Annotated in this window: 46 protein-coding genes (1 of these 46 cut by a window edge); 37 read left to right on the top strand and 9 right to left on the bottom strand. The window is 40.8% G+C overall.

Going from position 1 to position 57,671, the window contains the following annotated elements; translation table 11 throughout:
• From ABIS04_RS18075 to ABIS04_RS17910, 34 genes are all read left to right on the top strand, one after another.
• On the top strand, positions 1-195 hold the 3' end of the coding sequence (locus ABIS04_RS18075) for a FimV/HubP family polar landmark protein (protein WP_350431984.1). 615 nt of this gene lie to the left of the window's left edge; the window shows 195 of its 810 coding nt (coding positions 616-810); its start codon lies beyond the left edge, outside the window; the stop codon is at positions 193-195.
• Positions 196-482: 287 nt separating this feature from the next.
• Positions 483-1,709, top strand: a complete 1,227-nt coding sequence (locus ABIS04_RS18070) for a FimV/HubP family polar landmark protein (RefSeq protein WP_350431983.1) — start codon at positions 483-485, stop codon at positions 1,707-1,709.
• Between the two features lie 139 nt (positions 1,710-1,848).
• Entirely contained in the window at positions 1,849-2,061 is a 213-nt protein-coding gene (gene rpmE / locus ABIS04_RS18065; RefSeq protein ID WP_137224746.1) for a 50S ribosomal protein L31, read from the top strand.
• A 578-nt stretch (positions 2,062-2,639) separates the two neighbouring features.
• Entirely contained in the window at positions 2,640-3,887 is a 1,248-nt protein-coding gene (locus ABIS04_RS18060) for a malic enzyme-like NAD(P)-binding protein (RefSeq protein WP_350431982.1), read from the top strand.
• A 190-nt stretch (positions 3,888-4,077) separates the two neighbouring features.
• Entirely contained in the window at positions 4,078-5,988 is a 1,911-nt protein-coding gene (gene csrD / locus ABIS04_RS18055; protein WP_350431981.1) for an RNase E specificity factor CsrD, read from the top strand.
• A gap of 276 nt (positions 5,989-6,264) precedes the next feature.
• Entirely contained in the window at positions 6,265-7,146 is an 882-nt protein-coding gene (locus ABIS04_RS18050; RefSeq protein WP_350433471.1) for a biogenesis protein MshI, read from the top strand.
• A 68-nt stretch (positions 7,147-7,214) separates the two neighbouring features.
• Entirely contained in the window at positions 7,215-7,763 is a 549-nt protein-coding gene (locus tag ABIS04_RS18045) for a fimbrial assembly protein (RefSeq protein ID WP_350431980.1), read from the top strand.
• Entirely contained in the window at positions 7,760-8,416 is a 657-nt protein-coding gene (locus ABIS04_RS18040; RefSeq protein WP_140235318.1) for an MSHA biogenesis protein MshJ, read from the top strand. Before ABIS04_RS18045 ends, ABIS04_RS18040 begins: the two co-directional genes overlap by 4 nt.
• A complete protein-coding gene (locus ABIS04_RS18035) occupies positions 8,397-8,720 on the top strand; it encodes an MSHA biogenesis protein MshK (RefSeq protein WP_350431979.1) in 324 nt (107 codons plus the stop codon). Before ABIS04_RS18040 ends, ABIS04_RS18035 begins: the two co-directional genes overlap by 20 nt.
• Positions 8,721-8,737: 17 nt before the next feature.
• A complete protein-coding gene (gene mshL / locus ABIS04_RS18030; protein ID WP_350431977.1) occupies positions 8,738-10,402 on the top strand; it encodes a pilus (MSHA type) biogenesis protein MshL in 1,665 nt (554 codons plus the stop codon).
• A 69-nt stretch (positions 10,403-10,471) separates the two neighbouring features.
• Positions 10,472-11,416: an AAA family ATPase gene (locus tag ABIS04_RS18025; protein ID WP_350431976.1), complete on the top strand. Its 945-nt coding sequence runs from the start codon at positions 10,472-10,474 to the stop codon at positions 11,414-11,416.
• Entirely contained in the window at positions 11,413-12,810 is a 1,398-nt protein-coding gene (locus ABIS04_RS18020) for a tetratricopeptide repeat protein (protein WP_350431975.1), read from the top strand. The genes ABIS04_RS18025 and ABIS04_RS18020 overlap by 4 nt, the downstream gene beginning before the upstream one ends.
• Complete coding sequence (locus tag ABIS04_RS18015; RefSeq protein ID WP_350431974.1) at positions 12,807-14,567, top strand: ATPase, T2SS/T4P/T4SS family; 1,761 nt, start codon at positions 12,807-12,809, stop codon at positions 14,565-14,567. The genes ABIS04_RS18020 and ABIS04_RS18015 overlap by 4 nt, the downstream gene beginning before the upstream one ends.
• A 2-nt stretch (positions 14,568-14,569) precedes the next feature.
• Positions 14,570-15,784 carry a type II secretion system F family protein gene (locus ABIS04_RS18010; protein ID WP_350431973.1) on the top strand — a complete coding sequence of 405 codons (1,215 nt, stop codon included), beginning with the start codon at positions 14,570-14,572 and terminating at the stop codon, positions 15,782-15,784.
• Positions 15,785-15,816: 32 nt separating this feature from the next.
• On the top strand, positions 15,817-16,392 hold the full coding sequence (locus ABIS04_RS18005; RefSeq protein ID WP_350431972.1) for an MSHA biogenesis protein MshF: 576 nt from the start codon (positions 15,817-15,819) through the stop codon (positions 16,390-16,392).
• Between the two features lie 111 nt (positions 16,393-16,503).
• Positions 16,504-17,109: a type II secretion system protein gene (locus ABIS04_RS18000; RefSeq protein WP_350431971.1), complete on the top strand. Its 606-nt coding sequence runs from the start codon at positions 16,504-16,506 to the stop codon at positions 17,107-17,109.
• Between the two features lie 65 nt (positions 17,110-17,174).
• Positions 17,175-17,699 (top strand): type II secretion system protein, encoded by a 525-nt coding sequence (locus tag ABIS04_RS17995; protein WP_350431970.1) that lies wholly within the window; start codon positions 17,175-17,177, stop codon positions 17,697-17,699.
• A 279-nt stretch (positions 17,700-17,978) separates the two neighbouring features.
• Positions 17,979-18,470: a type II secretion system protein gene (locus tag ABIS04_RS17990; RefSeq protein WP_350431969.1), complete on the top strand. Its 492-nt coding sequence runs from the start codon at positions 17,979-17,981 to the stop codon at positions 18,468-18,470.
• A gap of 34 nt (positions 18,471-18,504) precedes the next feature.
• Complete coding sequence (locus ABIS04_RS17985) at positions 18,505-19,050, top strand: prepilin-type N-terminal cleavage/methylation domain-containing protein (protein WP_350431968.1); 546 nt, start codon at positions 18,505-18,507, stop codon at positions 19,048-19,050.
• Positions 19,050-19,877, top strand: coding sequence for a prepilin-type N-terminal cleavage/methylation domain-containing protein (locus ABIS04_RS17980; RefSeq protein WP_350431967.1), 828 nt, complete (start codon positions 19,050-19,052; stop codon positions 19,875-19,877). The genes ABIS04_RS17985 and ABIS04_RS17980 overlap by 1 nt, the downstream gene beginning before the upstream one ends.
• Positions 19,867-20,322 carry an MSHA biogenesis protein MshP gene (locus tag ABIS04_RS17975; RefSeq protein WP_350431966.1) on the top strand — a complete coding sequence of 152 codons (456 nt, stop codon included), beginning with the start codon at positions 19,867-19,869 and terminating at the stop codon, positions 20,320-20,322. The genes ABIS04_RS17980 and ABIS04_RS17975 overlap by 11 nt, the downstream gene beginning before the upstream one ends.
• Positions 20,312-24,112: a DUF6701 domain-containing protein gene (locus ABIS04_RS17970; protein WP_350431965.1), complete on the top strand. Its 3,801-nt coding sequence runs from the start codon at positions 20,312-20,314 to the stop codon at positions 24,110-24,112. The genes ABIS04_RS17975 and ABIS04_RS17970 overlap by 11 nt, the downstream gene beginning before the upstream one ends.
• Positions 24,113-24,304: 192 nt before the next feature.
• On the top strand, positions 24,305-25,354 hold the full coding sequence (locus ABIS04_RS17965; protein ID WP_350431964.1) for a rod shape-determining protein: 1,050 nt from the start codon (positions 24,305-24,307) through the stop codon (positions 25,352-25,354).
• Between the two features lie 63 nt (positions 25,355-25,417).
• Positions 25,418-26,335 carry a rod shape-determining protein MreC gene (gene mreC, locus ABIS04_RS17960; RefSeq protein WP_350431963.1) on the top strand — a complete coding sequence of 306 codons (918 nt, stop codon included), beginning with the start codon at positions 25,418-25,420 and terminating at the stop codon, positions 26,333-26,335.
• On the top strand, positions 26,332-26,823 hold the full coding sequence (mreD, locus tag ABIS04_RS17955; RefSeq protein ID WP_350431962.1) for a rod shape-determining protein MreD: 492 nt from the start codon (positions 26,332-26,334) through the stop codon (positions 26,821-26,823). The genes mreC and mreD overlap by 4 nt, the downstream gene beginning before the upstream one ends.
• A gap of 56 nt (positions 26,824-26,879) precedes the next feature.
• Positions 26,880-27,470 carry a Maf family protein gene (locus ABIS04_RS17950; protein WP_350431961.1) on the top strand — a complete coding sequence of 197 codons (591 nt, stop codon included), beginning with the start codon at positions 26,880-26,882 and terminating at the stop codon, positions 27,468-27,470.
• A gap of 81 nt (positions 27,471-27,551) precedes the next feature.
• Entirely contained in the window at positions 27,552-29,042 is a 1,491-nt protein-coding gene (rng, locus tag ABIS04_RS17945) for a ribonuclease G (protein ID WP_137224793.1), read from the top strand.
• Positions 29,042-33,367 (top strand): YhdP family protein, encoded by a 4,326-nt coding sequence (locus ABIS04_RS17940; protein ID WP_350431960.1) that lies wholly within the window; start codon positions 29,042-29,044, stop codon positions 33,365-33,367. Before rng ends, ABIS04_RS17940 begins: the two co-directional genes overlap by 1 nt.
• A complete protein-coding gene (locus tag ABIS04_RS17935; protein ID WP_350431959.1) occupies positions 33,291-34,121 on the top strand; it encodes a carbon-nitrogen hydrolase family protein in 831 nt (276 codons plus the stop codon). The genes ABIS04_RS17940 and ABIS04_RS17935 overlap by 77 nt, the downstream gene beginning before the upstream one ends.
• A gap of 67 nt (positions 34,122-34,188) precedes the next feature.
• Positions 34,189-35,637 carry a metalloprotease TldD gene (tldD, locus tag ABIS04_RS17930; protein WP_350431958.1) on the top strand — a complete coding sequence of 483 codons (1,449 nt, stop codon included), beginning with the start codon at positions 34,189-34,191 and terminating at the stop codon, positions 35,635-35,637.
• A gap of 489 nt (positions 35,638-36,126) precedes the next feature.
• Positions 36,127-37,560, top strand: coding sequence for a TolC family protein (locus ABIS04_RS17925; RefSeq protein ID WP_350431957.1), 1,434 nt, complete (start codon positions 36,127-36,129; stop codon positions 37,558-37,560).
• Entirely contained in the window at positions 37,550-38,539 is a 990-nt protein-coding gene (locus ABIS04_RS17920) for a biotin/lipoyl-binding protein (protein WP_350431956.1), read from the top strand. Before ABIS04_RS17925 ends, ABIS04_RS17920 begins: the two co-directional genes overlap by 11 nt.
• Positions 38,540-38,551: 12 nt before the next feature.
• A complete protein-coding gene (locus tag ABIS04_RS17915) occupies positions 38,552-39,724 on the top strand; it encodes an ABC transporter permease (protein ID WP_350431954.1) in 1,173 nt (390 codons plus the stop codon).
• Positions 39,721-40,866, top strand: coding sequence for an ABC transporter permease (locus ABIS04_RS17910; RefSeq protein WP_350431953.1), 1,146 nt, complete (start codon positions 39,721-39,723; stop codon positions 40,864-40,866). Before ABIS04_RS17915 ends, ABIS04_RS17910 begins: the two co-directional genes overlap by 4 nt.
• A 187-nt stretch (positions 40,867-41,053) precedes the next feature.
• Here the strand turns inward: ABIS04_RS17910 and ABIS04_RS17905 are convergent, their stop codons facing one another.
• The 4 genes from ABIS04_RS17905 to ABIS04_RS17890 form a co-directional block, all read right to left on the bottom strand.
• On the bottom strand, positions 41,054-41,566 hold the full coding sequence (locus ABIS04_RS17905) for a hypothetical protein (RefSeq protein WP_350431952.1): 513 nt from the start codon (positions 41,564-41,566) through the stop codon (positions 41,054-41,056).
• 129 nt (positions 41,567-41,695) lie between these two features.
• Complete coding sequence (locus ABIS04_RS17900) at positions 41,696-44,758, bottom strand: efflux RND transporter permease subunit (protein ID WP_350431951.1); 3,063 nt, start codon at positions 44,756-44,758, stop codon at positions 41,696-41,698.
• 11 nt (positions 44,759-44,769) lie between these two features.
• Entirely contained in the window at positions 44,770-45,864 is a 1,095-nt protein-coding gene (locus ABIS04_RS17895) for a biotin/lipoyl-binding protein (protein WP_350431950.1), read from the bottom strand.
• Positions 45,865-46,434: 570 nt separating this feature from the next.
• A complete protein-coding gene (locus ABIS04_RS17890; protein WP_137224815.1) occupies positions 46,435-46,776 on the bottom strand; it encodes a helix-turn-helix transcriptional regulator in 342 nt (113 codons plus the stop codon).
• 151 nt (positions 46,777-46,927) lie between these two features.
• On the opposite strand from ABIS04_RS17890, the gene ABIS04_RS17885 reads away from it, so the two are divergent.
• Entirely contained in the window at positions 46,928-47,911 is a 984-nt protein-coding gene (locus ABIS04_RS17885) for an SLAC1 anion channel family protein (protein WP_137224817.1), read from the top strand.
• Positions 47,912-47,921: 10 nt separating this feature from the next.
• Here the strand turns inward: ABIS04_RS17885 and ABIS04_RS17880 are convergent, their stop codons facing one another.
• From ABIS04_RS17880 to yjgA, 4 genes are all read right to left on the bottom strand, one after another.
• Positions 47,922-48,812: a LysR substrate-binding domain-containing protein gene (locus tag ABIS04_RS17880; RefSeq protein ID WP_206194435.1), complete on the bottom strand. Its 891-nt coding sequence runs from the start codon at positions 48,810-48,812 to the stop codon at positions 47,922-47,924.
• Positions 48,813-49,111: 299 nt separating this feature from the next.
• Complete coding sequence (locus ABIS04_RS17875; RefSeq protein WP_137224819.1) at positions 49,112-49,513, bottom strand: hypothetical protein; 402 nt, start codon at positions 49,511-49,513, stop codon at positions 49,112-49,114.
• A gap of 287 nt (positions 49,514-49,800) precedes the next feature.
• Positions 49,801-52,281: an Ig-like domain-containing protein gene (locus ABIS04_RS17870; RefSeq protein ID WP_140235292.1), complete on the bottom strand. Its 2,481-nt coding sequence runs from the start codon at positions 52,279-52,281 to the stop codon at positions 49,801-49,803.
• Between the two features lie 30 nt (positions 52,282-52,311).
• Positions 52,312-52,845: a ribosome biogenesis factor YjgA gene (gene yjgA, locus ABIS04_RS17865; RefSeq protein ID WP_140235291.1), complete on the bottom strand. Its 534-nt coding sequence runs from the start codon at positions 52,843-52,845 to the stop codon at positions 52,312-52,314.
• 159 nt (positions 52,846-53,004) lie between these two features.
• On the opposite strand from yjgA, the gene pmbA reads away from it, so the two are divergent.
• Together pmbA and ABIS04_RS17855 are read left to right on the top strand one after the other, a co-directional pair.
• Positions 53,005-54,384, top strand: coding sequence for a metalloprotease PmbA (gene pmbA, locus ABIS04_RS17860; protein ID WP_350431949.1), 1,380 nt, complete (start codon positions 53,005-53,007; stop codon positions 54,382-54,384).
• A gap of 206 nt (positions 54,385-54,590) precedes the next feature.
• A complete protein-coding gene (locus ABIS04_RS17855; RefSeq protein WP_140235289.1) occupies positions 54,591-55,961 on the top strand; it encodes a hypothetical protein in 1,371 nt (456 codons plus the stop codon).
• 192 nt (positions 55,962-56,153) lie between these two features.
• Here the strand turns inward: ABIS04_RS17855 and ABIS04_RS17850 are convergent, their stop codons facing one another.
• On the bottom strand, positions 56,154-57,593 hold the full coding sequence (locus tag ABIS04_RS17850) for a methyl-accepting chemotaxis protein (protein WP_140235288.1): 1,440 nt from the start codon (positions 57,591-57,593) through the stop codon (positions 56,154-56,156).
• Positions 57,594-57,671: the final 78 nt, after the last annotated feature.

Below are 57,671 nucleotides of genomic sequence, written 5' to 3'. Positions count from 1 at the left end.
CATACCAGCGTTTATGGTGCGATGTTAGCTATTTTTGAGGCTAATTTATCGGCTTTTTCCAAGCAAAGAATTCACTTATTATTAAAAGATGTTCCGTTACATTGCCCATCAACTGCTATTTTGTCTGAATACAATAATAAAGGAGTAGATAGAAAAGTATTTGAGGTCATCGAAGCAAAGCATGCGGCTAAATAAGTGTTATAACCATAATGAGTGATAAACAGTGCTGCTTAATCGGGTATTTACTTTTGTTTATCAGTAATTAGTTGCAGCTAGTTATGTTAGTTTATATAGTTGCGGTTGTTAATACTTATAATTTGCGCGATGAAAAGCTTAAAAAAGTAAACAATAATAATAAATTACCACCTGATGAGCTTAGGATGAGCATTTTATTTGCCAGTGTATAAGTGCATTTAACATCATTGTTTTTCAGCGTGTTTTACGCTGTGCTGAAGCAGTTTATAATCTAAAGGATTGATTTAATGAAAAGCTTTAAGGTGCTAGCAATATTAGCATTATTGGCAGTTGATAGTATTTCAATTGTCATTGCACAAATTAGCAATATCAGTATTGATACTATTCCATTTGAAAGCGGACAATCTCCTAAGTTAACAGTGAATATCATCACTGATCAGGATGATTTATCGCGGCTGACCTTTTATTTACGCCAAATTTATCAAGATAACATTGTGTTAGAAAAGCTTGATGTTGAACAGCGAGATGGTGATGTATTTGTCTTAAGTGGTACTGAAAAAATACGTGATCAAGATGCTGCACTCATTGTTTCTGAATATCGCAATGCTAAATGGTTACAATATTCACCTGTACCTTTATTTCCCCAAACCGTGACTCAAAGCCGACATCAACCTGTTGCGATAAAAACCATGAAGTCACCCTCTGTGGCATTATCGGCATCGAAACTTGATCCAACAAGTCGAAACACTACAGCCGCGCTAACGCAACAAAGATTAAATAATTGTAAGATTAGTCAGTTGCAAGATGATACGTTATGGAATATTGCTGTACGCTATCGTAAGCAATGGGGTTCCAATATTTATGGTGCAATGCTTGCTCTTTATCACACTAATCCATCAGCATTTTATCACGGCAAAATTCGGCTACTAAAACGAGGACGTTCATTAGATTGTCCATCTGTAGAAATGCTTTCAAATTATCAAAATGTAGCAGCCGACAAAACCACATTTGATAACTTAGTGGCTAGTCAACAAAGTCAGTCCCAAGCGGTGTCAACATCATTAATTAATCAATCTGTGTTACCAAAAGCTGCCATAACACATAAAGTAATCGATCCAATTGGCAATAAAGTGTCTGATAGTGATAAATTATTAGCGGCTAGTCATGAAACGAAAATATCATCTCAGCGAATCCAAGCCAATAATATCATCACAAAAACGGTAGACATACAGCGCGATAACAAAGACAAGATTTGTACTATTGATAAATCTCCCCAAGATACGTTATGGCGAATTGCTGAGCGTTATGCAGAGCAATGGCACAGCAATGTTTTTGGTGCAATGCTCGCGATTTATGATACAAATCCGAATGCATTTGCAAGCCATAAAATTTACTTACTGATGTCTGATCGCAGTTTGAAATGCCCATCTAAACCAATATTAATGCAATACCAAAGTCCTTCTAAAGCCCAAGCAACTTATGAAGCGTTAGAGCGTTTACATCGGAAATTGTAGTATCGTTTAGAAATTCTACTTGTTTGTCTATATGAGACCTTGTACTATATCGCGCCTATAACGTACCGTTATTAACTACATGTGGTGCTCAGCTTCGGGTTGGGAGAGCGACATGGCCTTCAATTTAAGGTAACTCCAAATGAAAAAAGATATACACCCAAATTACGCTGAAATTACTGCAACTTGTACTTGTGGTAACATCATCAAAGTAAACTCAACTGCAGGCAAAAACCTACACTTGGACGTATGTGGTGCATGTCACCCATTTTACACTGGTACTCAGAAAGTTGTTGATACTGGTGGTCGTATTGACAAGTTTAACAAGCGTTTTGGTATGGTTGGTAAAAAGTAATTGTAATTCAATTACTCTAGAAAGGCGCCTTTGGCGCCTTTTTTGTGTTCTAAATTTGAATAACTTCAGCTAGAGGTTGTTAACAATATTGAGCCGTTGTTTATTATGCTAGCTAACTGCGCTGAGTTGACTTAAAACGTGAGCTATTTTGATTTTAGGTTTATTTGCCCCATCTCTAATCCCGCTCCAAAGGTCAATAACCGTCAACGAGTATTGTGCTGAGAAGAAAACTAATTTTTTAGTAATAAACAATACCAAAAACCATAAAATCCACTTTATTGTAATTTAGACAAAATAAACTGTAAATAACGACTCCTACATCCGATTGCCAACCTAAATCTTGTTATATTCCTACATTTTTAACTTATTGATTTATATATATTCATGTTGGATTAGTTAGTTTTATAAAACGTAGCCTATGTTTTGGCTTGCAATGGGTTCTATTATTAAGTTTTTGATTTATATCGTCTCAGTATTAGCGTATTGTTGTTGAAATTTTCTATGGTGATCAAGTTCACAACTAATGTGTACTGTTGACCATATCTTTCTTCAATTTAGCGCATTTCAGGATGTATAAAATGTCAGATATTCGTCAACAAGCTCTCGACTATCATGAATTTCCAGTGCCAGGGAAAACGGCTGTTTGTCTAACAAAACCCGCTCAATCAAGCCATGACCTTGCTTTAGCATATAGTCCAGGCGTTGCGGAGCCTGTTAGAGAAATTGCATTGAATCCTGAAAATGCATATCGATATACCAATAAAGGTAATACCGTTGCGGTGATTACCAACGGCACGGCTATTTTGGGCTTGGGTAATTTAGGTCCATTAGCTTCTAAGCCTGTTATGGAAGGAAAATCACTGCTATTCAAGCGTTTTGCTAATATCGATTCAATTGATATTGAAGTAAAACACCGCACAACTGAAGACTTTATTAATACCGTTGAATCTATTGCTGATACCTTTGGCGGAATTAACTTAGAGGACATCAAGGCGCCTGAATGTTTTGAGATAGAACAAGAGCTCATTAAGCGATGTAATATACCCGTATTTCATGACGATCAACATGGTACTGCTATTGTGACTGCAGCAGGGATGTTAAACTCGCTCGAAATTCAGGGTAAAAAAATTGGTGATGCAGTATTTGTTTGTTTAGGTGCTGGTGCAGCTGCCATTGCGTGTATGACGATGATTGTTAAATGTGGTGCATTACGTGAAAATGTTTATATGCTCGACAGACAAGGTGTTATCCATACTCGTCGTGAAGATATCAATGAGTACAAAGCATTATTTGCCAATAATACTGACAAACGTACGTTGCAAGACGTGATTAAAGATGCCGATGTATTTTTAGGCTTGTCGGGAGCGAACTTATTAACCGCTGACGATATTGCGTTAATGGCGCCTAATCCTGTTATTTTTGCTTGTTCTAATCCAGATCCTGAAATTAGACCCGAATTAGCCCACAATATCCGCAAAGATTTAATTATGGGTACCGGTCGTAGTGATTATCCCAATCAAGTCAATAATGTATTGTGCTTTCCGTTTATTTTTAGAGGTGCACTAGATGTTCGTGCATCGGTGATTAATGACGAGATGAAGTTGGCTGCTGTATATGCAATCGCTAATCTTGCCAAGGAGCCGGTTCCTACTGAAGTGCTTGCTGCTTATCCTAACGTGTCATCTTTAAGCTTTGGTCCACAATATGTGTTGCCAAAACCAATGGATCCAAGATTGTTATCGATTGTTGCTCGCGCGGTGTCACAAGCGGCAATAGACTCCGGAGTGGCAAAAATAACCACATTGCCGACTGAATATCAGGTATAGAATATTGGAAATAGATAAATCGATTAGTTAATTCAAATATAGATGGGTTAGCGAGATTGCATTTCAACAAAAGGGGCTTTTGCCCCTTTTTTTATGGTGTCGGATAAAAGTCAATAAATCGCTTAGTGAAGTTGTGGAGTACAATCGTTATATTGGAGACATTAAATAAATCCAGCAGGATAGCGGATACATGAAACACACCAAGATCCTTACTAAAAAAATGACCAGCTTTTGGTTGCTTTCATTGGCCGCTGTTGCCTTTGTGTTTTTGTTGTGTGCGGTGATGGGGTTTACTCAATTAACCTATAATTTTCAGCAACAAAAAGTCGCTGAATTAGAGACCATGTTAGTCGAGGATTACCAGCAACATGGCAGCAATCAATTTTCAAGTTGGTTACCCCCATTATTGACAGCTTATAAAGCGGTCGATTTTTCTCTGTCTCATAAACACCAAGTCGTTTACCAATTTCATCGCGATCAAATCGATACCACTCAGAGCAACTTGACGGTATATCAAACCCAGTTGAACCCTGGTCAATTATCCATGAAGTTGGTTATGCCACCGCCTTTTTCTTTGTATGATTTAGGCTGGCATGAGCTGATAATTCTTTTTATCGGTTTTATTAGTATCGGGTTTTTTGTTCGCTTTGGTTATGGTTGGTATTCCAGAGAATTAGATGGAGTAGAGCAACTTGCACTGCGGAGCAAACTTATTTTAGACGGTAAATTAAAGCAAGCCGCCGAAGTGCCTACCAATGGTAAACCACGCATGATCAATCGTGCGCTCAGTAAATTACTCGCCGATCTGGATGATGCTCATAAAGAACGTGGTCGCTTAGATCAGTTTATTCGGAAAGATACTTTTTTAGATAAACAAACTCAAATTGGTAATCCTATATTTTTTCAAAACCGTCTAGATGCGCTAAGCCATGATCAAAAAATGATGGCTCATGGTGTATTGATGTTTATTGAGTTTGATGATGTTGATTTGGTTGAAAATGAATTCGGTGAAGGTGGCATGAAGGCGATGCTATCACTAACAACCGAAGCAATTACTGCAGCGTTAACTCAATATGAAGACAGTATTTTTGCCCGACGTAGTTATTCTCAATTAGCTATTGTCGTCCCACAATTATCGCTCATAGAAGCCGATCAGTTAGCCCAACGAATACTAAAAACTTGTCTCGCATTACCTTTTTATGGCATCGGTGATCCTGATAATTTTTTCCACTTAGGCTGTGCATTTTTTAAAACTGGCGATTTACAAATTCAACTTGTTGAAGAGGCTGAAATGGCACTTCGTGCTGCACAGCTGCAACGGGTTAATAACTGGTTTATGTATGATAAAGGCGCATTAGATGAAGAAATTGCCAAAGGTTCTGTCCGTTGGCGCAGCTTCCTAGAAAATACGCTAGTATCAAAACGTTTTTTTACCTTACAACAAGCGATTGTCGACAGTGATGATCAAATTCTACATTATGAAGTATTTAGTCGTGCTAGAGATTCACGGGGTAAGGATATACGCGCAACCTTGTTTATTCCAATGGCTAACAAATGTGGCTTGATGCCACAGATTGAACGGCAAATATTGGAGCAAGTGCTCTTCAGGCTAATGAATGATAATACACTCACTTATAGCATCAATTTAAGCCTCGATAGTTTAATCAGTAGAGCGTTTGTTCGTTGGATACAATCAACATTACTTGAGCATCGTCCTTTAGCTTCGCGGCTTATTTTCGAGGTGTCGGAAGACATCATTGTTAAAAATCAAAAGAATACCTTATTGCTTAAAACCTTAGATATGCTTAGGAAAATGGGGGCGAAATTGGCTGTCGATAATGTTGGGCAGTATGTTGTCGGGAGTCATTATATTCAAGAATATCATTTTGATTTAGTCAAACTACACCGTTCTATCGTACGACAAGTGCATCAACGACCGGAGAATCAACTATTTATTCGCAGCTTAATTGGTGGTCTTTATCGAGCGGAAGTAAAAGTGATTGCAGAAGGGGTTGAATGTTTCGAGGAGTGGCAAACGTTAAAAATTCTCGGGGTGAGTGCTGCACAGGGCGATTTCTTAGGGCAAAGATCTGAAGTTTAACGATTTTAGTGCTATGTTTGTTTTAATACACTAATGTTAAAGCTTATTTATCAATATATTAACTTTTATCTTAAATAAATATTCGGTATTTTATTGATTAGTTATAGAATCAACGCATTAGTACAACGTTTAATCGCGACATATTTTCCCAAAAATAACTATGGATTCCTAATTGAATCTCCTTGATGTGTTGAATTAATGATCCTGTTGATTTGATAATGTACCATTAGCCAGGAATCTAAAATAATTAATATGTTAGCGAATACGGGTCAAGCAATGGACAATGGTTTTTTGAGTAAACTAGCCTTTTGGCAGACTTCCAAATCTATGGGGGATTTAGGCGTATTTGTCGCCGATAATTGCCTGTGGGCGTACAAGCCAAAGCAAGACCATTCGGCAGCTGTTATTAGTCAGTTTTCAGTAAAGAAAAACGATTGGTATCAAGCTTTTGAAGCACTAAAGCATCAGTTTGGTCGAGTTAGAGTACAATTAGTGATGTCTCATCAATATTATCAGCTAGTACAAGCTGAAAAACCTAATGTTGAACCTACTGAAGTGACTCAAGCATTAATTTGGTCTGTTAAGGACATGGTGTCAGAGCCTGTCGCTAATATTCATCTGGATTATTTTGAGTCTAGCCTTATTCCTAGTTCAAAAGTGAATGTAGTGGTAAGTAGTCGTCAATTTTTAATGCAGTTAGCGGGTGCTTGTAATACTAGTGGATTAGAGGTTGCAGGGATAAGCATTGAAGAATTAGCGTTAAGCCATTTATTAGCTCACGATAACATGGCACATATGTTGGTTTCCCACCTACCACAACAGGAATTATTGTTACTGGTCGTTAAAGCGGGCGAAGTGTTAATGCAACGTCGAGTCAGAGGATTTAATCAACTGAATCAAGCGACGTTAGAAGAATTAAAGCTAGGTTTAGCCGATAATCTCAGCTTAGAGATTCAGCGGTCTATGGACTATTTTGAAAGCCAGTTACGTCAAGCTCCGGTGGCATCGATTAGTATTTTGGTTGAAGGCGATAGTGCATCATTGGCCAATCTTGTAGCGGCCAACTTTAATCAAAAAGTGACGGCGATTACTCATGATGGTGTATCGAGTTTACTCGCTCAGTTGGCACTGCAAGAATTAACGCGAGGTGAAGTGTGATAAAAACCGGCGTTAATTTATATACAGCAGATTTGTTGCCTAAAAAACAAAGGCTGACGTTTTCTAGAATGATAATCGCATTAGCCTTATTTATAGGGTGCAGTGCGCTACTTTATGGCGTAGGACTTTGGAATACCGATGAATTGCAGGTGCTCAACCAGCAGGAAAACAGCAAAAAGAATAGTTTAACTGAACAAAAAAATCAGTTAGAGCAACAGATTGCTGAACGTAAACCCGATGCTAAATTGGTAGCAAAGGTTGAGCTTGAGCGGCAACGTTTAGACCTTAATAAATTATTAAAAGATAAACTTAGTCAAATGGATATGCTAATTAGCCAAGGTTACTCGCCAATGTTGACCGATTTAGCTGCTGTTGCCGACAATAGTTTGTGGTTGAGCCATATAACAATAGAACAACAAAGCAATGACGTTCAGCGCATTGAATTTGAAGGCTATGGACGTAACCCACAAAGTATCCCCCTTTGGATAGATAAACTTAAAAACACAGCTACATTAAAAGGGTACGCGTTTTCGGCTATGACGATGGACCGCGGCGAAGCGCAACCGTTAGCATTTAAATTAATAAGCCAACCTAGTGCTAAGGAGTTAGCACAATGAAACAACAATGGTTGATATGGTCTGAAAAATTTAATGAATTAAGCCAGCGCGAACGAGTATTGATTGCTGTTGCTTTATTCGTAGTAGCGGGAATGTTGTTGTTTATGCCTTTTGAATCACTTTGGAAACAACAGCAAAGTGTGAAAAATCAATTAAAAGGGCTACAGCAAGAAAATTCGATTTCCATGCAACAAGTGGCACTCTATGAAGAGCGATTGCAGCTAGATCCTAATCAGGATTACCAACAGCGATTACAATTAATTACTGAGCAGATGCAATTGATCGATGCCGATTTAACCGACCAAATGGTTGATATGGTGCCAGCTGATTATATGCCAACGTTATTAGCCAATTTGTTAGGTAATGTGAAAGGAGTGTCGCTCATTTCATTTGCCTCAATTGCTCCTCAAGCCTTATTGCAAGTTGGAGATGCTGATAAAATTAATCTCTATCGTCACGGTATTAAGTTAACCTTACAAGGTGATTACTTTTCTATTTTAGCGTTTATTAAGGCCGTCGAAAGTATGCCTGATAAATTGTATTGGAAGCGGCTGGACTATCGTGTAGACGTTCATCCTGATGCCTTAGTTGAATTAGAACTTTACACACTGAGTGTGAATAAGGACTTTATCAGTGTTGCAAAACAAAATTAACACAATGGCATTTGCAGTGAGCCTAATGATGCTGCTAATGTCCGCGACTAATGCACAAACTTTACGTGATCCTACCTTGCCTAGCCAGGGGTTTCTTGCTGTAAAGGCCCTTGATGATAATCAAGCTTTAGTGCTAAACAGTATTGTTAACGGTCAACATTCCTATGCAATTATCAATAATATCATTCTGTCGGTGGGTGATGCAGTTAACGGTAGTGGCTTGCGAGTATCAAAAATTAGTAAAGATTATGTTACCTTGTCAGATGGAAGAAAACTTCAACTATTTCAGTCGATAACAGAGTGATAGGATAAGAATAAAAAATGAATGTGATTAAATATGTTACTCCTCTGATGTCGCTGTGCTTAGTTGCTTGCCAAACAACAGATAGACCCGATCCACAAGCTGCAAAAACGGCTTTGAATGAGTCAAGACAACAAGTTGATATCCCTCAAGCTATTACGCCCCCTCTAGCGGCGATGCCGGAAGATGTTCAGCGTGAGCTCAATGGTAGTAATATATTGGGTCCATCAGCAAGAGCCATACCTGCGGAGCGTCGTTTTGATGTGTCTGCAAATGAAGTGGATGCCAGAGTCTTTTTCCCCAGTTTAGTGAAAGATACCCCATTAAGTATTGCGGTACATCCTGATGTTCAAGGTAAAATATCGTTATCTTTAAAAGCAGTCACTCTGTCAGAAGCTATACAAGTAGTGGAAGATATTTATGGTTACGAAGTTAATCGTGAAGGACGTATTTTACGGGTATTCCCATCGGGTATGAGAACCGAAACATTTCCGTTGAATTATATCTACATGCAACGCGAAGGCTTGTCATTAACGTCAGTTAGCTCTGGACGAATTTCAGATCAAAACAGTAATTCAAGTAGTGGAAATAGTAATAGCAATAACAACAATAGCTCTAGCAATAATAGTAGTAGCGACAGTAATTCGAACAGTAGTGACAATACCAATGGTACATTTATTCGTTCAACGACTAAAACAGATTTTTGGGGTGAATTACAAGCAACATTAACATCCATTATGGGTGAAACGGGTGGTGGTCGACAAGTTGTGGTGACGCCTCAAGCGGGTTTAGTCACTGTTAGGGCCTTCCCTGATGAGTTACGTCAAATTCGTAGTTTTTTACAAATAGCAGAAAGTCATTTACAACGCCAAGTGATTTTAGAAGCGAAAATTATAGAGGTCACCTTATCTGACGGTTACCAGCAAGGGATCCAGTGGGAAAATGTTTTAGGTCATGCTGGCAGTACCAATATTAATTTCAGTACCTCAGCAGGACAAGGATTAAGCAATGCCATTACAACCGCTATTGGCGGCGTAACCTCAATAAACTTCAGCGGAACTGATTTTAGTAGCATTATCAATTTGCTAGATACTCAAGGCGATGTCGATGTACTTTCAAGCCCGCGAGTGACGGCTTCTAATAACCAAAAAGCGGTGATTAAAGTCGGTAATGATGAGTATTTCGTGACCGATGTGTCTTCAACGACAGTGTCTGGCACAACGACAGTTACCACTCCACAAGTTGAGTTAACCCCATTTTTCTCCGGTATTGCATTAGATGTAACCCCTCAGATCGACGAACATGGCAATGTGATATTGCACGTCCATCCTTCAGTCATCGATGTGACCTCGCAAACCAAAGAAATTACCATCAGTGACTCAACGTTGGAATTACCTTTAGCGCAAAGCGAGATCCGTGAATCTGATACTGTGATCCGAGCCGCATCTGGTGATGTCGTCGTTATTGGCGGATTAATGAAAAGCGAGAATATTGAAACGGTTTCCAAGGTTCCATTATTGGGTGATATTCCATTTTTGGGCGAAGCCTTTACTAGTCGTACTAAATCTAAGCAGAAAACCGAACTGATTATTATGTTAAAACCAACGGTTGTCGGTGGTGATACATGGAAGGATGAATTAAAACGTTCACAGGATTTAATTGAACGTTGGTATCCTTCTAAGTAGTGGCAGTTGATAACGACAGTTGGCATAGGATAACGGCGGTTGATACTTGAAAAGGGATAGCCAGTAATTATGTATTTGGAGCATTTTGGCTTAAGTCAGTTGCCTTTTACGCTTACCCCAAATACAGGTTTCTTTTTTGGGTTGTCGCCGCATGTGGAAGCACTGCAAGTACTACAAACCGCATTACAAACAGGCGAAGGTTTTATTAAGGTCACGGGTGAAGTGGGCACAGGTAAAACCTTGGTTTGTCGTAAGCTGTTGAATGACTTACCGACTCAATACCATTGTGCTTATTTACCTAACCCCTATTTAAGCCCTAATGAATTACGTTGGGCTGTTGCAGGTGAACTAGGGTTGGATTTACCTGATAAATTAGATCAGCAGCAATTGACCCGATTGATCCATGAGCGTTTACTGGCGCTTAATCATCGAGGATTTCAGGTGGTGCTCGTCTTAGATGAAGCACAAGCATTACCAGATGACAGTATTGAAGCATTACGATTGTTTACCAATTTAGAGACCGAAAGCCGTAAGCTATTGCAAGTGGTGTTATTTGGCCAGCCAGAATTAGATCAACGCCTAGCACAACCAAAGTTCAGACAGTTAAGGCAACGTATCACCTTTAGTTATAATTTACGTCCGTTAACCTGGGATGAGATACAGGCTTATATTCATTACCGCCTCATGGTAGCCGGTTATAAAGGGTCTGAATTGTTTAGTACATCAGATATCAAACTCATCGCTAAAGCCGCTCGAGGTATTCCGCGCTTAGTGAATATATTGGCACATAAGAGTTTATTATTATGTTACGGCCAAAACGGAAAAAAGGTGTCTACTCGTGATTGTCTTGCTGCAATATTGGACACTGAAGATGTTAGTTTGCAGCATAAAGTGAAGTTCTCTCGTATTCGTATATTGATTATTGTGCTGCTTGCCGCATTGATGTTGTTTGTTGGATTCAATGGCGAAAGCTGTTGTGGTGAATGGATGACACAAATAGGCGAGATAAAATGAGCGTGATTATCAAAATGCTGAAAGATTTAGAGCTGCGCCAACAGTCTGAAACCGGAATCCCTCCGACGCAACCAGCGGGTGAGTTTGTACGTCCTCAAATTCAATACCAATCAACCGCTAAATCACGATTGCCGCTCATTAGCCTTATTGTCGTAGCTATACTCTTAATACCTACATTATGGTTTGGGGTATCAATATACCGCCAAGCTAATAATGAAATTGTCAGTGAACTAGCCTCTATCAGTTCAATAGTGACCAGAGAAACTGAATCGTTAGATGTTAATCTGCCGCAAAAGAATGACGGTCTTGATGTTGAACAGTCTAAATTAGTGTTAAACCCAACATCGACACGTATGCAAACATCGGCATTGGTAAGTACAGCGGTAATAACTCAAAATGCTGCCCAGATAAGGGATCAAATATCTATGCCAGGTTCACCAGCAGTGGATACGGCACCAGTGCTTGATGACGATACAATGAGTTTATCTCCAGCATCGCAACGACAAGATAGCGTTAATGTACCTGAAACGGTTGAAACACCAACGCTATTAACTACAACCGAAGAGTCTGATAAGTCGAGTTTTACAGACGCCAATAAGGCTGTTCCTAGTAAAACAGTAAACAATAACACCATATCTAATAATGTGGTGCCTGATAGTATTGAATCGACTAAGGTGTCACCGAATAAGAACGCCTCGAATAATATTGAAGCGACTCAAGGCTTAACCACAGAGCAAACGTCTGCTTCATCTATACAAGAATCGGTTACCAGACAAATGCCTGCAGGGATGACGGTGAAAGAAGTGGTGCTGACTAAAGCGCAAATGGCGCAATTGCAATATCGCAAAGCGATGAATGCAGAGCAAGAGCAGCGACTTGATGATGCCACGGGTTACTATTTAGAGGCAATAGTATTGCAACCTAGCTTACATAAAGCCCGTAAACAATTAGTAGCGATTTATTATGCCCAGCATAATCTTATCGCGGTGATGCGATTACTTGAGAGTGGTATTAGTCTGTTTCCGCAACAATGGGAGTTTTATGTGATTTTGTCGCAAATTCAAACCGAAATGAAAGCCTATGATAAAGCATTGTCAACCTTGGATATGATCCCTGACAACTCTACTTGGGCTCGAGATAAATGGGTTGCTCAAACCGAATTGGCGCAAAGCTCAAAAAACTTCTTTTTAGCAGAATCTGCTTACCGTAATTTACTGGTATCCGAGTCGACCAACTCTCGCTGGTGGATGGGTTTAGGATATGCGTTAGATTCTCAGAAAAAATATTCCCAAGCAGCTCAAGCTTACCGATCTGCTTTAAGTTATGAAGGATTATCTACTTCCGCCATGTCATTTATTGAAAAACGTTTAGTTCAGTTAGGGGAAAACCGATGAAGCCTAAGTTAAAGATGCGGTTAGGGGATCTTCTTGTTCAAGAGCTGATTATTACCGACGAGCAATTAAAGCAAGCATTAACGGAACAGCGTAATTCAGGTAGAAAGCTCGGTCGTACGTTAATTGACTTAAACAGTATTACTGAAGATCAGTTACTTAAGTTTTTGTCTCAACAGCTAAATTTACCCTATCTTGATATTAGTCGCCGTCCAATAGCCGATGAAGTGGTTAATATTCTCCCCGAAGTACAGGCGAGACGTTTTCGTGCCTTAGTGGTAGAGAGTCATCCAGACCATGTAGTCGTTGCAATGAGCGATCCTGCAGACTTGCAGGCCATTGATAATATTGAAGCATTAGTAGCCCCTAAGCAGTTAATGCTCGCGGTAGCACCAGAACAACAGTTACTCGATGCATTTGATAACCTTTATCGTCGTACTGGTCAAATCGCGGAAATCGCCGGTAAGCTCGACGAAGAATATGCCTCTGATGACATGTTCGATTTGGCTAATATAACCCAAAGTGACAGTGATAACGAAACCACTGTCGTGAAGTTATTGCAGTCTATTTTTGAAGATGCAGTGCAAATGCGAGCGTCAGATATTCATATTGAACCCGGCGAGAAAGTGCTGCGGATCCGCCAGCGTATTGATGGTCAATTACATGAAAATATCTTAAGTGAAGTCAATATTGCTTCGGCATTGGTATTGCGGCTTAAATTGATGGCGGGATTGGATATTTCAGAGAAACGTATGCCACAAGATGGCCGTTTTCATATGGAAATAAAAGGTCATCAAATTGACGTGCGGATGTCGACCATGCCCATTTATCATGGCGAATCTGTGGTAATGCGTTTGTTAGATCAAACCACAGGCCTGCGTACCTTAGATGAAACCGGCATGCCACCCAATATCGTGGCGCGAATTCGTAAACAAATTAAGCGCCCTCACGGTATGTTGTTAGTGACAGGGCCAACGGGTAGCGGTAAAACGACAACGTTATACGGGATTTTAAATGAGCTTAATACTGCAGACCGAAAGATTATTACCGTAGAAGACCCAGTAGAGTATCAGTTACCGCGAATTAACCAAGTTCAGGTTAATCACAAAATTGGTTTGGACTTTTCTAACGTACTGCGTACCACGCTCCGTCAAGATCCAGACATTATCATGGTGGGGGAGATGCGTGACCAAGAAACCGTTGAAATTGGTTTACGGGGTGCGTTAACAGGTCACTTTGTATTATCGACTTTGCATACCAATGATGCCGTTACCAGTGCGTTACGATTACTCGATATGGGCGCGGCGAGTTATTTGGTTGCCAGTGCATTGCGAGTCATTATCGCTCAACGTCTTGTGAGGCGTGTTTGCCATAATTGCGCAGTGGATTATCAGCCAACCGCGGCTGAACGTAGCTGGCTTACGAGTGTGACTAAAAGAGATATTAACAGCGCTACGTTTAAAGTGGGTAGTGGTTGTCAAACCTGTAATGGTTCTGGTTATCGTGGTCGAATAGGTATTTTTGAAATACTCGAACTAGACGAAAACATGATTGATGCCATGCGTACAGGTAATCCGCAAGACTTTGCCCGAGCAGCGATACGCAGTCCTCATTTTATTCCGCTCGCGCATTCGGCCATGGAGTATTTGTTCCTTGGTACCACAACACTAGAAGAAGTGTCTAAACTAGTGGAAGATGTCAGTGAATCAACAGTTGCCTTGTCTGAAGATCTTGTTAGTCAACAAGATATTGGGTTGTAATCATGCCGACATATCAATACCGAGGTCGTAATTCACAAGGGCAGGCTGTCAGTGCACAGCTTGAGTCTGCCAATGAAAGCTCCGCGGCCGATACATTGTTATCTCGGGGCATTATCCCGTTAGAATTACGAGAAGTGAAAACCAAGCAATCGTTTTCGGTGAGCTTATTTAAAAGCAAAGTGTCGCTCGAAGAACTGCAAATTTTTAGCCGACAAATGTATTCATTGACGCGTTCAGGCATTCCCATTTTAAGAGCTATTGCTGGGTTATCAGAAACCACTCATTCAGACCGAATGAAGAAAGCTTTAGATGATATATCTGAACAGCTTACTTCTGGGCGACCATTATCTTCGGCAATGAATCAACATCCAGATGTATTTGATTCATTGTTTATATCGATGGTTCATGTTGGTGAAAATACCGGTAAATTGGAAGACGCTTTTATCCAGTTGTCAGGGTATATCGAACGAGAGCAAGAAACCCGTCGTCGGATCAAAGCGGCGATACGTTATCCAATGTTTGTATTGATCGCCATTACCATTGCGATGGTTATTTTGAATATTATGGTTATCCCTAAATTTGCTGATATGTTTTCTCGTTTTGGCGCGGAACTGCCATTGGCGACAAGAATATTAATTGGCACATCTAACCTGTTTGTTAATTTTTGGCCTCATATGATCGTGGTATTAATTGGCGTTGTAGTCGGTATTCGATATTGGCATCATACAGAAAAAGGTGAGAAGCAATGGGACTTATGGAAACTGCATATTCCTGTGGTCGGCTCTATTATTGAACGTTCAACCTTGTCGCGTTACTGTCGTTGTTTTTCGATGATGCTCAGTGCGGGTGTACCCATGACACAAGCATTAAGCCTGGTTGCGGATGCGGTGGATAATGCCTATATGCATGACAAGATTGTGGGGATGCGCCGTGGTATCGAATCAGGTGAATCAATGCTGCGGGTATCCAATAGTAGTCAATTGTTTACGCCATTAGTTCTGCAAATGGTAGCAGTGGGTGAAGAAACGGGTCAAATTGATCAGTTATTGAATGATGCCGCTGATTTTTATGAAGGCGAAGTCGATTACGATTTAAAAAATCTCACCGCCAAATTGGAACCTATTTTAATCGCATTTGTTGCTGGTATTGTATTGATATTAGCTCTGGGTATTTATCTTCCTATGTGGGATATGCTTAATGTGGTCAAAGGGGGCTAGCGCGGAATGAACGTTATTCATTGGGCATTGGAATGCTGAGCCAGCAAAAAGCAGATGATGATTTGCTTAACGTTTATGCGCGCATTATTGCAATATTAGTGTTGCTGGTATTGCTAACCGTTTTTGGTATACGTTATTTAAATAACACCCAAAGTTTAGGTGAACGAGGCTTAGAATTTGAACATAATCGTCTGTTGAATGTTTTGTCTATGGTACGCAGCCAATGGTTAGCCTCTGGTCGACCCGATAAGATGTTATTGTCTTGGCATAATGTTGCATCAAATATGCCTTCGAATAAGATAGATACTGGCAACAACGAGACAGTACCAAATGATACTCAATTGAAGATAGGCACTATTGATGATGTTGATTTAGTGGCAACCGGTAATTGGATTTCTATGTCGGCTCAAGGTTGGCCAATCATTAATACTAATGACGCCAAAGGATGCGAACATCTATGGGGGCAATTACTGGCAAGTGATGTTCAAGAATTACATATTACGGTAGATTATCAGTCTGATCAGAATATCTGCCGTTACTTTTCAAATAAGGCCAGTTTACGTTATCAACTGCAAACGGGTAGCGTTATTTTTTTAATAGGCGACTGAAAAATTACGTATCGCTAGTGTTAAAAATTTAATAACCTGCTAATATTAGTGAAGTTATAGCTTAATCAGTTTTATTTGCTGTTATGGCGCTATAGAGAAGAGTCAAATATTATGAAATTGAAACAACAAGGTTTTTCATTAGTCGAATTGGTTATTGTTATTGTCATCCTCGGTTTATTAGCCGCTACGGCACTTCCGCGCTTTTTAAATGTGACTGATGATGCTGAAGATGCCAGTGTCGACGGGGTTGCAGGTGGTTTAGCTACCGCAGTGAGTTTTGTACGCGCTCAATGGGAAGTTGATGGTCGTCGTAATACTAATGTGCTTTTAGACGGTACCAGTGTATCGCTTGATACTCGGTTTGGTTTTCCTACAGGCACAACCAATACAGATGCTACGACAATGACCGACGATACTTGTCAGGAAGTATTTGATTCAGTTTTACAAAATGCACCTAGAAATGTTATATACAACTTAGATGCAAGCAAACAACGTTATACGGTTAGAATGTTAGATGGTGTGGGTGGAACATCTACCAGTATTGATGGTCAAACTGTCAGTAATCTTGATGTGTGTGTATATCATCAAATCGCTACCTTAACACTAAATCAGACTACAGGGGTTGCAGATCCTACTCCAGATTTAGATACCGCGGGCGCTAACGGTGTAACATATAATGCCGGAACGGGTCAGGTGGTATCATTTACTAACGACTAATTTGGTTTATCACTTCTAATAATGATGTCGATTTACCCATTTCTTTTTAATAGAGGTTATTTAATATGCAAAAGCAACAAGGTTTTACATTAATTGAATTAGTGGTTGTTATCATTATTCTCGGTATTTTAGCAGTAACTGCAGCACCTAAATTTATTAATCTGCAAGGTGATGCTCGTGCGTCTGCGCTAAGCGGTTTAAAAGCAGCGATTCAAGGTGCTAATACTTTAGTTTATTCAAAAGCGGCTTTAGCTGGAAAAGAAACAACAGAAAATGCAACTGTTACTTTATCAGGTGATGCTTCAGCGACTCCTGCAACCAATGTAGATGTAACAACAGATTATGGATACTTGGACAATACAGTGGTCAACTTTACCAATGCATTGGATATAAGCGTTCAAAGCATTACCGCTCCTACTTCAGGTAATGTTACTTCAACTGGCGATTGGGCTCTTGCTGTTGACTCTACTAGTGGTGTCGTAAGTTTTTGGCAAAATGATGCTCCATACACTTGTACTTTCACTTATAAACCAGCAACAGCAACATCAATTCCAGTATTTTCTGCTGTGCCTGATGCTAACAAATGCTAAATACTGATAATTAATTACAAAGAAGCCTGCTTTTGCAGGTTTTTTTTTGGATATTTTCTTCCTAAGGAAAAGTTAAATTTTGATAGTTATTTGATTTATGATTCACCATTCATTATTGATAGTATTTATTAGTGCGTTTTCTTGAGCTCAGCAAATAAACAGACAAGCTTGGCTGTTTTTGCCATACTTAATCAGCTAATATAAGTCTCTGACAATATTATGGTTTAGCGCTTTTTATCGCACACAATATTCATTAGATTAAATAAGGACTGTATTTCATTGAGTCAACAACGCAATATTCAGCTTGGGTTTACCTTAGTTGAATTGGTTACCACCATGATTTTGATTGGTATTATTGCTGTGGCGGTATTACCGCGTTTAATGTCTGACTCTTCTTACAGCGCTTATACCTTACGTAATGAGTTTATTAGCGAGTTGCGTCAAGTCCAACTTAAAGCAATGCAAAATACTGATCAGTGCTATCAACTTGATGTTAACGCCAGTGGCTATACCTTACGTTATTTTAATGATCGCATTGTTACTAGCTCGAACAATAGTTGCAGTAATCCATTCCGCACAGAACAACCGCAAACCTTTAGTGGTGGCACTAATATCACCCTAGCCAGTACCGCTAGCCAAGTATTCTCGATTACCTTTGATAGTCTAGGGCGAATTGTCTCCCCTGTTTGCTCGGGATATTGTTTTAACGCGGTTGCCGATGAAACGCTTGCCATTGCGGTAGAAACTGAGGGCTATATTTATGCTCTGTAAATTTAAGCGGCAACCACAATCTCGGCTTCACGCGATGAAAAAATTTCACAAAGCACCCAAGCGTCAACAGTTCGCTCAATTTGCACGTGGCTTTACCTTAATTGAACTTGTCGTTGGTATGATGGTGATCGGTATAGCAATTGTGATGCTCACCAGCATGTTACTCCCCCAAGCCGATAGAGCGGCAAAAACCTTGCACAGAGTCCGCTCTGCAGAATTAGCTCATTCGGTAATGAATGAGATTTGGGGTAAGCGTTATGATCAACAAACCAACCCCAACGGTGGTGTACCAGCGTGTGATGCTCCAGCAGGTAATACTTGCTCTGCAGTAAGCGCTTTGGGTAATGACGGTGAAACCCGTGACACTTTTAATGATGTTGATGATTACGACGGCTTAGATCAAACCGCCAACATGCTCGATTCAAGCCAAACGTATGCCCAAGCCTATCCTAATTATCAGTTGAACGTGTCAGTGACTTATCTAAACTCAGCAACGAAGGCGCAAAAATTAATTACCGTAGATGTGACCACGCCGGCTAATGAAGTGATCACTTACCAAGCGGTAAGGAGTAATTACTAATGCCATTACAGCGCCGATTAAAGATTGCTGGTTTTACCTTAATTGAAATGGTGACGGTCATTTTAGTTTTAGGCATTGTAGTGGTTGGGTTGAGTAGCTTTGTTATTTTTGGTACCCGAATATTTGTTGAATCAAGCGCCGTTGATCACGTGTTGAGTGAAAGCCGTTTTGGTATGGAACGGATGACCCGAGATATCCGTGCTGCTGTGCCCAATAGTATGCGGGTGTTAACCGCAACAGACGGGAGTTATCAATGTCTTGAATTATTGCCGATTAGCGCCAGTACCTCGTATCTTGATGCGCCATTTTTTCCCCAAGCTGCGCAAAATAGCTTAACGGCGATTAAAAGCATTCGTAGTATTAATACAGGTCAATCAGTACTTATTTACCCATTAACCACCGATGAAATTTACAATCCACAAGGGACTACCGCTAAGCGATTTATTGTACAAAGTGTTGCTGAATCTGGTGATAAACAGACGATCACTCTAACTCAAACCGTGCGTTTTACAGAAGCGTCGCCGCTAAAACGCTTATACGTTGCTGACAACCCATTGAGTTACTGTTTTATTAATACCGCTAGCAATGTAGAGTTACGTTTATATCAAGGCTATGGTTTTTCGGCCAATCAGCCATTACCTACCGCGATGGGCAATGGTGTATTGATGGCACAAAATATCACTAACGCTTTAACCATTAATCCAGCGGTCATTCTTACGCCATCGTCATTAGTGACCAACGCCATTGTGCATTTACAGCCGGTATTTAGTGTTAATGGTGAAACGTTTCAATATCAACATCAAGTGCAGGTGATGAATGTTCCCTAAGCTGAAATTAAGCCAACAGGCACAACAAGGTAGTGCATTAATTATCGGTGTTTTTGTATTAACCGTGATGTTTCTTATTGCGGCCAGTTTGATCCGAATTGTTGGCGATGCTGATGAGTCGGTAAATATGGAAGTGTGGGGCACTCGGGCATTGTTTAGCGCTAACAGTGGTGCTGATGCGGCATTGGCTCAGTTATTTCCACTTGATGGTACTGCGGCGACGTGTACCGATGTGGCTTCAACTTGGACGCCACCGAGTAACGCGGTTGGATTTCATAGTTGTAGCGTGAGCATTAGCTGTAATACTGCCAGTGTCAGTGGTGTGACTCAATATAGAATTAATAGTTTAGCTGCATGCGAAACGGGTGATTGTGCTGGTGACTCGAGCAGTTCAACGTGTTTACGAGTGAGTCGCCAAGTGGAGGTAGAAGCGCGTGGGAATTAGACTATTTATATGTATTGTTATTTTAGTGGGCACGAGCTTTTTTGCCTGCCAAAGCTTTGCATTAGAAGCTAACTTTCATATTCAATTTGGTAAATCCACTGCCTCTGGGGATAAATCGACCGATGTAGAATTTGATTATGCGTTTCAAACTGGTGTCATACCATTAATTTTCTTAATGCCGACCACAGAAGACAGTAACAGTGATGGCCCTGCATCGGTATTTGTAGGTAGTGTGACTAAGGAAGGGTTTACCTGGTCACAACAAGAGCCTGTATCACCTTCTAACCGCTATCAAAAATCCACTGTCATGCCTGAAGTACACTGGATTGCTGTTACACCAGGGTCCTATGACCTGCCAAATAACATCAAGCTAATTGCTGGCTCAGTTAATTATGACCAGGCTATATTTGGTTCCAGCGCCCCTTATGCCCAAGTGACTTTACCTGCGACTCAAAATGTGGTGTTGAATCAGATTCAAACTCAGAATAATGACTGTTGGTTAACCAGCACATCACAGTCAAGCGGTTCAGTCCTACAACTCGCGTTAGATACGTCAGAGGTTTATAGCAATAGTCGATGTCAACCAGGTAATTTAAATAACAATCAAATTCAAAATGAAACCATTGGTTATTTATCGTTGCAAGCCGCTAGCGGTAAAATGACGTTGAATGGTGTTGAAACTCATTATCACTTTGGTCAAGCACAAACGTTTACTGATAGTGGTACTAAAGACGTAAGTAATCAATGCCGTTATACGACAACTTTAACTGGCTTTGAGGGTATTCCTACATTAGTTGCGGGTAAAAATAGTCGCTTAGGTGGTGATGGTGGCTGGCTTCGTCGTTGTAACCTAACTAACGACAAGGTAAGTATAGTCATTGATGAAGATACTTATAAAGACAATGACCGCCAACATCGCTGGGAGAGATACAGCTTTGTTGCTTTTGAGGCTCTAGAACCAGTCTTTCAGTGCTTTACTGATAACTTTGACCGAACTGATTTGGGCGATGACTGGGTTGTTTCCAATAGTCGAGGTGGTTTTACTCCATCTATTGTGAGTAATCGTTTACAAGTTACTCAAGCGAGAACTAATCAAGCGACTTCGTCAACTTACCAACGCCTCTTTCCAGCAACAGATAACTTTGTCACCATAGAATTTGATCATTATGCTTATAATGGTAGCGGTGCCGATGGTATTGCTTTTGTATTGTCAGATAGCACTATTACGCCCCAAGCAGGCGCTTATGGTGGGCCGTTAGGTTATGGTGCTCGCTCAAATGAAAATGGTTTTGCGGGCGGTTGGTTAGGTTTTGGTATTGACGAGTATGGTAATTTTTCAAGGGAAGGTGGATCCGGTGGCCCGGGGCGTCGTAAACAATCGGTTGCTATTCGAGGGTCTGGCTCAGGTACATCTGGTTATCCTTATTTACGCGGTACTTGTTCAAATGGTACGACTAATACAAGTGGCGACTGCTTATCGCCAACTATCGATGATAATGTCACTCAAGCGCATCGATACAGAATCACCGTTGACTCACAAGTTGCTAGTCAATCGTTAGTTAAAGTTGAACGTGATACAGGTAATGGTTTTATTGAAATTATTTCACAATTTGATGCCGCGTCTTTCGCAAACCAAGCCGATTTACCTGAGAGCTTTTTATTGTCTTTGACAGGTTCTACTGGTGGGGCAACCAATATTCATGAAATTGATAATGTTGAAATATGTGCACTAAAATCCAACCCTATAGGGGTACAAATCGATCACTTTGAGTATTCATACTCTGGTCAAGGAATTACCTGCGCACCCAAAACACTGTCGATTAAAGCTTGTGCAAACGCAGCTTGTACAGAGACGGTGAATGACAGTGTTACTGCAACGCTAACGCCTGCAAGCGTGACTAATGGTGGATGGGTTGGTGGTAATGTTGTTACATTCTCTGGTGGAGAAAAAGCGGATTTACAGTTAAGGCATAACACGGTTGGCACGGTAACATTGGGTGTTTCAGGCTCAACGCCTAGTACCAAAGCATTTAGTGAAACTCTTTGCCGTATTAATGGTGGCTCTGCAACTGCTGGAAACTGTGATTTAGACTTTGCTGACAGTGGATTTATTTTTGAGGTGCCAGATAAGTTAGCCAATAAACCAACTAACAACATTACTATTAGTGCAGTGAAAACATCAGACGACACACTGCAATGTGTCCCTACATTTGCCGATACCACAAAAGATATCAGTTTTTGGAGTAGCTATATCGATCCCTCTTTGCCTATAAATGGTCAGTCAGTCACCGTTAATGATACGCCTGTGAGCAAGCTAAGTACTGCAGGAACCAACATAAAGTTAGCTTTTGATTCTACTGGTACAGCTAATATCGATGTTAATTACCCTGATGCAGGTAAAATGCAACTTGATGCTAAATATACCGGTACAGGTGATGAAGCCGGATTGGTCATGTTGGGTTCAGATCAGTTTGTGAGCTTTCCTGTGGGTTTATGTATTACACCGGAAGATAATAATGCGCAATGTTCTGCGGATAACAGTTCTTGTGATGTGTACAAAAAAGCCGGCGAGTCATTTAACTTAATTATTCAAGGGAAAGCTTGGGAGTCTGACGGCGATACCAATTTTTGCGATAACATCAATACGCCCAATTATGCTCATGACAAGATAGCGTTAACACATGAGTTAGTTGCCCCTTCTGGTGGCGTGTTAGGTGCTGTTGGCACTACACAATATAATCATGTAGCCCAAACAACTAACACTAATACTGTGCCACAGTCAGTAACAGAAGTCGGTGTATTTCAATTTACAGCTAAGCCTCTAAGTAATTATTTAGGTTCGAGTTTCTATGATATTCCAATGGCTGAATCTCCTAGCATAGGTCGTTTTGTGCCAGATCGTTTTGTTGTCAGTAACATTAGTGTAGTGCCATCTTGCGGTAGTTTTAATTATATGGATCAGCCTTTTAAACTAGCGCTAACCTTAAATACCGTAAATACAGGAACTTATGTGACCCAAAATTATCAAGGTGTCTTTGCTAAAGCTAATGCAATCTTAGTAGGGGAAAATGGTAATAATGGTGTGGATTTAAGTGCCAGATTAAGTGATTTGCCCATTGATGCAAGCTCATGGGCTTTAGGTGAAGCAAGCGTCGACATCACTAACCTAGCTAGCTTCAACCGAATGACGGCTCCGGGTGTTGACGGACCTTTTTCTTTGTTGGATATTGGTGTGCAAGTATTTGATAATGATGGAGACTTCGCATTAGTTGCATCTGCAGATATGCTCCCGGGTAGCAGCAGTATTTGTGCCGACAATAATACTTGCACAGCAAAGCTACTCTCGACTCAAGATTTTCGTCATGGCAGAGTGGTGATGGATAATACCTATGGCCCTGAAAATGAAATACTGCGTATGCCAACTTATGCCCAATACTGGAATGGTAGTGATTGGATAACAAACATCGATGATAGTTGCACTCAAGTTATTGATCCTCTAGATGGCACAGAAGTATATGCGCCATCATTAACTGCTGGACAGAGTGTTACTCGTAGCGATGCTGGCAGTGAAGTGAACTCTGGAAAACTGACATTGTTATGGGAAAGTAGCGGTTTAGTACCTTATCGAGGCCAAGTTACCGCTCCATTAACTGTTGACGATTGGCTCAAATGGTATTGGAATTGGGACGATGCAAGTTCGACTTCATTATATAACCCAAAAGCGAGTGCTTATTTTGGCCGCTACCGAGGCCATGATAGGATCATTTATTGGCGAGAAGTGAACCAATAAACTGAATAAAAAAACATCGTTTTTATGATTTTTAGGATTAAATTTGAACGATTGACATTTTTTTGGGCATTTTTAGAAAAAAAAATGCCAGATTAGCGATTGTTGACCTGTTCGGTATTGTAGAATGGGGGTGTCATTGATAGAGTTAGCTGATTTTTATTCTTCTGACTTCACAGAATACAGGCCTGATACATGTTCAAAAAGTTGCGCGGCATTTTTTCTAACGACCTATCCATAGATTTAGGTACGGCAAACACTCTTATTTATGTTCGCGATGAAGGCATCGTATTGAACGAACCCTCTGTGGTAGCCATTCGCGGTGATCGCAATAGTAATGGCCCCAAATCAGTTGCTGCTGTGGGAACTGATGCTAAACAAATGTTAGGGCGTACACCTGGTAATATTCAAGCTATTCGTCCAATGAAAGACGGTGTAATTGCCGATTTCTATGTGACCGAAAAAATGCTTCAGCACTTTATAAAGCAAGTGCACAACAACAGTTTTTTCCGTCCTAGCCCTCGAGTACTTGTATGTGTGCCAGTAGGCGCAACCCAAGTTGAGCGTCGCGCTATTCGCGAATCAGCAATGGGGGCAGGAGCCCGTGAAGTGTATCTTATTGAAGAGCCTATGGCGGCAGCAATAGGTGCTGGTTTACCAGTATCTGAAGCGACGGGCTCTATGGTTGTTGATATCGGTGGTGGTACTACAGAAGTCGCAATCATTTCGTTAAATGGTGTGGTGTATTCTTCATCAGTACGTATCGGTGGCGATAAGTTTGACGATGCGATTATTAATTATGTTCGCCGTAACTACGGTAGCCTAATTGGTGAGGCAACTGCTGAACGTATTAAACATACTATTGGTACTGCATATCCTGGTGACGAAGTGCTTGAAATTGAAGTGCGCGGTCGTAACCTTGCGGAAGGTGTACCAAGAAGTTTTACGTTAAACAGCAATGAAATCTTAGAAGCATTACAAGAACCGTTATCGGGTATTGTGAGTGCGGTAATGGTTGCCCTTGAGCAGTCGCCACCAGAGCTAGCTTCAGACATTTCTGAGCGTGGCATGGTATTAACAGGCGGTGGTGCTTTACTTCGTGATTTAGACCGTTTGTTAATGCAAGAGACTGGGATTCCGGTGATGGTTGCTGACGACCCTCTGACTTGTGTTGCTCGTGGTGGTGGTAAAGCGCTTGAAATGATTGATATGCATGGTGGTGATTTGTTCTCTGAAGAGAACTAATTATTATTAGCTGAGCAACTTTATTAACACCAGTAACCGGGTTAATAAAGTTGTGAACAATTTATGAAACCAATTTTCGTTCGTGGCGTTTCCATTCAATTTAGATTAACACTGGCAATTATTTTGTCGGTGGCATTACTTATCACTAATCAACGCCTAGATCCCATTCGCCAATCTTTATCCTCAGTATTAAGTCCTTTGCAGTATTTAGCTAATGTTCCCGGTGTGATGCTTGACTGGTCCGCTGAAGCATTTGCGACTCGCAATATGCTCGAATTGCAAAACAAAGAACTACTTCGGCAACAACTGGTAATCTCTGAACGTTTACAACGTTTTGAGTATGTTCGCCAAGAGAATGAGCGTTTACGGACATTGCTCGGTTCGCCTGTGCATATGGATTCTCGTAAAATGGTGGCCGAAGTCATGGAAGTTGCCAGCGACCCTTTTCGGCAGTTTGTAGTGTTAAATCATGGTTTGCAAACCGGTGTTTATGTTGGTCAACCTGTGGTTGATGCTAAAGGTGTTGTAGGACAAGTCGTTGAAGTGAGTGAATTGACCAGCCGGGTGTTAATGGTGTCAGATACAACCCATGGCATTCCTGTTCGAGTAACACGTAATGACGTGCGAGCGATTGCTAACGGTACTGGTGATATCGATCAAATTGAATTACGTCATGTGGCTAAAAGCACTGATATTATAGTGGGTGATTTATTAGTGACCTCAGGGTTGGGCAATCGTTTCCCCGAAGGCTATCCCGTTGCTCGGGTTATCAGTGTATCGCGTGATGACGGTCAGAGCTACGCGGTGATTAATGCTCAGCCTTTGGCTGCGCTTGACCGTATTCGTTATGTATTACTTATTTGGCCTGATGAAACCAAACCTTTTACCCTTCCTGCTGATGTACAAGGGTTGATTAAGAATACTGCCGACAAGGCAACTGCCTCCGCAACGAAACCCGTTACCAGCGAGGTAAATCAATGAGTACGCACATCGCTAATGGGCGCTTAGTGGTCTGGATGACATTATTTATCGGAATGATGTTTCAGATTATGCCGTTACCTAAAATGGTAGAAGCTTGGCGACCTGACTGGCTATTAATGGTGATGATGTATTGGGCGATGGCACTACCGCATCGTTACAACATTCTGACCGCGTGGATTTTAGGGGTAATGCTTGATGTGCTGTTAGGAGCCCATTTAGGGATTAGATCATTAGCATTGTCGCTGGTTATCTATATTGTGGTGTTGTTATGTCAGCGATTGCGAAATTATCCACGCTGGCAACAATCAATCTTAGTGGCTTGTTTTATCTGTATTTATCATGTGGTTATATTTGTGACCCAGTTTGTTGTGGTCGAGTCTACGCCATTTGATGTTGAAATGTTTTTGCCTGCTATTTCAAGTTTATTTATTTGGTGGTGGGTCTTTTGGGTGTTACGTAATATGCGCCGTCATTATAAAGTTCGTTAATATAACGTAAAAACCTAAGTATGGTTTTAATGTACACTAACTAGAGTAAATATCAGATGACATGGGTACTGGCTTCTACCTCACCAAGAAGAAAAGAATTATTACTTCAAGCAGGCTTTAGTCATCCAGGTTTTTCGTTCGAGTTAGTTGCGCCTGATATAGATGAAACACCTCTGTCGACCGAAACTGCCACTCAATATGTATCCCGTTTAGCGCTCGAAAAAGCCCAAGCGGGGTTAGCACTTAGTGAACATTTTTTTGCACCTAAAGTATTGGGTTCGGATACGATAGTAGTACTGAATGACCAGATATTAGGAAAACCCGTTGATCAAGAAGATGCCAAACGCATGTTGAACTTGTTATCCGGTCAAACTCACGAAGTGATGACCGCAGTAGCATTAACAGATGGCGAGCAAACGTTTAGCCGATTGTGTCGTACTCAAGTGACATTCTGTGAGTTATCCGTAGCTGATATAGAGGCTTATGTTGCTTCTGGTGAGCCTATGGATAAAGCGGGTGCTTACGGTATACAAGCTCTGGGTGGCTGCTTTGTTAAATCAATTATAGGCAGTTACTCTGCCGTTGTCGGTTTGCCCTTAGTTGATACTCGTGAATTATTAGCCTGCATGATGCAGCACTCTCAATAAGATATTGCTTCGACGGTTATCTACAGTGGTGTAACTGCTGTCACTATTACGATTGAAGCATGACCTGAATACTGGTGGCTTATGAATATAAAAGCACAACGTAAAAAAGGCACCGAATTACTTATCAATGTCACGCCAACAGAAGCGCGTGTTGCATTAGTCGAGCATGGTGTGTTGCAAGAGGTGCATATTGAACGTCGTATGAAACGAGGTTTAGTCGGCAATATCTATAAAGGTAAAATCAGCCGTGTACTTCCTGGTATGCAGGCTGCTTTTGTTGATATTGGCTTAGATAAAGCCGCTTTCTTACATGCTTCCGATATTGTTCCTCATACCGAATGTGTTGCCGATGTCGAGAAAGGCAACTTTGTGGTGCGTGATATTGCGGAACTGGTGCGGCAAGGCCAAGACATTATGGTGCAAGTGGTTAAAGATCCACTCGGTACTAAAGGCGCCCGTCTAACAACCGACATTACCTTACCTTCACGATATTTAGTCTTTATGCCTGGTTCTAGCCATGTGGGCGTATCACAACGCATTGAGCTCGAAGAAGAACGTCAACGTCTTAAAAATATTACCTTGCCTTATGTTGATGATGACGGCGGTTTTATTATACGCACTGCGGCTGAAAATGTGGGTGAAGGCGAACTCGCCCAAGATGCGGCTTTTTTACGGCGAGTGTGGTCCAAGGTTAGCGAACGTCGTAAGCGTAAAGGCGTTATTTTACTGTATCAAGACTTGGCATTGCCGGTGCGGATTATTCGTGATTTTGTGGGGGAAGAACTTGATCATATTCAAGTAGATTCACGTCGTACCTATGCAGAATTACAACAGTTTGCTCAAGAGTTCATGCCTGAAATTGCGGATAAAATTGAGCATTATGCAGGCCCCGCACCTATCTTTGAATTGTATGATGTCGAAAACGAAATTCAGCGGGCTTTAGGCCGCAAAGTGGAACTTAAATCTGGCGGTTATTTGATTATTGATCAAACCGAAGCCATGACCACAGTTGACATTAATACCGGAGCGTTTGTTGGCCATCGTAATTTAGAAGAAACCATTTTCAATACTAATCTTGAAGCCACGCAAGCGATTGCGAGACAACTGCGGTTGCGTAATTTGGGCGGAATTATTATTATCGACTTTATCGATATGCTCAATAATGAACACCAAAAGCGAGTGCTCGAAAGCTTAAATGCCGCATTAGCGTTAGACCGCGTTAAAACCAGTGTTAGTGGTTTTTCCGGTCTAGGTTTAGTCGAAATGACTCGTAAACGTACCCGCGAAAGTTTAGAGCACGTGGTGTGTGGTGAGTGTCCGTCTTGTAAAGGCACAGGCACCATGAAAACTATTGAAACCGTGTCATATGAAATATTTCGAGAGATTATTCGGTTAAATCGTGCTTATAAAGCCGATGAATTTTTACTGTATTGCTCGCCAGCTGTGTATATGAGCTTTAGCGGTGATGAATCGCATTTGTTGGCAGAGTTAGAAGTCTATATAGGTAAGCGTATACGTTTGCAAAATGAACCGTTATACATTCAAAGTAAATATGATGTGGTGATGATGTAGTGTCTATAAACCGGGCAGCAACTATTAATAGATTATCTTGGCAAATTTTGGCTATCACGCTAGTGTTATTTGCATTGGTTGTTAGCCTTATTCGCGGGTTATTGCCTCATATTCCTGAAATACGTACCGAATTAGTTAACTACCTCGAAAGCGAATATCACCTAAATGTACAAATGGATGAACTCAATGCCGAATGGCAAGCATTTGGCCCAGCACTAACCGTTAAAAATTTGGTTTTACCGCCGCAAGATGACCTACCTATTACTGTTATTAGCGAAAATGTACACATTAAACTCGACTTTTGGCAGTCGCTTATATCCTTACGTCCACAGATTGAAACTGTGGTATTTGATGGGGTTAAAGTCGCGTTAAATCTTGATCAATTACCCACCACAGATGAACATGCTGAAACGGATAACAAAGCAAATCTCGATTGGTTATATGGCCTCTTATTAGAACAACTAGGGCATTTTTTAATCAAAGATGCTTCACTACAACTGATTAGTTCACAACATAATTATCGACCGATTTTTATCGATAACCTATTGTGGTTAAACACTGAAAATCATCACCAAGCACAAGGCATGATCCATGTTGATCAGCTTGAGTCGCAGCAAGAGCAATTGACCTTACGTATTGATCTTAAAGGTAATGGCTATCAACCTGACACAGTTGAAGGCCAGCTTTACGTTACTGCTGATTCATTGGATTTGGGCGAATGGGCTTCCAGACAACATACTGCCCAGCAAGATACGGATAATATTGAATTCCAAGGCGTGATAAATCTCGATGCATGGATGACATTCAAACAACGCGAAATACGTGATGGTATCTTAGTTTTTAAACCTAGCTGGTTACAGTGGAGTGATAGTGACACCCAGCAAAAGTTTGCCATTAACTCAGGTTCGTTGCGATGGACCCCACAACCTAGTGGTTGGAAAATTGAGAGTCACGATTTAGATTTATCAACTAACGATAAAACCTGGCCATTGTTGAAGATAGCGGTTGGCACTCATGCGGGTGACTTTTTTGGTTACGTTGATCAAATCATTCCGTCATACCTCAAGCCTATGTTGCCGTTAGTGCCTGGGTTGGGTAAGCAACAAGTGAACAATTGGCAACATCTCAATCCTCAAGGGGAGATTGGTCCTATTAGGTTGTATAAACCAGCCGATAAATCGATGATTGCCCAAGTCGATATTCAGCAACTGCAGTGGCAACCTTATCAGTCGATACCAGGAATAAGCCCTATTGATGCCAACTTAACGTGGGTGAATAATCAACTTGAATTTAGCTTGCCAGAGCAGGAGTATAAACTCGACTTCAGTGATGATTTTAGTCAACCATTAACACTTCATGGCAGTGCTATTATGGGTCGATATGATGTCGATCAGCATCGACTAACCGTCCCTAATATTGAATTGGTTAATGATGATATTACACTGCAAGCGGGCTTGAATTTAGTACTGTCTGAACAGGCGTCTATGGGATTAGCGGCGAATTTAACGATTAATGATGTTGCCCATGTGGGACGTTATTTTCCTTTAATGGCCATGAGTCCCAATTTAGTCGATTATCTTAATGATGGTTTAGTCGCTGGGGAAATCAATAATGCACAGATTGTGTGGCAGGGTGAATTAAGCGGATATCCTTATCAAGATCATAGTGGAATATTCCAAGCGGGCTTTACCCTTGATAATGGCATCTTTAAGTTTCAACCGAGTTGGCCAGCAGTGAGTGATTTAACCCTTTCAGCCCTGTTCGAAAATGACATGATGGATTTGGTTATTGAGCAGGGGAAACTCGACAAAGTAGCCGTTAACGGGGCGCGAGTGTCGATAGCGCATTTAGGTAAAGAGTCTTTATTAAAAGTTGTCGCGGATATTACTACCGATGCACAAGCCGCCACCAAGGTGATTAATGCCTCTTCGTTGCAACACTCCGTAGGTGCAACGTTAGATGTAGTGCAAATTCAGCAACAGATTAATACCACCTTGGATCTTGCTATTCCGTTATATCATGGGGGTGAGCAGTCAATTAAAGGCCAAGTCAATTTAGCCAACAATCCCATTTTTATTGCTCAGCCCGGGTTGCAATTACACCAAGTAACAGGCCAAGTAACGTTTGATAATCAATTCATTAGTGCTAAAAATATTAAAGCACAGCTGTTTAGTCAGCCATTAACGTTTAGTGTGGCGACGGCTGATAAAAAAGGTAATTTAGCCTTAAATGTCGACATGGCTGGACGCTGGGATCTTGCTAGCTTGCCGAGCGAATTAACGAATCCAATGACAGGTACTTATAACGGTGACCTTAACTGGGACGGCGAATTAACTATGATATTTGACCCCAGCGGTTACAGTTTACAAGTTTCGGTAAAATCTGATTTGGTTGGAACCTCGCTTGATTTGCCTTCGCCCTATAAAAAATCTGCTGTCGAGCCTCAAATACTTCGAGCTGATCTCATTGGTGATAACAAACAATCATCTCTAAGCATCAAGTTAGGTAATAATGTTGAATTTTGGGGCGGGTTTAATGCCGAAAATGGCAGCCAACTTGCTTTTTATGACATTATGATTGGTCGTCATTTTAGGCTTGGCGATACATTAAATAAACAACAGGGCCACTTGCATCTGGATCTACCAAAAATAGAGTTAGCGCAATGGCTACCACTCATTAATCGATTTAGTACGGCTACGGAACCTCAAGTTGTCACATCGTCAGTACGCGATCGTATTTTATCCGCACACGAGTTGCCAGATGCCGTTATACCTGCAAATACTATCGCTTCGACGGAATCGACAGTCGTGGCATCGGAATTCCCCAAATTATTGGGTATTCATGCCGACATTGCCCAATTAAATGTATTGGGTCAGTCATTTGATAAATTGCACTTTGATGCTCAACCTACAGAACATTTATGGCGGGTTGAAGCTGAGTCACAACAGTTTGATGGTCGTATCGATTTTTATCCAAACTGGCGCGATCAAGGGATTAAAGTTGTTGCCAAAAAACTGCATTTATTCCCATCACTGAGTAGCATTGAAAGTGTTGAATTGAGCTCGACATCGATGCAACAACACCTGCCGACATTAGCGGTAGATGTTGATGATTTTAGTGTAAATAATTTATCATTCGGGCACTTAGTACTGCAAGGCTTGCCCAATGATCAAGGTTATAAATTTCAAACGATTTCACTCACCAAACCAACTGTAACATTACAAGCTAATGGATTATGGTCTGTTGACCGTGGGAGTGATAAAACCTTATTTGATGTCAATTTACATGCAGACAAGTTTGATGATTTATCGACGATATTAGATATAAACCCAGGATTGAAAGATGCTCCGCTTGATCTTACTGGCCAACTATCTTGGCTAGGCGCGCCTTATCATTTCGCGCTTGAGACTCTAAACGGTCAGTTAAAGTTTGACTTAGGTAAAGGCCATTTATCGGAGATAAGTGATAAAGGTGCGCGGGTATTTTCGTTATTTAGTTTAGATTCATTATTACGTAAATTATCGTTAGATTTTTCAGATGTATTCGGCAAAGGTCTGTATTTCAATACCTTTAATGGCAATCTTACAATTGATAATGGGGTGGTTAAAACCACCGATACCGAAATGGATGCTATTGCTGGCGATATGCGTGTTAGAGGTTACACCGACTTAACTACCCAAAGCTTAAATTACGACATTCGTTTTGTGCCACAACTTGCGTCCAGTGTTCCAACCGTAGTGTTACTCAGTACCAGTGCGTGGACTTTGGGTTTAGGGGCATTTGCACTGACTAAAGTATTAGAGCCTGTTATTGAAGTTATCTCAGAAATTCGTTTTCGACTCACAGGTACTATGGAAAATCCACAACTAGAAGAGCTTGAACGTAAGAGTAAAGAAATCGAAATCCCTAAGGCCATTTTACCTCAGGACGCTGAAACTGATGTAGGAACCGATTCTGATGCTAAAGTAAAACTAGATACTAAAGCTGATACAGATGCTAAAGTAAAAACAGATGATAGTAGTAATGAAACTGATATTGAGAGCAAGGATCTCGCAACCGACGCTCAAGACAGTGCTGCGCTTAATACTACAAAATACATTGGTACAACACCATCAAGCATAATTATTCCTAGCATCAATAATCTTTTTCAAACCGCACAAATACAATCCACAGATACACGAGAACGTTTAATTAAACGATCAACTGTTGAGCCATCAACTAATGTCGTTATGCTACAAGGAGTGAGAAATGCAAATCAGCTTATTGCAATGCCAAAGCAGTCGCGATGTCAAAGCCAATCTCGCATTTGTCGACTCGCAGCTTAAAGACTTACCTCGAGATGCTAATGAACCACAATTAGTGGTGTTACCTGAGTGTTGTTTATTGTTTGGTGGCCATGAGAGTCAACAACTTGAATTCGCTGGCAGCCAGCATCAAAGCGATCTTAAAAATGCGTTAGCGGCAATGGCAAAACAATACCAAGTGTATTTTATTGCCGGCACTATTCCCATGCGTGCCGATGATGGTAGAGTCTTCAGTCGTTGTTATTTTTTTGATGATCATGGCATCACCCTAGGGCATTACGATAAACTGCATTTATTCGATGTCGAAGTGAGCGATGGCACTAAAACCTACCGCGAAAGTGATACCTTTCATCCAGGAGATCACATTAGTGTGATTGATACTCCGTTTGGTAAGGTTGGTTTAGCCATTTGCTATGACATCCGTTTTGGCGATATGTTTCGGGCTTTGCGTTTAGCGGGAGCAGATTATATTGCCCTACCTTCAGCATTTACCAAGGTGACTGGTGAAGCGCATTGGCAAGTGTTATTACAAGCTCGAGCAATAGAAACCCAATGTTACTTGTTAGGTGCTGGCCAATGGGGGCAACATAATCAAGGTAGTAGAGAAACATGGGGGCACAGTATGATAGTTGATCCATGGGGTCGAGTGATTGCTGAGCGAGCCACTGAATGTGGCTGGGTACAAGCTAAAGTTGATTTAACGGAACTACGCCGTATTCGTCAACAAATGCCGGTGATCGGCCATAATCGATTTATAGCGCCACAGTTGAAATAACACTGAATGAGCCCTGACTAACACTGAGTTCACAGTAAGCGTTACCAATTAAAAAAAGAGAGTTTTAATGCCATTTTTAACCCAAGTAGAGCAGAGTTTATTACAAGATGGATTAACCTTAGATGGACTGCAAGGTTACTTAAATACTATTCATCAGCACAATATCGATTTTTCAGACCTGTATTTCCAAGGTAGCCGCCATGAGTCTTGGGTATTAGAAGATGGCATTGTTAAAGAAGGTAGTTTCCACATTGAACGTGGGGTAGGCGTACGAGCCATTAGTGGTGAAAAAACCGGTTTTGCTTATTCTGACGAAATTAGCCCTGTAGCCCTTGATGCAGCAGCAAAAGCGGCCCGTGGTATTGCCAGTGTAGGTGAGCAACAAAAGGTACAAGCTTTTAAACGTCAAACTGCACATAAACTGTATGACAGTGCTGATCCGATTGCTGCTATGGATGAAGTTAAAAAAATTGATCTTCTGAAACAAGCCGATGCTTATATTCGTAGCCTAGACAGTCGCATTATTCAGGTGGTTGTTAGCCTATCAGGGGTGCATGAAGAGATATTAATCGTCGCGAGTGATGGCACATTGGCCGCCGATATCCGTCCATTAGTACGTTTTAACTGTAGTGTTATTTTAGAAGATAACGGTAAGCGTGAACGTGGCAGTGCCGGTGGCGGTGGTCGTCATGATTACAGTGTCTTTTTAGCTACCGATGAAGCAGGCTTACCACTAAGCTTTGAATTTGCCCGTGAAGCGGTGCGTCAAGCACAGGTTAATGTTAATGCTATTGATGCTCCAGCAGGTGAAATGCCAGTAGTATTAGGTAATGGTTGGCCTGGCGTATTATTGCATGAAGCCGTTGGCCATGGTTTAGAAGGTGACTTTAACCGTAAAGGCAGCAGTGCTTTTAGCGGTAAAATAGGTCAACAAGTGGCGTCGACATTAGTGACAGTGGTAGATGATGGCACCATGGAAAACCGCCGTGGCTCATTAAGTATTGATGACGAAGGTGTACCAAGCCAAAAAACGACCTTAATTGAAAACGGTATTCTAAAAGGTTACATGCAAGACAAGTTAAATGCTCGCTTAATGGGACAAGCTCCAACGGGTAACGGTCGTCGTGAGTCTTATGCGCATTTACCTATGCCTCGAATGACCAATACCTATATGAATGCAGGAGAGTCAAACCCTGCCGATATTATTAAGTCGGTTAAAAAGGGCATTTATGCACCGAACTTTGGTGGTGGACAAGTCGACATTACTTCGGGTAAGTTTGTATTCTCAGCTTCTGAAGCCTATTTAATTGAAGATGGTGAAGTCACACATGCCATTAAAGGCGCGACATTAATTGGCAATGGTCCTGAAGCGATGGGATTAATTTCAATGGTCGGTAATGATTTAGCCTTAGATAAAGGCGTCGGTGTATGTGGTAAAGATGGCCAAAGTGTACCTGTCGGCGTCGGCCAACCTACATTGAAAATTGACCGACTGACCGTAGGCGGTACGGCTTAACATTAACCCGCAATGGTAATAATACCATTCCGCGTTAATAAGTGATGACTCAGCGAGAGTTTAAAAGGGCTTAAATAAGACGCATGACTGAATGAATAGTGGTTCTCTTTCGAAGTCATGCAACACAGTGTAAGCCTTTTTAAAACTCGCCTGAAAGGAATGCCCCAGCAGCTTTTGCTCTGCGTTCTCGCTATTTGAAAGGGAACAACCATTACTACATAGCGACGCCTTAATCAAAAACCGCTGGACGCATTCTGAGTGGTCACTTATTAATGCGGATTGGTATATAACGGCTTGCTGAGTATTTATGCTTAGTGAGCCGTTTGCTATGAGGTGATGGCCTAACATTGAATATTCAATGTGTTGTAGATGGCGATAGAGGACATTAATTAACTGAAAGGGTTATTTTTATAAGATATGTCGCTGTGATAATAACCATTTTGGGTTATTATCCACCAAGAAATTAGGGTGTTAACTCTTGAGGTTTTTATGGTTCCACAACGTAATATCAATACACATAGTTGGAGGCGCTATCGTCTTGGCCTGTGTTTGAGTATTTCTTTATTAAATTTGAGTGTCTTAGCTGAGCCTATTACATTCAGTCATGCTTGGCAGCAATTAGAGCAAGTGAGCGATCAGCTTCAAGCTAAATCCCAGCTTGTTAATCGTGCACAAGCGGAAGAAGATGCTGGAGATGCGTTAAATTACCCCTCTATCAATATTGCTGGTAGTTATACTCGCCTCGAAAAGCCTATTGAACTTGATTTACGTGATTTAAATCCATTAGCTAACCTCGACACCAGTACATTACCAGCCGCTCTTACTAGTGCATTAGCGGAAATTCCGGGTTCACTTTTTGTCACCCCTTTTACCGAACAAGATGTGTTTCGTGCCAGCCTGCAAGCTATGTGGCCAATTTATACCGGCGGTAAAATTACGGCTGCTCAAGGGATACATGCGGCACAGGTTTCCGAGACCGAACAAGAGTTAGCACTGGCTCGGCGTGAGTTATTTCTCCAGTTAGTTGATCGTTATTATGCGGTATCGGTAACAAAAACCTTAGTTGATACCCAAAAGCAGCTGGTGGATTCATTAACTGTACATGTGACTCATGCAAAAAAATTAGAACAACAGGGACAAATCGCCAAGGTTGAACGCTTAAATGCCCAAGTAGCATTAGAAAATGCCAAAGTTAATTGGGGTAAAAGTAAGCGCCAATATGAAATGGCCGAAATTGCCTTAGCACGAATGCTGCATATCCCCAGTGTTGATCCTATTTCAGCTCTTTTTCTACTTGAGCAACAGCCATCATTACCACGCCTTAGTCAACTGACGCTAACGCAGCATCCAGCGTTAAAACTACTCGAAGCCAAAGAAGCACAAGCCAATGGTTTGGTGGATTTAGAAAAGGGTAGCTATTACCCTACAGTGTATTTATACGGTAATTATACCTTGTACGAAGATGACAGTTTATTTGCTCAAGTTGAGCCAGATTGGATGGTTGGCGTCGGCATGAGCATACCGTTGATTAGTCGTGATGGTCGCAGTGGTAAAGTGCAAGCGGCCAAAAGTGCTTTATTACAAGCGCGTTATACCAAAGCACAAACCAAACAAGATTTAAGTTTACTGATTGATCAAAGTTATCGGCAAATGTTGCAAGCCAAAGAAGAAGCCGATGCGCTAGATGTTTCATTGGCGTTAGCAACCGAAAATTTACGTTTGCGAGAGTTGTCTTTTAATCAAGGTTTATCAACTTCAATCGACAGGGTTGATGCCGAGTTAAGCCTCACCGCGGTTAAAACTCAGCAATTAGGTGCTAAATACCGTTATATACAAGCCTATGCCAAAGTGATGGCCGTGAGTGGCCAAGTCGATGAATTCATTAACCGAACACAAATTCAAGGGGCTGCTTATGCGGGCTAATAAGATCATTGCGATCATCGTATTCGTACTACTTCTATTATTAATCGGCTATGGCGTTAAGCTGGCTTTTGCACCTAAGCCTGTGGTGTTGCAAGGGCAAATAGAAGCGCGTGAATATAATATATCGTCAAAAGTATCTGGGCGGATTGAACAAGTCTTGGTACGTAAAGGCGATCAGGTTGATGTCGGTGATATTTTGTTTGCTATAAACAGTCCAGAACTGAATGCCAAACTAATGCAAGCTCAAGGAAATCTCGATGCTGCAACCGCCATGCAACAACAAGCCAATAACGGTGAAAGACAACAACAAATCATGGCTGTTAAAGATCAGTGGTTAAAAGCCAAGGCTGCGACAGAACTGAGCGACAAAACCTATCTACGTATCGACAACCTGTTTAATGAAGGCGTTGTAGCACGACAAAAACGTGATGAAGCCTATACTCAATGGCAAGCCGCCAAATATACCGAACAAGCAGCTTATGCTAAGTATCAAATGACCCAAGAAGGTGCGCGTGTTGAAACCAAAGCGGCCGCAGCCGGTAAGACTCGTATGGCCGAAGGTGTGGTCAATGAGGTCAATGCTATCTTGGCCGACAGCCAAATGCGATCACCTAAAAAAGCAGAAGTGAGTGAAGTGTTATTGCATGGCGGTGAACTGGCGCCCAGTGGTTTTCCTGTGGTGAGTATTATTGATATGAGTGACTCGTGGGCTGTGTTACAAGTCCGAGAAGATCAGCTACTGCAATTTAAGCAAGATCAATCGGTAATGCTGACAATCCCAGCATTACAACAGCAAGTCGAATTTACTGTGACTCACATCAGCGTGATGGGCGATTTTGCCACCTGGCGTTCAACCGAGAGTGGTCACGACTTTGACATGCGTACCTTTGAGGTGGAACTCACACCAAAGCAAAAAATTGCCGATTTACGCGTAGGAATGTCGGTATTATTTAAAGCCGATCAGCATGCAGAACGTTAATAAGGCTTGCTGATGAGGCATTTATTCAGGCGCGAATTTAACGCGTTGTGGCATTCTCCATGGCAATTAGCTTTGATAAGCTATATTCCAATTATTGGCATGTTAGGCTTATGGTGGTTATTCAGCGCCGGAATACCAAGGCAGTTACCCGTAGCAGTGGTTGATTTAGACAATAGCCAAATCAGTCGGATGCTAGCACGGGAATTGTCAGCTAACCCATCGGTTGCATTGCATTCATATGCCAATGAAGTGGAGGCCATCAATGCCATGCGTCAATCACAAGTGTATGCGTTGGTTATTTTTCCATATCAACTCAAAAAAGACTTATTAACCTCCAAACGCCCGATAATTGATATTCGCTATAACAGCCAGTATTTATTAGTAGGGAAATTACTGTCTAGCCAGCTACAGCGAAGTCTTGCACAAGGATTGACTCATTTCGGTGAAGTTAATCTATTGCTTAAAGGTGCCAATAAAGCCACTGTTGATGTGAGTTTATCGCCTATTAGTAATCAAACCACGGCTTTATTTAATCAAAACGTTAATTATGTCAGCTTTCTGGTTCCGCCAATATTAATCGCCTTATGGCAATTAATCGCGATGCTGGTTTTTGTTAATAGTGTTAATCGTGAGCTTATCCCACAGGGTGAACGTCACTATGTTGCGCAAGATATTTGGCCTAAAGTGTGGGTGAAAATGGTAATTTATAGCCCTATTATGCTTATCCATGGTGGCTTTATTTTATTGTGGTTATACCAATATTTAGCCTTACCCGCTGCTGGATCTTTATTACTGCTGGTCTTAGCGCAAGCCGTTATGCTTATTGTATTGTGGTTGTTAGTGTTGGTTATTTTTATGTTGGTGCGCGATCGTGCGCGTATCGTGAGTTTTTGTACCGGATTATTTGCCCCTGCATTTGCCTTTATGGGGGTGACTTTTCCGGTAAACGATATGTTCATTACTGCTAAATGGTGGCGATTATTAATCCCTTCTAGTCATTATATTGATTCGCATATTAGTGTAATTAGCTACGGCGCAGGTTTGCGACAAGTATTGATTCAAATGGGATCTTATTGGGGTTTTTTACTGTTACTGCCTGTGCTTTATATGTTGGGCCGTAATGCGCAAAAAATCCCTGACCAGGCACAAGTCGATGGTGTTATTAATCCGGAGGTGAATAGATGAACTTCTGGCAATTAATTATCGCAGAATGCAAAGCCATATTGACCGATAAAGCGATTATGACGACATTATTTGGCGGGGTATTATTTTACTCAATACTTTATCCATCACCGTATTTATACGAAGTGCCAACAGAGCAACCCGTTGTGGTGGTTGACCAAGATAATTCTTCACTCAGCCGACTATTGATCCGCCATGCCGATGCCAGTGCAAAGATAAAAATACTTGCTAATGTAAGTAGTATTGATGAAGCTCAAACGTGGATTGAAGAGGGTAAGGCGCACGGTTTATTGGTTATTCCGCCTAATTTTAGGCGCGACTTAATGTTAGGCAAAGGTGCGACATTAAGCTACGGCGGTGATGCGAGTTACTTTTTAATTTATGCCGCAGTGGTGGAGGGATTAGTTAATGCGGGGATTGATGCCAGCAAACAAGTGCAATTCATTGGTTTATTGGCCCGAGGGCAAAATCCTCAGCTTGCCCAGCAAGCTATTAACTCGGTTAGCCTTAACTCTGTTCCGGCTTTTAACCCCAGTTTAGGTTACACCCCCTATGTGGTACCGGGTTTGTTTTTATTGATTCTGCATCAAACCTTACTCATTGGTACAGGTATTTTGGGAGCCAGCCAATGGCGTAAACCTGGATATTGGCAGCAAGTGCGCCCAGTGACTCTGGTACTGGCAAGGCTCAGTGTTTTTATGATGATTTACGCGCTATTTAGTAGCTACTACTTAGGCTATTGCTTCTATTGGTATAAGGTTACCGTGATTGCGCCGGTGCTTGAAGTGGGTCTATTTATGTTGCCTTTTTTACTTGCAACAGCCGCGTTAGGTATTTATCTCAGTAGTTATTTTTACCGTCGAGAATTACCAACGCAATTGTATTTACTGGTATCGATGCCGATTTTATTCGTATCTGGATTTGTTTGGCCGGTTGAATTAATACCGCAACCTTTAGTATTAGCCTCACAGGCTATCCCTGCTGTTCCAGCGATTATGGGCATGATTGAACTTGGTCAATTAGGTTCAGGGTGGCTGGCTATAATGCCTAAATGGTTACAATTATGGGGATTATTTGCAGTATTTGCCACCATGGCAATTATGGCCATTTCAGATAAACAAAAAGACTTTAAGATTGAATCATAATATTTCAGTAAGAGTGTCTAATGGGCTATATCATAACGAAATAAGTATGAGTAAAGTTACTTTATAAATAACAATAGACAGGTGTGGTATTCATTTACCTGTCTATTGTTCGCACTGACTCGAGTGCTCTGGGGGATTTTTTTGGTTGATTAGCGTTAACCATAGTGGTTTTTTTGTCTAATTCCAATTACATCATTCCGTTTTGATCGCTATTTAAAGCGGCTTCTAAACGTTCAACATTATGTTGATATATACCGTTGTTATCGACTTCTGCGGCATGTTTAAAGTCTGCTAAAGCCCCTAAGCTGTCATGACTCATTAACTTCATCACACCACGATTGTTATAAGCATAAGCACGAACTGTCATCGATGGGATTGCTGGTTGAGTACGAGCGCTCTTCACTGCAGCACTACAGGCTTTTTCTGCTTTTTCCATATCTGCTAATTTTATATATCCTGCGCATAAGTTCACATTGCGAGAATACTCATCCACAGCAAATTTACTGGCCGATAGTGTTGCTGATAGTCCTTCTTTAACATCACCAAATTGTAATGCATCAACGCCAGGCACATCTTCAATTAATACCATTTTGTAGGCATTACTAGTGGTTTTCGAAGTTTGTTCGTCAGCCATTACATTTGTCGATGCTGTCAGTACTAATGTGGCACAAATTAGGCCATTAACGATGCTCTTTTTCATGATGTCGATCCTTAAGTGATTGAGGTAGCGCCGCGCTACAGGTGAACTTTAGTGAAAAGGGCGACAACCGACAAACGATATAAAACGCATTAATGGGTTAAAAAAATTCACTTATGAAATATGAGGTGGTTATTTATCCCTATCGAATCCGTATGCAAACATTGGTACATACACTAGGGTGAGTAAGGTACCTACTATAAGCCCGCCGATGGCGACATCTGCCAGTGGTGATAAACGTTCTAGGCCAACGGCTTGTTCTAGTGCAATAGGGATCATACCGGCTATGGTGCCAAAAGCGGTCATCATTACCGGACGGAATCGGACACGGACACTTTCAACGGCACTTTCAAATGGCGATTCTTTTTTCCTAAAGTCTTGATAGAAATCGACCAGTAATACTGCGTTTTTAATGATGATCCCAAACAGCAGTAAGATACCGATTAAGCTTGGCATACAGCTGGGTTTGTCAAACAATAACATGCCCCATGAGGCGCCGATGAGGGATAGTGGCAAGACCACTATCATGATTAGGCCGAGCCCAACTGAGCGATAAATGACGATAAGTGTGATGGTTAAAATAACGATACCTGTTGCGATAGCTTTGATCATACGGGTAAAACTGTCATTTAAGGATATAATGTCGCCTTGCTGGGTAACGTTGTAACCAGCTGTATTCACAGTTTTTAGTGCTTCGATGGCATCACTAGTAATATGAGTTACCGGACGGGTTGTGCGGAATCCATTAACATCGATGCTGTATAACATCTGGTCACGTTCTATTTTTGCCTGGGTCAGATTATTACTGATTGTCGCTAATGCTGTTAGCGGTAATTCATCACCAGCGGGTGTTTGGATCAACATCGATTTTAGACTTTGGATATCCTCACTAAAACTTCCTTTAAGGTACAAGCGAACGTACTGAGTTGACATTGATGATAAGCTGCCGCTCATTGATAATATCCGACCGTTGATGGGTATTTGTTCGGCAATGGCTGCAGGTGTTAGCCCATAACTCAGTGCTTTATTGGTATCTATATCGACTTTTAACTCATTAAAATCACTTGCCCAGCTTTGGGTAATACTGGTTAATCCTTTTATAGGCGCCAGTGCTTGTGCAACTTTCTCGGCCATTTCGGGTAAGTTTTCAAAATCACTGGATGTGATACGAACGTCCAGTGGCGCTTTAATCGAACTCATAGGCGTTGCACCAAAATCATAAACTTCGACGGTTTTAATGCCTGATAAGGTGTGTAATTGATCGCGGATTTCATCTTCGATAGTCCATAGGGATTTTTTGCGTTGGAACCGATTGACGCAGTTAATGGTGATGATGGCTTCACTTGGTAAATTACCACTGCCTAATGATAATACCCCTGTTTCAGAACCGAAGGCGACTGAACTCATGGTGACTTCTGGTTGCTGATGTAACCAAGTTAAAAAGGGTTTCATTTTGGCTTCTGAGTCTTCTACGCGGTCATTGGCGCTGAAGACAATGTGGGCTTTGATAATCCCAGTGTCCATCGGCGGCATAGTGTCTTTGCCGATAATGGGCATAATGTTTGACACACTAATAATCAGTAAGGCCAGTACACCGACGGTTAACAATAGTTTGCGCCACACTGCGTAACGGCCATTGGTAAAATGCAGAATACTGATATAAGGGGCGACTAAGCGCCCGAAAGAGGCTTGGTAAAGTCGTTCAAAAAATTTTTCGATACGATTTTTTTGAGTACCATTTTTATAGAGGTATAACGATAATTTTGGAATAAAGGTTATTGATAGAAAATACGAAACGAGCAGTGCGATGATCAGTGTTGATATTAAGGGTCTAAAGATATGCTGCGGGAAATCACCGACAAACATCAGCGGAAACATGATTACGATGGTCGCGACGGTGCCGGAAAATATCGGAGACAGAACTTCTTTGGTACCTTCTTCAATCGCGGTGTTTAAATCCTCTTTGACCTCGCTTATATGCCGTTCGATATTTTCAAGAACCACAACTGCATCATCCACCAACATGCCGAGTGCTAAGATGATGGCGGTATAGACCACAATATTCAGCTCTCCACCGAATAAGTAAATAATTGCTATGGTGCCAAAAAAGACCAGTGGGATCGATAAGCCTGCAGCAATAATTGCACGGAAGTTACCGAGAAAAAACATCATTACAATCAGGGTATAAATAACGGCATCACGTAATGCTTCCAGCATATTATCGTTTGCGGTTTCGATGAGGTCGCGTTGAGTATCACTAATTTGAAATTCGATATTGGGGTATTGTACTTTTAGTTTTTCAAGTTCGGTCCGTGTCGCCTTGCTAACATCGAGTACACTGCCACCGGGAGTTCGTTGCACTGCCATGGCGATACCTTCTTTGCCGTTACCCATATAACCACTAAAGCGTTTTTGGTAACCCCATTTGACTTTGGCAATATCTTTTAAATGAACATTAGGCGCAACAAATATGTTTTTTACACTATCAATATCGGCATGATCGCCGTAATAGGTCAGAGTGAAAAAGCCATTTTTACCTTTAAGAAACCCTAGCGGCATATCTTTGTTTGTGGCAGTAATAACATTGGCGACTTTGTTAAAATCTAAACCATATTTTTTAGCTTTAAGTGGGTCAAGTTCGATATTAATCGCACTTTGATAGCCACCAAAAACTTCTACATTACCAATATCAGGTTTACTTAGAAGATAAGGCTTTATAAAGCTGTCGGCTATTTTACGTAAATCGGGTAAGGTCAAATTACTGTTTTTTGAAGATAATGTAATCACTTCGACAGGCCGAGTAAAAGCACCAGAAGTATAAATTGCTGGGTTTGCGCCAGCGGGTAATTTACTGCTTGCTATCGATAGTGCATTGTTAACATCAACCGCAGCAGCATCTAATCCTTTTTCATATTCAAACTCACCTTTAACAATAGAAAAGTTTGCCACATTAACCGAGCTAACTTCGCGGATCATTGCAAGCCGAGATATCTCCTCTTCGATGGGTTTGGAGACCGTTGATGCCGCAACCTTTGCTGTGGCGCCTGAGATTTGTGTGATGACGATAATGGTAGGACGATCTGAATCTGGGAATAGGTTTTTCGGCATGGAAATTAATCCCATTACGCCGATAATAAACAAAGCGATAATCAGTGCAAAAGTCAGGTAAGAACGGTGATAAAAATAATTAAACATTTTATAACCCTTTACGAATTAGCTCGGATAATAGAGATGCCCGTGAGCAGCTTAAGTAGAATGTCGGGTTTAGCAACGACATATTCATCGCCCGCTTTTATGCCGTCTACCAATAATCCTTCACTGCCTTCTGCGATAATGGTTACCTGGTGAGCCACCGCTGTATCGCCTTCGACAAGAAGAACATATTGTTTACCATTTTTTTGCAATACGGCATTTGTGGGTAATAGAATATTTTTACCGCGATACACAATCAGTTTTACTTCAACTCGGTTACCGGCCGATACGGTTGTTTGCAACTGGCAACTGTATTCGTTTAAGCCGTTATAAGTGCTGTTAAGTGAATGTACTGGGCAGTTTTGTTGTTGGTAAATAACGGCGCTAGGAATGACTTTATCGGAAACGCGCACCAGTAATCTTTTTGTGTTGCCACCGGATAAACTTAATAGTGATTTGCCACCAGTGGCAATGCCTCCCTCGGCGATAAAGGTTTTACTTACCACGCCATCTATTGGTGATTTTATGCTGGTATAACTGAGGTTGTCATCGATTTCACGAATATTTTGTTTTAATGCGGCCACGTTGTTTTTCATGCCTGCGATTGTTGATTCCATGCTCTCGATATTGGCATTATCAGTATCAATTTTGTCTTGTGAAACCGCTTGAATATCGAGCAGTTTCGTATTGCGTTTATAGCTAATTTGTAAACTTTTAAGATCGGCTTGTTTAGCTTTAATCTGATTGCCCATTTCTGCTATTTTAAATTCAAGACTTTTCTTTTGCGCCAATAGATCTCCCGCATCAAGTTCTGCCAGTAGATCACCTCGTTTAACATTGGTGCCACTGGTTACGATCATTTTTACACGTGACGTGACCTTTGAAGCTAAATCAACATTGCTATCACTTTGTACCTCGGCTAAATAAGGCAAGGTTAGCACCACGGTTGAAATGCTGGCTGTGTTTACCAGCACCACCAAGCCATAAGTTTTAGCAGGAGGAATGGATTGCATCGCTGTTTTCTTATGACTGATAATGGTTACACCCGCAATAATCAAAGCAATGACAATGAGCAAGGAGACAATTGTTTTTATTGATATGATTTTCATAAGTCTATTGTTCTTTATTAATTTTGTTGCCGATAAGTTAGTCACATTCGTATATGGCGAGCATCTTATATAACGAGTCAGTGAAAACTGAAATGAAGCGAATTTAAAAAATTAACAATTATTGAGTGTTAATTAAGTTAAAAACAAATAGTAACGCATGTAATTTTGATTTCATCACGCATGTTAAGCTCCTAATATTTAGCTTGTTCTGCACTTTGCTTTTGACTCGCGTCGACTTTGGCATGAAATACCAAGTGACTGACAAGAAATTTGTTACGATCAAGTTTCAATCCGACTTCAAATAATTTTGTAAGTTTTGCATTATTATTCCTGATGACGTTTCTTATCGTAAGTTAAGGCGTAAAAAACATAAAAAGGATGCAAATTTTTAGTTTTTAGTATCGGATAAACTGAATAATTTTATCCTGTTAGGAAATGTATATTATGTTTGGAGTTCTCATTCTTGAAAAGAAAAGACGATTCTCTTGGTATTGTTCTGATTTTATATCAGGTAGAAGTAATGAATCGGCATTAATAGGGAGTTCGGGCGGGGGGGAGTTTATTTGTGGGTTATAAATAATCTTCAGTTAACAGAATACTAAATGCTTTTAATTTTTCTTTATTAATGAAATAACACACTTTAGGTGGTGTCGATTCGGCACGAATAAGGCCTGATTTTTTTAACACGCGAAGATGTTCTGAAACGGTTGACTGAGCCAATCCGATATGGGGAACCAGTGCGCCATTTAAACAACCTCCCTCCCTGTCATCTAATTTTATTAGAATTTTTAAAATACGTAATCTAGCTGGATGCGATAATGCTTTAGCAATGAGGGCGAATTGTTGTTCTCTTGCCCGCTCATCCTCTGTGGTACTAAACATATCATTGGATAAATTTTGTTTAGACAGCATTTCGTTTTCCTCCGTAATTAGATGACATCATCGTTAAAGTACATTGAACATTATAAAAGTATGGCTTACAACTTACTATTAGACTTGACAAAAATAATGCTCAGGCGCTTAATAATCGTAAAATAACGATTAATAAAAGGGGTTGGGCTTGATGAAGTCTCAAGAGGTCGTTCAACAAAAACCTTCTAAGTTAAGAAATTTTGCAGTGATGTTATTTTCTTCAGTAATGGGGCTTTCTGGATTAACGCTGATGTATTTACGTGCCACGACCGTATTACATTATCCTCAGATTATTGGAGAAATTTTAGCAGGTGTAACGATACTTGTTTTTGCGTTGGTATCTATTACTTTTTTAATTAAATGTATTGTGCATAGAGATGCTGTGTTGGAAGAGTTACGACATCAAGTTAAATCAGTATTTTTTGGCGCTATTGCAGTTTCATTTCTGTTGATTGCCACTATTTTGGGTAACTTAGACCTCCCTGGGGCGTCAGTTATCTGGTGGATAGGAGCGATATTAGAGCTTTTTGTGACTTGTTATTGCTTTTCTTTTTGGATGAATAACGATATGCAATTACAACATGCAACACCCGCGTGGATGATCCCTATAGTGGGTAATTTGATTGCTCCCTTTGGCGGTGTCGGCATTGTACCTATTCCCGTATTGATGTTTTTCTTTAGTGTAGGGATATTTTTTTGGATTATTTTGCTGCCTATACTGATTAATCGTATTATTTTTCACGGTCCTATTGCAGAGCAATTTATTCCAACACTGTTCATTTTAATCGCACCGCCAGCGGCGAGCTTGATTGCATATTTAAATATAAATGGTAATCAGTTGGATTTTTTTGGGACCATGCTTTTTAATATCGCACTCATTTTTACCATCCTGATTTTCAGTATGTGTAGAAGCTTCTTGGGTAAAAAGTTTTATATTTCTGCTTGGGCCTATACTTTCCCTTTAACGGCAATGGCAGTAGCAACACTGGTTATGTTTGCTCAAACTGGTTTTGTTTTTTATGCATATTTAGCACAAGTGATGATTGTTGTTTCTACAATCATCATTGTTTGGGTTTTTTACCAAACATTAATACGTGTTTTTAATGGCAAACTATTTAGCCTGCCCCAGGGTTAAGAGGCGATAATTAATGGCTTTCATCATGAAAGCTTTTAAGGATCCAATCTATTAGCAATTGCACTTCTGGTCGCTGCTGTTCATTGGTGTGACGGGTGAGGTAATAGCGGTCATGGCTATAAAGTGGATGGGGAAATAATGACTGAAGGGTGTTGTTATCAAACCATGCCTGGCTAATGGGAAGCGGGATTAATGCCACTCCAAGTCCTTGTTCTGCCGCGCGCGCGACACTAAACATACTGTCTAATTGGATAATTTGTTTCGGCTGAAAACCATCAAATCCGACACTTTCAGCCCATTGATGCCATGCGTGTGGCCTAGCTTTATGCAATATTAATGGCACTTGAGTTAATGCTTTAAAGCCTTGCAATGATAACTCTGCATGGACTGATGCATTGCACGCCGGAATATAGGTGATTGGAAATAAGTCATACACATCTGCACTAGGCTGTTGCTTACCAGAGAGCATAATTGAGACGTCAGTATGCTTGATGGTGTCGATACGTGACTTGATGGTTTCTAATTTAAGATTGATGTTGGGGTATTTGGATGACCAACCAATGAGTTTGGGCATAAATAATTCACTGGCAAAAAATTCTGGCATCGAAATACTAACTTCTAACATGCGTTCTGATTGGCTAAATTCACTTACCGTATTCACCAGTTGCTGCATGATAGGTTCAACTTCTTGATAAAAGCGGATGCCGACTTCGGTTAATATTACTGCACGAGTTTGGCGAATAAATAGGGCTTGGTTTAATGAGCCTTCCAACTGCTTAATTTGATGGCTTACCGCTGAGGGAGTGAGGTAGAGTTTTTTAGCGGTTTCTTTAAAGCTCAAGCATTCTGCTGCAACACAAAAACAACGTAGGCCGCGCATAGATGTGTGTAAAGGGATCATTCAATTCTCAACAAGGGCTATTCATCAAGTCACTCTAGTAACGTTTACATAAAAGTGATGACACCAGTAATACACTCGATTAAGTGCTGACGAGCGGTAAGGTTATAATACTTGTAACAGCAAAGATTAGACCATACTGTAAACTATAGTTAAAACAGTCTATTAACTCATTTGTTATTTGAGCATTGAATTAATTTAGTGCCTTATTAAATAAGAGGTGCACTATAACAGTGCGAAGTTATTTGTCTTATAGTTTAGCAAGGAAGTAAGCAGGGCTAGCGCTTAATTAATGTGTCTAACTAGAAGTACAGTGTTTCTTGCTTGGTGCCATCGATAAAGATGTCGCATTTGTCTGCAGTGCTCGATTTTGCCGATTGAACAATGCTAGCAACAATACCAAAGCTTCCACCTTGATCTCCGAGTACCGAACCAAAGTAACAATCACCTTTAAACTTCATATCTTTAAAGTTGGCATTAAGGTTTTGAGTAGGAGTCATTGGCGGGAATCGACCCTGCATGATCGGATCACCATTGGCGGTCAGTTGCAGTTTATTTTTTTCTTTATCATAGGATCCACCAAGCACGATAGTTTGGTCATTGACGACAACCGTTTTGTTTTGAGCCACGATGGGTGGTTTAGCTGCACAAGCGGTGAGTAGTACGCCTGCTGATAAGATAGAAAGTAGAGAAATTTTGCGCATTATTATTCCTTAGTATGCGTCGAGAGTCATAAATCGGTCCCTCGAAATAGTAAACTAGCCCTGTTTACAGATGCTATTGATGGTATCGAAACGAAGGATGTTGTGCACTATTTACTAGTTGAACAATTTGTAAACTGAACATAAGGTCAGTTAGGGAAATAGCTCTTTATTTCAACAAAGTATCGATTTAATACCGTATAACATGTCTTATTGTATCAACATATTTGTTAATGCCAAGTATAAAAAAAAGCCTGCTTAAATAGCAGGCTTTAAGAACAATTTTTTGTTTATGATAAGGTCACATAAAACTTCAATTCAGTGACCACACCTTTAGGCGTAGTGGTTGTCAGTGTGACTTGGCTGATACCAGCAGTTCCAACATTTTCCAAGGTAAAGGACGTTGATGTCCCACCAGCAGCGCTCTTGTTTGGCACGGTATAGCCAGAGAATTGTAAATCACCTTCGGTGCTAGCAACGGTTAAGGTTGTACCAAAAGGTAATATTTGATTAGCGCTATCTGTGAGTACTACATCAAACTGAGCAGTTTCATCTAGTGCGATAGGCTGAATATCAGTGTCGTAATCATTAATGACAGTGCCATTTTGACTCACTACAAAATTGGCGTTAGAGCCTGACATTGTTAATACCAACGCTTTACGGATATAAGTGGTCATGGCATCGCTGTCACACAAGCTACCTTGGCACTGTGGGCCGTTAAATTTACTATCAGCCGCTTGGTATGTGTCACTGGCTTGAATATTAAAGTAAGGTTCACCTGATTGATGTGTGCCTGATTCATTATCATCTCTAAAGGCATCGGGTAAATCAACGAAGCCGCCGTCATGGTAGGTTTCTACATCCATACCATTGCCACTACACTCTACAGACGTTGTACCGCTTAAGCAGCCATTAACCACGCCACCATCGTCATCATCAAATACATTATTGCCATTGGTATCAAAAAAGGTTTCGTGTCCTAAGGCATAAGCTAAAATGGTGATGCGGTGATCGCTCACCCGAGGTGATGCAGAGGTCCAAGTGACTGAACATGTTCCGTTTACTATGGTACACGATGGCTCAATTTGGCCACCTTCTGCGGTAAAATTGATGGTGGTATCATCTGGTGCTGGGTTAGCAAAGCTGTCAGAGGCATAAGCTGTAATGGTGACTTCTTCACCATTGTTATCGCCAGCTTCTGGGTTACCGATTGATCTTGAAAGACTAAAACCTAACTGTTGCGGTAAACCGGTATTGACCGTTAGCTGCTCTGATTGACTGGTAATTGTTTTATTAGTGTCTACATCAGTGGTTGATACCATTACACGTACAGGTGTAGGGATCGTACCGGCTTGCACTCTGACACTCACTAAACCTTCAGAGTTTGTAATACTGCTGTCCGATACTTCACCATTAGCAAATTGTAAACCACCAACACTGGTATCTAAGCTGAAATTAACCGTTTGTTGTGCTGCAGGTTGGCCATTAGCACTGCTCACTAAGAAGGTCACTAAAGAAGACTCGGTGGTATCAGTACCGCCAGAACCTTTGATACGAATTTGGCTTGGTTCAGCAGAAACAAAACTGATATTAGACAAGGTTTGACGCGCTAACGTAAAAGGTATGCTTGCGCTTAAGCTAGTGTCGTTAACCGTTGCTGTTGCGATTATGGTATCACTGCGCTCACTATTACCGCTGCAACTAATATCTGAAAATGTGGAGTTTGCTGAGCCAGACAAGCTAGTAACTGGTGAGTCTAAGGTCGCATCGTCGCCGCTGGTACAGTCTGAACTAAAACTAATACTGGTTGGACTTTGCAAGCGTGTAACTGCGCCATCGGAGCTCTCCGTTATCAGAGTAGCTGTAACTCCAAATGTGCCACCTGCGCTAATGGTATAATTACCATCGCTATCAGCAACAAGTGTTGTCGCTAATTCCCCCTCAACAAACTCGTCATTTTCATCATACGCTCCTATCTTCACTATGCCATCAATAGCAATGTCGTCACTTGCTAATACTTCATAAGCACTGGAGCTCGTGAGGGTTGTGTCTTCGTATTCGGTTGTGACCGTGAGTAAACTTGCACCCAGATCTGAATCTGACGGCGTAAAGTTAAGGGTGGCAATACCAGAGGTTTTTGTTAGCGCTGTTGCTGGGGTTAACGTCGCGCTACCTGCATTAAATGTCACAATTTGGTTGGCAATACCTTGATTATTACTGTCAGTAATCAAAGCGTTGAGTTGAACGGTATGATCAACATTAAAGCGTGTAATAGGGCCCGTTGCATCGCTAATTGATGCGGTTATGTTAAGTGCTTCAACTGGGGCTGTGGTGTTATATTCTTTAAATTGGTAATTACGACTGTCGCTAACAGAGTCATCATCATCTGATGTGTAGCTCGCTGTTAAGGTATCAGCTTCTGTGCTAGTGGAGCTAACTATCGTCGTCGCAATGCCAGAAGATGAAGTTAATACAGAAGATTGGCTTAAGCTGGCATTGGTGGTGCTAAAGGTAATGAGGGCTCCACTGACATTAATATTGCCTTGCTTAAGCTGAGCCACAGCACAAAAACTCTTATTAATATCAAAAATGAGTGAACTAGTACTAGCATCACATTGGCCATTAATGACATCTTGGTAGCTAACCGTAATGCTAAAACTACCATTTAATTCAGGGGTATCGGTACCATCTGCGGCACCGTTACAACCTGTAAAAAACACCATTGAAACTAATGATAACAACAGTGTGCGAATTACCATTTTAAGCCGCATTAGCAACATCCTTATTCTCTTTAAGCCGTATTAGTCTTTAATTTCAGATCGTAAATATTTGAACAATTCTTTTGATGATTTTGATTCCGTTCCTTTAGACAGTTCTTTATTAGCTTGGCGGATCAGCTGACGCAATTTTTGACGTTCAAATTGTGGATGTAGATCCAGTAATGTTTGAATTTCATCATCACCATTAGTTAATAAACGCTCACGCATTTTTTCGAAAATCTGTATTTGCGCGGCTTCATTATTGTTTTTGTTTAACACTTTATCGAGTGCTGCTTCAATAGGTTCATGCTCAAATCCGCGCATCAATTTACCAATGTATTGCATATGGCGGCGATAGGCTTCGGTTTTTTGTTTAATCAGTTTTGTTTTTAGAATCGCATCATATAGAAACTCATCTAAACCCATTTTGTCTAATTGAGTTTTGCTCAGGGCAATCAAACGCATACCAAGTGCTTGAGCATCCTCACTTTCTTTTTTTACACCTGTTCTGCTGACATAGTTGTCATCATTATCATAGGGTTGTTGAAATAGCTCTGAATCGCCAACAATTTTCATAGTCATAAACCTCAAGTCAATATGTGCTAATGATAACATTTATTTGGCCCAGAATATGCAGAATTTATTGGTGAAAGGTTGCGATATAAATGCCCTGTTATCAATCGCCAATTGAATTTGATATGCTAGCGTCAATTAGACTAATCAAAGAGTAAATTTGTGGCTTCTCATCCTTCTTCAGCGCCAGGCGCAAGTGAACCAACACCTAGAATTGATTCTGAATTAACGGCATTAAAAGACGCTGTATCTGTCGCACTAGAATACGCGAAAGAGTTGGGTACGACAGCCGCTGAGGTGGCCATTAGTAAGCAGCAAGGTTTATCGGTTTCGACCCGTGACAAAGAAGTTGAAACGGTTGAGTTTAATAAAGATGGTGCCTTAGGCATTACTATTTTTAGAGATGGCCGCAAAGGAAATTCGTCCACATCAGATTTAAGCCCTGAGGCTATTCGCCAAGCCGTTAAGGCGGCTGATGGTATTGCAAAATATACTTCAGAAGATCCTTTTAGTGGCTTAGCCGATCCGGCCTTGATGGCACAAGATATTCGAGACTTACAGCTATACCATCCGCAAGATATTGATGCTGAAGAGTTAGCTCAGTTAGCGATACGTGCTGAGGAAGCGAGTTTATCAGTTGATAGCCGTATCCGTAACTCTGACGGTGCAAGTGCTAATGCGCATACCGCCGCCAGAGTTTATGGTAATAGTCATGGATTTTTGAATGGTTATTGTAGCTCGCGATACAGTTTAAGTTGTGTTGTTATTGGCGAAGAGTCTGATGGCAATATGCAACGCGATTACGACTATACCGTTGCTCGTAAATATCAAGATTTACTGTCACCTGAAGCGGTAGGATTACAAGCAGCCAACAAAACCTTGAGCCGTTTGGATGCGCGCAAAATTGCTACAGCGAAAATGCCGGTATTATTTGCCCCAGAAATTGCTACTGGCCTAATGGGGCATTTAATTGGTGCAATTAGTGGTAGCAGTATTTACCGTAAGTCGAGCTTCTTGATGGAAGCACTGAACAGCCAAATATTTCCAGACTGGTTTAGCATTGAAGAACAACCACATTTAATTGGTGCATTAGCGAGTGCCAATTACGACAGTGAAGGTGTAGCGACTCAAGACCGTCGTATTATTGATCGCGGCCAGCTAGAGACTTACTTGTTAACCAGCTATTCCGCTCGTAAATTAGGTATGACCAACACAGGGCATGCAGGCGGTATTTATAACTGGACCTTGAGCCACACCAATCAAACCTTTGATGACTTAGTGAAGATGATGAATACCGGCTTAATTGTTACAGAAGTGATGGGCCAAGGTGTTAATGGCGTCACCGGTGATTATTCTCGCGGCGCGGCAGGTTTTTATGTTGAAAACGGCGAAGTGTTATATCCCGTAGAAGAAATTACCATTGCTGGCAATTTAAAAGACATGTTTATGGGTATCCAAGGTGTCGGTAAGGATCGCGATTTACGTTCATCAATCCGTACTGGTGGTATTTTACTGAACGAAATGAAAATTGCTGGTAACTAAATAGGCTAAAAAACCTAGCTTAAAAACAGTTAACTTAAGCCAGACTTCCAAATGATTAACCTCTTATCAGCAGATAAGAGGTTTTTTTATAACCAAAATAGTCAATCTTGACGATCTATATATTTACTTTACCTTTCTTGACAGTCGTTTACGCATACAAAGAGTCATAATACTGCAAATGTAACTAGGTGGTTAATGGAGTAATTATGTTCAACAAGAAAGTAAGTCGATTGATAATGATATCAACAGTTGGAGCCTTATTATTTGGCTGTGGATCGGATGATAGTAGCGATAGCAGTTCTGACTACGCTTATGTGCAATATTATAATGGATCGCCTAATAGTACTTCTACATCGCTAGTACTTGACGACTACTCATATACTTCAATCGATTTTGCTGACGCTATGCCGCGTTATGGCTACAGCACGGGCGATGCAGATTTAGAAATTTATGGTCAAGATGAAGATGGTGAAACAGTATCTATTTACAGTGATACTGTTGACATGGATAACGATGATAACCATTTATTTGTGTTATATGGTGATTATTTAGATCCACAATTACTGGATATTAATTACAATCGTGAAGATATGGATGATCTTAACGCAGATGATGATTATGAGTACAGTAAAATGCAGGTGCTTATTGCCAACGTAGCAACTGATGAAGGCACATTTGATGCGTATATTTCACTTGATACTCAAACCATTGATGACGCGGTAATGTTAGGCAGTGTAGGGTACGGTAGCTACAGTGATTCAACCATTCTAGATACCGAAGATTACATTGTCTATCTGACCGACACAGGTACTAAAGATGTAATTTATACCACTGGCAGCATGGATCTAACCACGGAAACCGTTTATAAATTGGTTATCCGCAATAGCTTTGGTGCTGGTGATATTAAAGTGAACATCGACAGTGTTGACTCGACCACTACGGTAGATAATTATGCTGCGTTGGAAGCAACTGCAGACTATCGAGTATTTAATGGCCTTGAATCTCAAAGCATTGATGTTGATATTGCTAGTCAGCAAGAAACTCAGTATTTATATGATATTTCGCCGTTTACAGTATCTGATTACCAATCAACTTCGTTTAACGATTACGGGATCACAGCAAAAGATGCTACAACCAAAACGCAATTATTTAATAACTTGTTAGTGACGTTTGAACAAGATGATGTGAAATCTTTGCTTGTATATCAAAACGAAGACGGTTCAGTGGAAGGAATGGAAATTACTCAAGACCTGCGTCCCCGTGCTTATGAATACAAAGTTGACGTAGTCAATTTATCTTATGACTATGATGATCTGAGCGTGTATTTTGTGCGTGCTTCAGAAACCATTGAAACCGCAGAATATACCTTGACTGACTTAGACTTTGTTGAAGAACAGAGTACAACCTTACCTGAAGATTTTTATGAAATTAACATAGTGTATGAGGCTGATAATGGCACTCAAACACTCATTTATCAGTCTGATTCTTTAGATATAAGTGGCGACAGTAATTTTACCTTTGTACTGACGCCTGACAGCACAAGTGCATTAGGTCATAGACTGACGTCGTTAGAATAGTATTGAGTACATAAGCAGTGAATTAATCCACTGTTGATACAACAAAAAAACCGATATCAATGATATCGGTTTTTTATTGATTGGCGGTTAACCCGTTAAGCTATTTTGCCAAGTTTACTTAACGCACATATTACTTTCATATGAATATGTTCATTTAGCAATTATATGCAGCTAAACATATCCATTGATAAGTTAATTGGTGCGGTATTGGCTTAATATTTTACCTAAATCAACAGATGCTTTTGATAATGCTTTCACACCATTTGAAGATTGTTGAGATAAGCTTCTAATAATATTAGATTTCTGTCTTATGTCTGCCAGCTCTTTAGCTATATCATTGGCCACAGCACTTTGTTCTTCTGATGAGGTTGAAATTTGGAAACTCATGTCCATAATTGAACGTGATGATTCAGAAATCGCATTAACATCGGTACCAATATTAGTAATTAAATCGCTGCTACTTTGTGCTTGTTTAACAGTATCTTGAGTAATAGTGTCAATATTAAGTGTTTCACTTTGCAGTAATTCAATCATTTTATGGATTTGAACCGTTGCAGCTTGAGTACGTCCTGCAAGGGTTCTGACTTCGTCAGCAACCACTGCAAAGCCACGACCCATTTCACCCGCTCGTGCCGCTTCAATGGCAGCGTTTAATGCCAGTAAGTTGGTTTGATCTGAAATGCCATTAATGGTGGTGATGACTTCATTAATGTTAGTTGCGTTGATTTTTAATGTGTTAACCGAGCTCGATGTTTGTTCAATGTAGGTCGATAGCTGCTTAATTTCACTAATCGCACGCTTAGCTCTATCATAGCTTTGACGCGTGTATTCTGAATCTTGTTCAACACGTTGAGTTGAATTTCGGGCAATATTCGATACTTCAGCTGCTGATGCCGTCATTTCTTCCATTGCAGTGGCTACCGAGTCAAGAGAAGCATACTGTAAATCAATTTGTTCTGCACTTTGTAAAGCTTCATTGGCAAATGAGCTGGACGTTGTTTGCAATGTCTCTGCACTTTTTTTCACCGCCACAACAAGCTCAGTTAATGTATCCATTGCTCTATCTAGTGCACAACCAATGGTGCCAAACTCATCGCGACCAGGGTGGAAACCTAAACGAGAAGTTAAATCACCTTTGGCAATTTTTTCCGTGGTATTCCATAACACCCACAAGGCACCGCCAATGAAGGTAGCATTCCAGTAAAGTACGAGACTAAAAGGCAATATCCATAGGAATGATAGCAACAACGATGTTAATGCCGCTTGTTTAGCATTGGCTTCTTGATCATAGACGGATGCAGTCAATGTATAAAATTTACCGTCTAGTCCATAAACTGCAGTAATGGTATCTTGTTGCCGTGAACTGTTTTGAGAACGTGTAGATACTTGTAAGCCTAAGTTTGCAGCTTGATCTAATTGATTAGTCGTATCAAGAGCCTTTACGGTAGCGGCGGCTTTTTGCTCTAAAACATGCAGTGATTGCTGTTCAATATTGTCAATTTTATTAAGGTAACCACTAATCGATACACTTGATAAAATGATGAGGAACAGTCCGAAAATAACCAAAAATTTATCATTAATGGACATTTTGATGAAAATTTTATCGATATTTCTGAAATCAACTTCTTTCATGGTTGTGTACCTAAACCTGTGAATACAATAAATGGCAAATAACTAGATGAGCTTTTAGTCTTTTGGTACTAAATAGTT

Source organism: Shewanella sp. H8 (genome assembly GCF_040285065.1).
GTDB classification, from domain to species: domain Bacteria; phylum Pseudomonadota; class Gammaproteobacteria; order Enterobacterales; family Shewanellaceae; genus Shewanella; species Shewanella polaris.
The sequence above is the reverse complement of the archived record's forward strand: the minus strand, read 5'-3'. Positions and strand labels throughout refer to the sequence as shown.

What these genes read in the sequence shown, in the direction of transcription:
- ABIS04_RS17910 (WP_350431953.1), top strand. Translation starts at nt 39,721, where the DNA reads ATGAACTTCTGGCAATTAATTATCGCAGAATGCAAAGCCATATTGACC.
- ABIS04_RS18040 (WP_140235318.1), top strand. Translation starts at nt 7,760, where the DNA reads ATGAAACAACAATGGTTGATATGGTCTGAAAAATTTAATGAATTAAGC.
- rpmE (WP_137224746.1), top strand. Translation starts at nt 1,849, where the DNA reads ATGAAAAAAGATATACACCCAAATTACGCTGAAATTACTGCAACTTGT.
- ABIS04_RS17920 (WP_350431956.1), top strand. Translation starts at nt 37,550, where the DNA reads ATGCGGGCTAATAAGATCATTGCGATCATCGTATTCGTACTACTTCTA.
- ABIS04_RS17885 (WP_137224817.1), top strand. Translation starts at nt 46,928, where the DNA reads ATGAAGTCTCAAGAGGTCGTTCAACAAAAACCTTCTAAGTTAAGAAAT.
- mreD (WP_350431962.1), top strand. Translation starts at nt 26,332, where the DNA reads ATGAGTACGCACATCGCTAATGGGCGCTTAGTGGTCTGGATGACATTA.
- ABIS04_RS18045 (WP_350431980.1), top strand. Translation starts at nt 7,215, where the DNA reads ATGATAATCGCATTAGCCTTATTTATAGGGTGCAGTGCGCTACTTTAT.
- ABIS04_RS18005 (WP_350431972.1), top strand. Translation starts at nt 15,817, where the DNA reads ATGCTGAGCCAGCAAAAAGCAGATGATGATTTGCTTAACGTTTATGCG.
- ABIS04_RS17895 (WP_350431950.1), bottom strand. Translation starts at nt 45,864, where the DNA reads ATGAAAATCATATCAATAAAAACAATTGTCTCCTTGCTCATTGTCATT.
- ABIS04_RS17905 (WP_350431952.1), bottom strand. Translation starts at nt 41,566, where the DNA reads ATGAAAAAGAGCATCGTTAATGGCCTAATTTGTGCCACATTAGTACTG.
- ABIS04_RS18010 (WP_350431973.1), top strand. Translation starts at nt 14,570, where the DNA reads ATGCCGACATATCAATACCGAGGTCGTAATTCACAAGGGCAGGCTGTC.
- ABIS04_RS17855 (WP_140235289.1), top strand. Translation starts at nt 54,591, where the DNA reads ATGTTCAACAAGAAAGTAAGTCGATTGATAATGATATCAACAGTTGGA.
- yjgA (WP_140235291.1), bottom strand. Translation starts at nt 52,845, where the DNA reads ATGAAAATTGTTGGCGATTCAGAGCTATTTCAACAACCCTATGATAAT.
- ABIS04_RS17900 (WP_350431951.1), bottom strand. Translation starts at nt 44,758, where the DNA reads ATGTTTAATTATTTTTATCACCGTTCTTACCTGACTTTTGCACTGATT.
- ABIS04_RS17870 (WP_140235292.1), bottom strand. Translation starts at nt 52,281, where the DNA reads ATGCGGCTTAAAATGGTAATTCGCACACTGTTGTTATCATTAGTTTCA.
- ABIS04_RS18000 (WP_350431971.1), top strand. Translation starts at nt 16,504, where the DNA reads ATGAAATTGAAACAACAAGGTTTTTCATTAGTCGAATTGGTTATTGTT.
- ABIS04_RS18050 (WP_350433471.1), top strand. Translation starts at nt 6,265, where the DNA reads ATGGACAATGGTTTTTTGAGTAAACTAGCCTTTTGGCAGACTTCCAAA.
- mreC (WP_350431963.1), top strand. Translation starts at nt 25,418, where the DNA reads ATGAAACCAATTTTCGTTCGTGGCGTTTCCATTCAATTTAGATTAACA.
- ABIS04_RS18020 (WP_350431975.1), top strand. Translation starts at nt 11,413, where the DNA reads ATGAGCGTGATTATCAAAATGCTGAAAGATTTAGAGCTGCGCCAACAG.
- ABIS04_RS17915 (WP_350431954.1), top strand. Translation starts at nt 38,552, where the DNA reads ATGAGGCATTTATTCAGGCGCGAATTTAACGCGTTGTGGCATTCTCCA.
- ABIS04_RS17980 (WP_350431967.1), top strand. Translation starts at nt 19,050, where the DNA reads ATGCCATTACAGCGCCGATTAAAGATTGCTGGTTTTACCTTAATTGAA.
- ABIS04_RS18060 (WP_350431982.1), top strand. Translation starts at nt 2,640, where the DNA reads ATGTCAGATATTCGTCAACAAGCTCTCGACTATCATGAATTTCCAGTG.
- ABIS04_RS17880 (WP_206194435.1), bottom strand. Translation starts at nt 48,812, where the DNA reads ATGATCCCTTTACACACATCTATGCGCGGCCTACGTTGTTTTTGTGTT.
- ABIS04_RS18025 (WP_350431976.1), top strand. Translation starts at nt 10,472, where the DNA reads ATGTATTTGGAGCATTTTGGCTTAAGTCAGTTGCCTTTTACGCTTACC.
- mshL (WP_350431977.1), top strand. Translation starts at nt 8,738, where the DNA reads ATGAATGTGATTAAATATGTTACTCCTCTGATGTCGCTGTGCTTAGTT.
- ABIS04_RS17850 (WP_140235288.1), bottom strand. Translation starts at nt 57,593, where the DNA reads ATGAAAGAAGTTGATTTCAGAAATATCGATAAAATTTTCATCAAAATG.
- ABIS04_RS17890 (WP_137224815.1), bottom strand. Translation starts at nt 46,776, where the DNA reads ATGCTGTCTAAACAAAATTTATCCAATGATATGTTTAGTACCACAGAG.
- rng (WP_137224793.1), top strand. Translation starts at nt 27,552, where the DNA reads ATGAATATAAAAGCACAACGTAAAAAAGGCACCGAATTACTTATCAAT.
- ABIS04_RS17935 (WP_350431959.1), top strand. Translation starts at nt 33,291, where the DNA reads ATGCAAATCAGCTTATTGCAATGCCAAAGCAGTCGCGATGTCAAAGCC.
- ABIS04_RS17975 (WP_350431966.1), top strand. Translation starts at nt 19,867, where the DNA reads ATGTTCCCTAAGCTGAAATTAAGCCAACAGGCACAACAAGGTAGTGCA.
- ABIS04_RS17985 (WP_350431968.1), top strand. Translation starts at nt 18,505, where the DNA reads ATGAAAAAATTTCACAAAGCACCCAAGCGTCAACAGTTCGCTCAATTT.
- ABIS04_RS17875 (WP_137224819.1), bottom strand. Translation starts at nt 49,513, where the DNA reads ATGCGCAAAATTTCTCTACTTTCTATCTTATCAGCAGGCGTACTACTC.
- tldD (WP_350431958.1), top strand. Translation starts at nt 34,189, where the DNA reads ATGCCATTTTTAACCCAAGTAGAGCAGAGTTTATTACAAGATGGATTA.
- ABIS04_RS17925 (WP_350431957.1), top strand. Translation starts at nt 36,127, where the DNA reads ATGGTTCCACAACGTAATATCAATACACATAGTTGGAGGCGCTATCGT.
- csrD (WP_350431981.1), top strand. Translation starts at nt 4,078, where the DNA reads ATGAAACACACCAAGATCCTTACTAAAAAAATGACCAGCTTTTGGTTG.
- ABIS04_RS17950 (WP_350431961.1), top strand. Translation starts at nt 26,880, where the DNA reads ATGACATGGGTACTGGCTTCTACCTCACCAAGAAGAAAAGAATTATTA.
- ABIS04_RS18015 (WP_350431974.1), top strand. Translation starts at nt 12,807, where the DNA reads ATGAAGCCTAAGTTAAAGATGCGGTTAGGGGATCTTCTTGTTCAAGAG.
- ABIS04_RS18070 (WP_350431983.1), top strand. Translation starts at nt 483, where the DNA reads ATGAAAAGCTTTAAGGTGCTAGCAATATTAGCATTATTGGCAGTTGAT.
- ABIS04_RS17995 (WP_350431970.1), top strand. Translation starts at nt 17,175, where the DNA reads ATGCAAAAGCAACAAGGTTTTACATTAATTGAATTAGTGGTTGTTATC.
- ABIS04_RS17965 (WP_350431964.1), top strand. Translation starts at nt 24,305, where the DNA reads ATGTTCAAAAAGTTGCGCGGCATTTTTTCTAACGACCTATCCATAGAT.